Genomic DNA, 43961 nt, shown 5'->3' on the forward strand with positions numbered 1-43961 from the left:
ATTGCTTGACGTAGCCCCACTACGCCGGCGCAATCGCGCCTTGCATCTGGCCCCTGAGGCACTCGCTATAAGTCACAATATGAGTGACGGGGTACACTAACGTTCGCGCTTGATTCTGTCCTTGGTGCGTGCGCCCTTGCGCTCGAGCATGGGCCTCAGCGCACGGCCGATCCGGGGGAAGAGGTAACTGATCGTCGTCAGGTAGCCGCTGATCCGCGGCATCGGCTTGTCGAGCGTGGCGTTGTCGACCAGCTCGATGATGCATTCGGCCACTTGTTCGGCGGTGGAGATGGGCTGCGAGAAGGTCAGGTCGGTGGCGCGGTCGATTTCGTCCATGATGAAGCCGGTATCGATCGGGCCGGGCGAGACGCTGGCGAACTTGATGCCTTGACCGCGCATTTCCTCGTGCAGCGCCAGGGTCAGCGCGCGCAGCCCGAACTTGCTGGCCGAGTAGGTCGCCGAACCCGGCACGGGGGTGCGGCCGGCCAGGGAGGCGACGTTGATCACCGCCGCGCGCTTCGATTGCTTCAAGTAAGGCAGGGCCAGGCGCGTGGCCACCGCCGGCGCCTTCAGGTTGACGTCGATCATCCGGCCGACATCGGCCACCTCGAGATTCTCGAACGGCCCGCGCGCGTGGTAGCCGGCGTTGTTGACCAGCACGTCGACCGAGCCGAAGCGCTCGTCGGCATCGGCCAGCATGGCCGCGAACGCGTCGAGGTCGGTCACGTCCATCGGCGCGAGCATGACGCGATCGCCGAGGTCGAGTTCGCTTTCGAGTTCGCCCAGCTTCGCCTCGCCGCGGGCGATCAGTACCAGGTTGGCGCCCGCCCTGGCGAAGGTTCGCGCCGTGGCCGCACCGACGCCCATGGATGCGCCCGTGATTATTACGGTGACGTTGTTGAAGTCGCGGGACATGGAACGGCTCCGAAATGGCTTTCAGCCGGGACTATACCCGAGACGCGCCGCCGGTTCGTTCAGCCCGACCCGGAGGTCAGTTCGAACACCGCCTCGACCGGCTGGCCGAAGGAATGCGCAATCTTCAGGGCTACTTCCAGCGACGGGCTGTAGCGCCCGCTTTCGATAGCGATGATGGTCTGACGCGAGACGCCGACGGTCTCGGCGAGCTGCTGCTGGGTCATGCCCTCGCCGCGCTGGCGCAGCTCGCGCACCCGGTTGGTGATGGACCCGCCCACCTCAGATGCCCTTCCGGTGGAACCAGATGGTCAGGGCCAGCTCCACCGTCGTTGACATGAACATGCCCAGCATCAGGGCGTTGACGATGATCACCGGCTGCTGCCAGAAGGTGTCGCCGACCAGTCCGCCGACGATGATCATCAACACCACGCTGATCACGCCCACACCCAGGACGATGCCGCCGGTATTGCCCGCGCGCCATCCGATCAGGCGATCGCGTTCGTCTTCGTCCTGCCCCCCGGAGATGGCGGCCACGATGATGTGGTAACCGACCAGGACGACGGTCAGCAATACGGTAAAGCCGACCGCCAGGCCGAACAGGGCGGTAAGATGCAGCTGGTCGGCGCGCCAGAGATTCAGGACCGAAGAAAAATACAGAGCGCCGATGACCAACATGCTGACCAGGGTGCCCCAGGCGCTCTTCTCTTGAAACGACATCGATGACATGGTGGTTCTCCTCGTTCCTGCAGTCTGTTCCCGCAGTCGGCTTCGGTCGGTGGATGTAAAGTACGCTTGACACAATGTAATGCTAGCTTTACATAATGTCAAGCTGACTTTGCTTTCTGGTTTCTCTCCGAGCGCCTGGCCTGCAAGCTGCGACCTTTTCGATCCCCCGGGCGTCTATAGACCGACATGAGCCTCTCGAGCCCCATTGACGATCTGGCCCTGGCCGCCCTGAAGCGCCGCTGTCGGCGCACGCAAGAGCGGGTCTATCGCCAGTACTCGCGCCCGGCCTGGACCCTGGCCGTGCAAATGAGCGGCTGCGAGGCGCGGGCCTGGGACGCGGTGCAACAGGCCTTCGTGCTGGCCTTCGAGCGTATCGGCCAGTTGCGGGAAGCGAAACAGTTCGGTTTCTGGCTGCGCCGCATCCTGGTCAACCAGGTCATGGACCAGCATCGAAGGCAGGCGAGCGAGCAGCCCGAGCCCGCCGAGGGCGGCGAGTTCCGCGACCACGACTCGGCGCTGGACCTGGCGCGGGCCTTCGCCACGCTCGACGAACTCGACCGCCAGGTGGTCTGGCTGCACGACGCCGAAGGCATGAAGCACGCCGAGATCGCCGAGCTGGCCGGGCAGACCGTGTCCTGGTCGAAGTCGCGCCTGGCGCGGGCGCGCGAGAAACTCAGGAAGCAACTGACGGCCGGCGAAGTCCCGGCCAGGAGCATGAAACATGGATGAGCGCATCGATTTCACCCGGATGCAGCAAGCCGGTCCGCCCGAAGACCTGTGGCCGGCCATCGCCGGCGAACTCGACCGGCGCAGGAAGCATCGTTTCGTTCGGCGCGTGTCGGCCCTGGCCGCCGTGGTCACGGTCGTCGTGCTGGTCGCGCTGCTCATCGATGCGCCCGCGCCGCCGGCCGGTGAGCAACAGATCGCGAGTCCAGCGACCGAGAACGCGTCGGCCGAGATGACGCTCGCCGACTTGCGTGCCGCCTCCGCTCGCCTGGAATCCCGCCTTTCCGACCAGCGCCAGCGTGCCGTGGGTGGCATGGAGCTCGAATCACTGCTCTGGCTCGAGGCCGAAGTGGCCTGGCTCGACGAGCAGCTGGCCGACGCGCCTTCCGACCGCGAACTCTGGCGGCAGCGCGTCGTGCTGCTGGAGGAACTCAATCGGCGCTACGCCGACGGCGACTGGCGGCGCGAAATGCTGCTGGCCAGCGTCTGACCCGAACCGAATTCACCCGTAGAGGACCCGAAGGATGAAAGCACTACTGATAGCACTGACCGCACTGATACTGGCCGTTCCGCAGGCCCTGGTGGCGAAGGACGATGCCGGGGCCGAACCCACGACCGGGGAACGCACCGAGCGCGAGGCGCTGAGAGAGGAGCTAGAGCAGGCCAGGCAGAAAGTGGCCCAGGCGGCCCGGAAGGTGGCGCGAATCCATCGCCAGTTGGCCGACGAGGAGGTCGCGAACATTCGAATCGAGCGGCTCGAGGCCCTGGAGGGAATGGAAGAGGAACTGGCCGGAATGGAAGAACGCATCCAGCGCGAGGTTACCAGGGGCCTGCGCATGACGCGGCCCCGTCTGGGCGTGTTGCTCGGTGGCGAGGAGGACGCCAATGAAATCGTGGGCGTTACCCCCGGGAGCGGCGCAGAGAAGGCGGGCGTCAGGGCCGGGGATCGACTGATCTCGATCAACGGCGAGAGCGTCAATGCCGCCGAGCCCGCTTCCTTGCGCACGGCCATGGACGGCATCGAGGCCGGCGAAAGCGTTCCGATCGAGATCGAGCGCGACGGCGAGCGCGTGACGCTGGAAGTGACCGTTTCTTCGCCGGCACGCGATTTCCGCGTGATCACGCACGACATCAAGGGCCCGCCGCCCGCTCCGGGCGCGCCCGACGCACCGCGCATCGATCGCGAGGTGATCGTTCTCGAAGGCGAAGGACACTGGATGTCCGAGCCGCCAATGCCGCCGCTTCCGCCGGGCCTGGCGGGCCTTGGGCGCCACAGCGACATGATCAGCAACCACGCCGGCCTCGAGTCCTACTTCGGGACGGCCGAGGGCGTGGTCGTGCTGCGTATCGATGCCGACAACCCACTCGAGCTCGAGGACGGCGACGTCGTCCTGAGCATCGACGGCGAAACGGTCTCGCGACCGGTCGAAATCGGGCGGGCCTTGCTGAGCCGCGGCGGCGAAACCGTCACCCTGGAGCTCATGCGCGGCGGTGAGCGGGTCACCATCGAGGCCGAGCTGCCGGAGTCGAAGGCGGTCTCGGTTCACTTCCGCGGACTCTAGAAAACCCCTACTGCGGGCGGCAATCGGCTTGCCGCCCGCTTTCCCCGCCTGCTATAATTCTCTGGATTTGTTGCCGCCGACGATGCTTTTCGGCATCGACGGTGGCGTTTTTGTCGAGGCAAAACGCTGCTTCGGCGAACTGCGGCATCAGGCAAGACAGCGGCAAGGGGCCTTTTTCCAGGTGCACGAGAGATTCGCTCACACTGTCGCCTGGCTCCTGCGCTGGCAGGCCATGCTCAGCGTACTGGGAGCGGTCGTCTACGGCCTGATCGAGGGTGCGCAAATGGGCCTGGCCGTACTGGTCGGGGGCGGCATCGGTTTGCTGCTGACGGCGGTCACCGGCCTGCGCATCGGCCTGAGCCTGGGTAGCGATCCGAAAGCAATGATCGCGGCTTTTTACAAGGCCATGGCCTTCAAGCTGGTGCTCGCGGTGATCTTGTTTGTCATCGTGGCGAAGTGGTTTGCGGCATACTTCCTGCCGGTGATGGTCGGATACGCGGCCACCTTGTTGGCCTACTGGTTGGCCATGTGGCGACTGGCGTCCACCGGCCCGGTATCGAATAACTCGGAACAGTAGCAAAGGACAGTTTGACAGCGTTATGGCTAGCGGCACCCCGACTCCGACCGAATACGTCAAGCACCACATCACCAACCTGAGCTACGGCGACGGGCTGTGGACGATCCACGCCGATACCCTGTTTTTCTCCTGGGTGCTGGGCCTGATCTTCCTGTCGGTCTTCATCCTGGTCGCGCGTCGCGTGACCGCCGGCGAGCCCGGCAAGCTTCAGAATTTCGTCGAAATGATCGTCGATTTCGTCGACAACTCGGTCAAGGAAAGCTTTCACGGGCCGCGTGATTTCGTCGCGCCGCTGGCATTGACCATTTTTGTATGGGTCCTGCTCTGGAACCTGATGGACCTGGTTCCGGTCGACTACCTGCCCTACCTGGCCTACAAGGTCTTCGGCCTCGAGTACACGCGCGTGGTGCCTTCAGCCGACATCAACGGGCCGTTCGGCCTGTCGATCACCGTGCTCGGCATCATCCTGATCTACTCGGTCAAGGGCAAGGGATTCGCTGGCTTCGGCAAGGAACTGCTGTTCCATCCCTTCGGCAAGAACCCGCTGCTGTGGCCGGCCAACCTCCTGCTCAACCTGGTCGAGATGATCGCCAAGCCGGTCTCGCTGGCGCTGCGACTTTTCGGCAACCTGTACGCGGCCGAGCTGATCTTCGTGCTGATCGCCCTGCTGCCCTGGTGGATCCAGTTCATTCCGGGCGGCGCCTGGGCGGCGTTCCATATCCTGGTCGTGCCGCTGCAAGCTTTCATTTTCATGACGCTGACGATTGTCTACCTGTCGCTGGCGTATGAGGAACACTGATAGATCCTGAAAACAACCCTTGTAACCAACCGCTCTCATCAAGCACTAAACCGTTAGGAGACTCCAAGTGGAAACCATCGCTCTCATTCAGGCTAATACCGCCATCGCCGTTGGCTTGATCTTCGCCTTTGCCGCCCTCGGTACCGGTATCGGCTTCGGCCTGCTCGGCGGCAAGTTCCTGGAAGGCGCCAGCCGCCAGCCCGAACTGGCCGGCATGCTGCAGGTTCGCATGTTCATCATCGCCGGCCTGCTCGACGCCCTGTCGATCATCGGCGTGGCCTTCGCCGCCCTGCTGATGTTCGCCAACCCGCTGCTGGGTGCGCTGGGCGGCTGATCCGCGCATTCAGGCATCGACAGACCTTTTGATCACGCTAGCTTTTAAGGTTTTGCTATGGAACTGAGTCTTGGCACCATCGTCGGACAGGCCCTGACGTTTTTGCTGTTCATCTGGGTGACCATGAAGTTCGTCTGGCCGCCGCTGACGCAGGCGATGGAAGAACGTCGGCGCAAGATTGCCGAAGGCCTGGCCCAGTCCGAGGAGGCCGAACAGGCGCTCGACAAGGCCAATGCCGAGGGCGACGAGATCATCCGCGAGGCCCGTCGCAAGGCCGGCGAAATCATCGAGCAGGCCAGCCAGCGCGGCAACCAGCTCGTTGAACAGGCCAAGAACGAAGCCATCGCCGAGCGCGACCGCCAGGTGCAGGCGGCCGAGGCGGAAATCCGCCAGGCCACCAACCAGGCGCGTGAAGCCCTGCGCGAGCGTGTCGCCGAGCTTGCGATCGCCGGCGCCGGCCGCGTGATCGAGTCAGAGATCGACGACAAGCGGCATCGCGAGATGCTCGACAAGCTGGCTGCGGAACTGTAGGCCATGATCAACCGGACTACACTCGCCCGACCCTACGCCCGTGCCGCCTTCGAGGCGGGGCGCGACGCCGACGCCCTGTCTCGCTGGAGCGAGTCGCTGGCGCTGGCCGCCGAAATCGCCGCGACCGAGGAGATGCACTATCTCTCGGGTGACCCGCGGATGGGCGGGGACCGCCTGCTCGAGTTGATCATCGATGTCGGCCAGGGCCAGTTCGACGAATCGTTCGTCAACTTCCTCAAGGTGGTGATCGTCAACGGCCGCCTGGAACTGATGCACGAAATCGCCGCCCAGTTCGAGGCGTCCCGACGCGAGGCCGAGCACCGGATCAGGGTCGAGGTCTTTTCGGCCCGGCCGATGGGCGATGAGGAGTCCAGTGCCCTGGCCGAGCGACTCAAGTCCCGCTTCGGGCGCGAAGTGGATATGCATGTCGAAGTCGATGAATCGCTGATCGGCGGTGCGGTCATCCGCGCCGGCGACAAGGTCATCGACGGTAGCGTGCGCGGCCGCCTCGAGCAGCTCGGCCGGCGAATCAACGCTTAAGTGGATCGGTCGCGACGTCGAAGCGCTTCGATGACCGGAATGAACTGAATTTCAAGGATTGCAAAAATGCAGCAGACCCTCAACCCGACCGAAATTTCCGAACTGATCCGCAAGCGCGTCGAACAGTTCGAGATCTCTTCCGAAGCGCGCACCGAAGGCACGGTGGTCAGCGTCTCCGACGGCATTTGCCGCCTCCACGGTCTGGCCGACGCCATGCAGGGGGAAATGATCGAATTCCCCGGCGAAACCTACGGCCTGGCGCTCAACCTCGAGCGCGACTCCGTCGGCGCCGTCGTGATGGGCGACTACACGCACATCAGCGAAGGCGACACGGTGCGCTGCACCGGGCGAATCCTGGAAGTGCCGGTGGGTGAAGGCCTGCTGGGTCGCGTGGTCGACTCGCTCGGTAACCCGATCGACGGCAACGGTCCGATCGACAGCGACTCCACCCAGCCGATCGAGAAGATCGCGCCCGGCGTGATCGCCCGCCAGAGCGTCGACCAGCCGGTCCAGACCGGCCTGAAGTCGATCGACGCCATGGTGCCGGTCGGCCGCGGTCAGCGCGAGCTGATCATCGGTGACCGCCAGACCGGCAAGACCGCCGTGGCGATCGACGCGATCATCAACCAGAAGGACAAGGGCATCAAGTGCATCTACGTCGCCATCGGCCAGAAGGCCTCCTCGGTGGCCTCGGTGGTGCGCAAGCTCGAAGAGCACGGCGCGATGGATCACACCATCGTGGTTGCCGCCAACGCTTCCGATTCGGCCGCGCTGCAGTACATCGCGCCTTACGCCGGCTGCGCCATGGGCGAGTACTTCCGTGATCGCGGCGAAGACGCCCTGATCGTCTACGATGACCTGACCAAGCAGGCCTGGGCCTACCGGCAGGTTTCCCTGCTGCTGCGTCGTCCGCCGGGCCGTGAAGCCTACCCGGGTGACGTGTTCTATCTCCACTCGCGCCTGCTCGAGCGCGCCTCGCGCGTGAACGCCGAGTTCGTGGAGAAGGCCACCAACGGTGAGGTCAAGGGCAAGACCGGTTCACTGACCGCGCTGCCGATCATCGAAACGCAGGCCGGTGACGTGTCCGCATTCGTCCCGACCAACGTGATTTCGATTACCGACGGCCAGATCTTCCTGGAAACCGACCTGTTCAACGCCGGCATCCGCCCGGCCATCAACGCCGGCCTGTCGGTCTCGCGCGTGGGTGGTTCGGCCCAGACCAAGATCATCAAGAAGCTCGGCGGCGGTGTTCGCCTGGCCCTGGCGCAGTACCGCGAACTGGCGGCGTTCTCGCAGTTCGCCTCCGACCTCGATGAATCGACCCGCAAGCAGCTCGAGCGCGGCCAGCGCATCACCGAGCTGATGAAGCAGCCGCAGTACACGCCGCTGTCGGTCGCGGAAATGGCGGTCAGCCTGTTTGCCGGTAACGAGGGCTACCTCGACGACCTGCCGCTGAACAAGGTGAGCGATTTCGAGGCCGCGCTGCGTGACTACATGAACAGCAGCCACGAAGAACTGATGGGCAAGATCAACGACAAGGGCGACTGGAACGACGAACTCAAGGACGAGCTGAAGAAGGCTTGCGACGAGTTCAAGAAGACCGGTAGCTGGTAATTTTAACGACTTGAAGCACGGGGCTTCGGTGTCTGCCGAGTCCCGAGTCCCGAGTCCCGAGTCCCGAGAGAGAACATGAGCGGATCAAGAGAAATCGTCGGTCAGATCAAGAGCGTAAAGAACACGCGCAAGGTCACCAGTGCGCTGGAGATGGTCTCCGCCAGCAAGATCCGCAAGGCCCAGGACCGTATGGAGGCCTCGCGCCCCTACGCGCGCATGATGCGCCAGGTCATTGGCCACCTGGCCCACGCCAATCCCGAGTACCGCCACCCGTTCACGGTCGAGCGTGAGGAAGTCAAGCGCGTGGCCTATGTGGTGGTCGCGACCGACCGCGGCCTGTGCGGCGGCCTGAACACCAACCTGTTCCGTACCCTGCTGAGTGAATTCCGGCGGTGGCAGGAGCAGGGCGTGGAAGTGACCACGGTGCTGGTCGGCCGCAAGGCGGCCCAGTTTTTCCGCCGCCTGAAGGTCGACGTATCCGCTGCGACCCAGGACCTGGGCGAGCAGCCGCGGCTGGAAGATCTGATCGGTTCGATCAAGGTTCTGCTTGACGGCTACAAGGAAGAAAACGTCGATCGCGTCTACCTGTGCTACAACCACTTCATCAATACCATGACGCAGAAGGCGGTGGCTGAGCAGGTTCTGCCGCTGCCGCCGACCGAGGACGAGCCCATGCTGCAGTACTGGGACTACCTCTACGAGCCCGACGCCGAGCAACTGCTCGACGACGTGCTCACGCGTTACGTCGAATCGCTGATCTACCAGGCCGCCCTGGAGAACGTGGCCAGCGAGCAGGCCGCGCGCATGGTTGCCATGAAGAGCGCCTCGGACAACGCCAGCGACCTGATCGACGACCTGCAGCTGGCCTACAACAAGGCTCGCCAGGCGGCCATCACGCAGGAAATTTCCGAGATTGTCAGCGGTGCGGCTGCCGTGTAACGCGGCGCCCCGGATTTCAAATAGCGACATGAGTGGCCTGCCCGAATGCGGGCCGATAGCCACCCGAAACAGAGGACAGCAGTAATGAGTTCTGGAAAGATTGTTCAGATTATCGGCGCCGTCGTGGACATCGAGTTCCCGCGCGGTGAAGTGCCCAACGTCTATGACGCCCTGACCGTTGACGACAAGGACCTGATGCTGGAAGTCCAGCAGCAGCTCGGTGACGGCGTGGTGCGCACGATTGCACTGGGCTCGACCGACGGCCTGACCCGGCACGTCCCGGTCACCAACACCGGCAAGCCCATCAGCGTGCCGGTCGGCACCAAGACCCTGGGCCGCATCATGGACGTGATGGGCAAGCCGATCGACGAGGCCGGCGACATCGGTGAAGAGGAGCGCTGGCCGATCCATCGCAAGGCGCCCGCCTTCGACGAACAGGCCGCAAGCAACGAGCTGCTCGAGACCGGCATCAAGGTCATCGACCTGATCTGCCCGTTCGCCAAGGGCGGCAAGGTCGGCCTGTTCGGCGGCGCCGGCGTCGGCAAGACCGTCAACATGCTCGAGCTGATCCGCAACATCGCCATCGAGCACTCGGGCTACTCCGTGTTCGCCGGCGTGGGCGAGCGTACCCGCGAGGGTAACGACTTCTACCACGAGATGAAGGACTCCAACGTCCTCGACAAGGTCGCACTCGTGTTCGGCCAGATGAACGAGCCGCCGGGCAACCGCCTGCGCGTGGCCCTGTCCGGCCTGACCATGGCCGAGTACTTCCGCGACGAAGGCCGCGACGTGCTGATGTTCATCGACAACATCTACCGCTACACCCTGGCCGGCACCGAGGTCTCCGCGCTGCTGGGCCGCATGCCCTCGGCGGTGGGCTACCAGCCGACCCTGGCCGAGGAAATGGGCGCCCTTCAGGAGCGCATTACCTCTACCAAGACCGGCTCGATCACCTCGATCCAGGCCGTCTACGTCCCGGCCGACGACCTCACCGACCCCTCGCCGGCGACGACCTTCGCCCACCTCGACGCGACCGTCGTGCTGGCGCGCTCGATTGCCGAGCTGGGTATCTACCCGGCCGTCGACCCGCTCGACTCGACCTCGCGCCAGCTCGATCCGCTGGTGGTCGGTCAGGAGCACTACGACGTGGCCCGCAAGGTCCAGGGCACGCTGCAGCGCTACAAGGAGCTCAAGGACATCATCGCGATTCTCGGCATGGATGAGCTGAGCGAAGAAGACAAGCTCACCGTCGCCCGCGCGCGCAAGGTCGAGCGCTTCTTCTCGCAGCCGTTCTTCGTCGCCGAAGTGTTCACCGGCTCGCCCGGCGTCTACGTGTCCCTCAAGGACACCATCCGCGGCTTCAAGGGCATCTGTGACGGCGAGTACGATCACCTCCCCGAGCAGGCCTTCTACATGGTCGGTACCATTGAGGAAGCTGTGGAGAAGGGCGAGAAGATGGCGGAAAAAGCGGCGTGAGTCGCTTTTTCGTAAATCGTAAATCGTGAATCGTGAATGGAAGAACCCCCAGCCGCGAAATTTACGATTTACGATTAACGATTTACGAGTGGTGCGCTACTTCCGATATGAATGAAGTGGCGCCAGCTCCTGAGGCAGACTGAATAACATGGCATCAACAATCCATTGCGACATCGTCAGCGCCGAAGCCGAGATTTTCTCCGGCGAGGCATCCATGGTGGTGGTCACCGGCGAGGAGGGCGAGCTCGGCATTGCGCCGCGTCACGCGCCCCTGCTGACCCGGCTCAAGCCTGGTCAGGTGCGGGTCATGCTGCCTGAAGGCGGCGAGGAGTTCTACTACATCTCCGGCGGCCTGCTCGAGGTCCAGCCACACGTGGTCAGTGTGCTGTCGGATACCGCCGCGCGCGCCAGTGATCTGGACGAGGCGGCCGCCATCAAGGCCAAGGAAGAGGCCGAGAAGGCCATCGCCGACCGTTCCGCCGATATGGAGATTGCCCAGGCCCAGGCCCAGTTGGCCGAGGCGATGGCCCAGCTGGCTGCGCTGGAGCGCCTCCGCAAGTCGCTCAAACGCTGAATCGCCACGGGCCAGCGCAGCCCGCCTCGCGTGAGCAATGCTTTTCCGATGCCCCGGCCTCCACCGGGGCATTTTTTTGCCTGCACGCGGTCTATAAGACAAATCTGGTATTCTGAAGCCACAATAAAGGGAAGGAGCAAGCCATGGCAACGCACACTCGCGTGCTCATGATCATGGCTCTCGTTATCGGGGTAACGGGCTGCGGCGGTGGAGATGCCCTGCCCGACAACGAGCGTCTACTGAGCGCATTCGAACAAGGGCGGACGGGAGTCTGGGTCAGCGGTCACGGCATCGTGGCGCAGTTGATCGGCGACGACACGGTTTCCGGAGAGGCGCATCAGAGAATGGTGGTCAACGTCGACAATCGTCTCGACTTGATCGTGCGTCACTCGGTCGAACGCTCCGAGCGCGTGCCGGTCGCGCAAGGCGATACGGTGTCGTTCCAGGGGCGCTACCAGTTCAACGGGCGAGGCGGTGAGCTCGGATTCACCCACCAGGACCCCGAGCAACCGGGGGATGGCGGCTGGATTCGCCACAAGGGCACGCTCTACGACTGAGCCGAATCCGAAGCGCCGGCCGCGCGTGCCCCCCTGTTTTGCCTTGGGCCTGAATCAGGGCGAGTCGCCGCTATAAAGAACGGCCTCTGCGCCGGTGATTTCACCCACCGAAGCGGTCTCGTGCACGTAGAGCGCCACCTCACGCTCGAACACGAGCGGGCCCTCGATCCTGACGTCCCGCCCGATGACGATCTTCGGCGGGGATCCGGCGTTGAAGTTCACGCCCTGGCTCTTGCGAACCCGCAGCTCGCCTTCGATCACCGTTCCGGCTTCGAGTCGTACCTGGCTGTTGGTGGTGACCAGCCGGCCCGCTCGGGCCGCGTGCATCTCGATGCTGCCGTTGACCGAACCGATCATTCCGCCAATCACCACTTCTTCGCCTGCGCTGACGCGACCGTTGACCGTCTCGACATTGCCGCTTACGCGCCCGCCTGATGCGAGTTCGATGCTGCCGTTCACGCCTGAAACATCGCCTTCGACCTCGACCGCCTCGGCCAGCGAAATTCGCCCGTTGACGTTGCTGATATCCAGCAGCCGCGTGGCGCGACCGACCTCGATCGTCCCGTTGACGTTGCTGACTTCTCCGTCGATTCGACACTCCGCCCCGATCTCGATCTGGCCGTTGACCAGCGAGATGTTGCCATCGTGGCTGGAGCCGTCGGCCAGCGTGAAGCTGTCCGCCAGCGACGAGCAGGCGCCGACCAGGAGCAGCAGCCAGGTGATTGTCACCGTGCGCATCATCATGTCGCTTTCCTCGCTGAAGAAGGTTCCATCATGTCGGGTTCGGTCCGCGTTGGCCAGTGCCTTAAGTCATGCCCGCTGACTAACGAGATCATAATTGAGTAGATGCTCTGAGCGTTTACTCAATTATGATCTCGTTCGCAACGCCAGCTGCGTGAAGTCGAACAGCCCGAGATCGCACAACTGGGAAGGCGCCACGTTGCCCAGTGCCCGGAAAATCGACATCTTCCGCCCGGGCTGAACGCGTTCCCACTCGGACAGCATGGCCTTGATCTGCTGGCGCTGCAGGTTGGGCTGGCTGCCGCACAGGTCGCAGGGAATGATCGGGTAGTCCCGCGCCTGGGCCAGGCCCGCCAGGTCGGACTCCTGGCAATAGGCCAACGGACGGATCACGATATTGTTGCCGTCGTCGCTCAGGAGCTTCGGCGGCATGGCCTTGAGCGCGGCACCGTGAAACAGGTTGAGAAAAAAGGTCTCGACGATGTCGTCCAGGTGGTGGCCCAGCGCGATCTTCGTGAACCCGTTTTCCCGCGCATGCTGGTAGAGCGTGCCGCGGCGCATGCGCGAGCACAGGCCGCAGGTGGTCTTCCCCTCGGGCACAACGCGCTTGACCACCGAATAGGTGTCCTTCTCGATGACGTGGTAGTCGACCCCGAGCGATTCGAGGTATTCGGGCAGGACGTGCTCGGGAAACCCCGGCTGTTTCTGGTCGAGGTTGACCGCGACCAGGTCGAAATCGATGGGTGCTACCTGCTTGAGCCCGAGCAGCAGATCGAGCATGCCGTAGGAATCCTTGCCGCCGGACAGGCAGACCATGATCCGGTCGCCGGGCTCGATCATGGCGTAATCGGTCACGGCCTGGCCGACCTGCCGTCGCAGGCGCTTGATCAGCTTGTTGGTGTTATATTGCTGTTTGCGCGCGCGCTTGTCAGCGGGAACGTCATCGACGATTGTCAGCGGCAGGGTGGCGCGATTCATCAGATCAGTCCAGAAATACCTTCAATTCCACCATTCTAGCGGCAAAGTGACCGAAGACATCGCCGAAATCTCCGCGCGCCTGCACGAGCTTCGCCAGGAGCACCGCGACCTGGACCAGGCGATCGAGCGCATGGGCGATAACCCCGCCGTCGACCAACTCCAGTTGCGCCGGCTCAAGAAACGCAAGCTGCGCCTGCGCGACCAGATCGCCTGGTACGAGAGCCGGCTGATCCCCGATCTCGACGCCTAGCGTTGGCCCGCGATGCGGGCTGGTTCTTTGGTGTTCTGGTTTTGGCATCCGCCGGGGGTGCGGGGCGGCTTTGCCGCGACGGGTTTGCGGGGGCTTTGATTGGTGGGGTTTGGGTGGGGTTGGTGTTGTCTGTCGGTTTGGTGGCCTCGACAAGTCAAAATCTGTTTCGCCCGGGCCCGCTTCGCGGGGTCTTGCGGCGACTCACTTTTGTCAATTACGACAAAAGTAAGCAAAAACGCTCTCTAACTTCAAAGTCCCACGCTCGGTTGCCTCAGGAGCTTGGCGACTGTGGGGGCTGGCCCCTTCGGTGAGCGGGCTTCGCGAGGGCCCGGCTGGTCGCGTGGTGCCCGGGATGATTTCCGAAAGTGGCCATGGGAGGAATCCCGGGCTTGCGCTCCGGATTGACCCCCGCGCGCTGAGCGCGCGCCATCTGCGCGGTTGCGGAGGAACGTAGGATGCGTGGAGCGAAGCGCAACGCATCAGCCGATGCGTTACGGCCCTACGGGCCTCCACGCATCCTACGCGCCCTCGAGCGATCCTCAAGTTTACGGATCGAAGCCGTGCCGTCCTCGTGCGGGCTTCGCCCCATTCCCGCTAGCGCCACCGGATCCTCCGACCGAGTTTTCGCGAAGCCCGCTCCGCGAAGGGGCCAGCCACCTCCCAGTTCGAGTCCTGAAACCCCGGATCGTGGGACTTTGAATTTGAAAAGCGCTTTTTCGTATCTTTTTTCGCTTTGGAAAAAAGGTACTCGCCGAAAGAGCCTGCGAAGCAGGCCGGGCGAAACGCCTTTGACGTGTCGAGGCCCGCACCGCGACCGGCGGGCGCCAACCCACCAAACACCCCAGACCGCGAAGCCCCCCGAAAAGAGGCGCCACGTCAAACCGTTGGGAATACGTGCCAGCAAAGAGTCGCGAGTGTGGACATCTCGTCCGTCGGGAACGCGCCCCGCATCTACTCCTCCCCGGTCAACTCAAGCAACTCGGGGGTCACCTGAATGATGGCGTGCCGGATTTCCTTGCTGAGAACCAGCTTGGCATCGCGGGCGAAGGTCTCGAGCCGGCGGCCGAAGACCAGGCAGTTGTCTTCGTCGCGCGAGAGGAAGCCGCTGTCGAACATGGCCTCGATGAACTGCCGGAACAGGGTGCGATCGTAGAACTCGGGTGCTTCGAACTCGTGCAGCAGCGAGATGCGCTGGGCGGAAAGGCTGCAAAGCTGTTCGAGCTGGCGGCGATTGAGCAGGCCCGAGCCGTTCTTGACCAGCACGGACATGGTGATGAAATAACGCTCGAAAGTCTGCAGCAACGAGCCGCCGAGCAGGCGCAGGTAGTAGCTCTCGTCGCTTCCCCCGGCGGCGCGCTGCAGGTCGTCGCCCGAGGCGCGCAGCAGCTGCAGCTCGATCAGCGCGTCGATGCAGCGTTCCACGACGCCGTCGAGCTCGTCTTCCGTCCAGGGCAGAAACAGCTCGCGCTGCAGGAAGGGGTAGACCGTTCGGCTCAGGGAGCGCAGGCGCGAGCGGCGCACGCGCTGCGTGTTCAGGAAGCAGCAGGCGATCCAGGCGCTGATGGCCAGCAGGTGGGCGGTATTGTTGCGGAAGTAGGTCAGCAGGACGGCGCGTGTGGCATCCGTGCGGATGATATTGCCCAGCCGGTGCGCCTGGCGTTCGACGATACCCAGCTCCAGGCCGTACTCGATGACCTGGCCCGGCGTCATTCGCGTGATCGTGACCCGGTCGGAGTAGGCGCTCAATCGCACAACGTTTTTGAGCACCCCGATCATTTTCTCGAGGTCTTCCTCGTCGAGCGCGTGCTTGCGGCTGGCCAGCAGGGCGGTTGCCAGCAGGTTGACCGGGTTGACGTCGGCCGACCGATTGATGTTGACCATGATCTTCTGCGCGAGATCGTCGACTACATGCCCCAGCCACGGGGGCTTGCTGCCGTTGTCGGGTCGCTCGGCCCGCCAGTCCGGGTTGTGCTTGTCCAGTACGCCTTCGAGCTTGATGGGTTCACCGAAGCTGACCGCGACTTCGCCGTAGTTCTTGCGCAGGATGTTGATCACGTTGCGGAAGTCCGATAGCGACTCGGGTTTTTTCTGCTGCCCGGAAAGCTCCGAGATGTAGGAGTTTCCCTCCGCCAGTCGCTCGTAGCCGATATAGACCGGCTGGAACAGCAGCGGCCGGGATGGATTGCGCAAAAAGGCCCGGACCGTGATCGACAGCATTCCGGCCCGCGGCGGTAACAGCCGTCCGGTGCGCGAGCGGGTTCCCTCGATGAAGTACTCCATCGAGACGCCGCGGTCGAGGATCAGCGTGACGTACTGATTGAAAACCGCCGCATAGAGGGGCTGGGAACGAAACGACCGGCGCAGGAAGAACGCGCCGCCGCGGCGCAGAAGGGGCCCGACCAGCGGCATGTTGAGATTCACACCCGCGGCGATATGCGGCGGCACGAAACCGCGGTGGTACAGCAGATACGACAGCAGCATGTAGTCGATGTGGCTGCGGTGGCAGGGTACATAGACGATCTCGTGGCCATCCTGCGCCTCGCGGAACTGGCTGAAATGGTGCACCACGACGCCGCGGTAGATTCGGCTCCAGAACCAGGTCAGAAGCAGGTCGAGGATGCGGATGAAGGCATAGGAATAGTCGGCCGCGATTTCGCGCGCGTACTTGCGGGCGACCAGTTCGGCCTTTTCCTGGCTGACGTCGTCGCGTCGTGCCTTGGCCGCGATGGCCTGTTGCACCGACTCCGAACGAATAACGCGCTCGACCAGTGTTCTTCGATGGGAACGGTCCGGCCCGATTGCGGCAGTGCGAATCCGCTTGAAGTGGACCCGCAGCACCCGGCTGATTCGACCGAGAGCCTGGGAGCTGTCCTCGGTCTCCTCGATGACCGCTCCGACCTCGACCGGCTTGCCGAAATGCACCATGGTGGCCCGGCCGTTGATCAGGGTCGAGAAGAACCTGCGAATGCGCCCGGCCACGCCCCAGTTCTCCGAAAACAGGATCTTGAAGATGCTCTCTTCCTTGTCGGGTGCGCGCCCGATCAGGACGGTTACCGGCACGACCTGAACGCGCGCGAGATCCTCCGAGTCGGCGCGTTCGAGTAGTTGCCGAAGCATCTCCGGGTGACGGCGTCGCCGCGGTCGGCGCAGAATGAAGCCGCCGTAGCGCCGCGAGGCGCTGTAGGATCGGGGCAGTCTGCCGTCCCCGACCTGGAAGGTATGCCCCGGCCGTGGCCAGTCCAGTTTCCTGCATACCTCGTCGACGATCAGCAGCGATGTGAGCGCGTAGGTGTCGAGGACGTAGAAAACGGGGCGATCGGGGTCGATGCCGAGTTCCGTCAGATCCTCGGGCAGCACGGTCGAGCGCACCCACCAGTGCAGGATGCGCCGGAGCAGGTTGAGCCACGCGCCATAGAGGCGTGCGGGCAGGCCGATTGAAGGGCTGGGTCGCTGCATGATGGGGCCAGGATTCGGGGCGGCAAGTTTACCATCCGGCCCGCTCGGGGAATCGCACCGGCCAGGCAAAGAAAAACCGGGCCCATGGTGGAGCGGGCCCGGAAACCGGTCAAACCGAAAAGGATTTTCTTGATTGTTGATCGCGGGGATGCGAAACCGATTCACCTCCCTCAGGCAAAATCATACAACAGGACGCATTTCCTGATCAAGAAGATTATAAAGACACTATAACTAACTGAAGTAGTGGGATATTTCTTCCTGGATACCGGCGGCCGCCGCGGCTGGATCCGCGGCATCCCGGATCGGTCGCCCCACCACGATGTAGTCGGCCCCGGCCGCAAAGGCCTCGCCGGTGCTGAGCGTTCGCTTCTGTTCGTCGCGGTTGGCGACCGGGCGGATGCCCGGACAGACCGCGATCAGGCGGTCATCGACATCGCGGCGCAGCGCCGCCACTTCGAGTCCGGAAGAAATCACGCCGCTACAGCCGATTTCCAGTGCCCGCCGGGCCCGCGAGAGCACCAGGCGCTCGACGTCGCACTGGAAACCCAGGTCGTCGAGGTCGCCCTGGTCCAGGCTTGTCAGCGCGGTCACGGCCAGGATGCCCATTTCGCCGCGATTGGCGACGGCCTCGGCAAGCATGCCGTCGTTGCCGTGCACGGTCAGGAAGTCGACGTCGCGCCGCGCCAGCTGAGCCGTCGCCCGGCCGACGGTCGGCGGGATGTCGAACAGCTTGAGGTCGGCAAAGACGCGCTTTCCCGCCTGCTTGAGTTCATCGGCCAGTTCGAAGTAGTTGCCGCTGAGGAAGAACTCCAGTCCGAGCTTGTAGAACTGCACCTGATCGCCGAGCTGGCGAACCAGGCTGCGGGCTCGGTCGATATCGGGCACGTCGAGGGCGAATATCAGTCGTTCCACGGCGGGGATCCGCCGGCGGTTGTCAGGCAGCGTCATGGAAGTGCTCCAGGATGTTCGGGGCAATGCGTTCAGGGTGAACCATGTGCAGGTGATGGCCGCCGGGACAGCCGAGGGTCTCGCGCCGCTGTCGCAGGGCGGCCAGCCTCAGCTGGAACATGCGCTGGCCGAGCAGGCCGGTATGCGGTTCGGAATGGATGTTGAGCACGGGTGTATCGATATGGGCGATCAGGTCGATCACCTGCGGCTCGGTGTAGCGGTGCGCGGTCGGCCAGGTCAGGCGCTGATCGTGGCGCCATTGCCAGCCGCCGGCAGTCTCGACCAGGCCGCGATCGGCCAGCATACGGGTCGATGCTTCGCTCAGGTCGCTGCCCTGCTGCCGCGCGGCAATGGCGTTCTCGCGTTCGATGTGCACGCGGCGCGGGCGCGGCTTCGAGCGGGACACGGCCTTGCGCCAGCCCTCCGCCGTTTTCTCCGCCGGCGCCGAAAGCGGGCCGAGCCCCTCGATCAGGACCATCGACGCCACCCGTTCGGGGGCGGCGGCCGCCACCAGGGTCGAAACCGCTCCGCCGAGCGAGTGGCCCAGCAGGTTGGCGCGCTCCCAGCCGAGTTCGTCGAGCACGGCCAGGACGTCGAAGCTGTAGTCGTCGAAGTGGTAGCGCACACCGTCCGGTCGCGGCGCCGAGAGACCGTGACCGGGGAAGTCGACGGCGACCAGGTCGAGTCCGTCGAGATGCGCGCTCAGCGGCAGAAAGGAATGGGCGTTGTCGAGCCAGCCGTGCAGGGCCAGGACGGGAACGTTGCCGCGTCGCCAGCGCAGGCCCGCGACGCGCCCGCCGAGCAGCTCGATGGCTTCCATCAGTCCAGCCGCTCCAGGTTGGCGTAGGACAGCACCAGCCATTTCTGGCCGGCGCTCTCGAAATTGATCTGCACGCGCGCGTTCGGGCCGCTGCCCTCGACATTGACCACCGTGCCGATGCCGAAGCGCTCGTGGCTGACGGTCGAGCCCAGGTTGAAGTCGTGCTCCGGGCCGGGCCCGCCGCTGCTGCCGCCGCCAAAAGCCGGGCCGGCATAGCGTGCCGGCCTGGGCCGGACCTGCTCGACCAGCTCCTCGGGTAGCTCGTCGAGGAAACGCGACGGGTAGGACGTGGAGGTCTGGCCGTGCAGCATGCGCGACTCGGCGTAAGTCAGGTACAGGCGCTGCATGGCCCGGGTCATGCCGACGTAGCACAGCCGGCGTTCCTCGGACAGGCGCCCGGGCTCCTCGGTCGATTTCTGGTGCGGGAAGAGGCCTTCCTCCATGCCCGAGAGGAACACCAGCGGAAACTCCAGGCCCTTGGCCGAGTGCAGGGTCATGAGCTGCACGCAGTCCTGCCATTTCTCGCCCTGGTGCTCGCCGGCTTCCAGCGCGGCCTGGGCCAGGAAGGACGCCAGGGGGCTCAGGCCCGACTGCTCGTCCTCGAGCGGCTGGTCGAAGGTCTCGGCGGCACGAATCAGCTCGGTCAGGTTCTCCTCGCGCGATTCGGCCCGGTCGGGCGCCTCGCGCTGGCGGTACCAGCGCGCCAGGTCGGCCGTCTCCACCACCGCGGACATCAACTCGCCCAGCGAGGCGTCGCGGGTGCGCCGGTCCAGATCGTTGATGATCTCCAGGAACTGGGCGACGGCGTTGCCCGCACGCGCGGCGAAGGCGCCGCTGTCGCGCATCGCCGTGGCGGTGGCGAACAACGAGGCGCCGTCGGCGCGGGCTCGCTCGCGAATGGCGGCGACCGTGCGTTCGCCGATGCCGCGCGCGGGCACGTTGACCACGCGTTCGAAGGCCGGGTCATCGCCGCGATTGTGGACCAGCCTGAGATAGCCCATGGCGTCCTTGATCTCGGCGCGCTCGAAGAATCGCTGGCCGCCGTAGACGCGGTAGGGAATGCCCTCGGCCAGTAGCTGGTGCTCGAACAGGCGCGATTGCGCGTTGGAGCGGTACAGCACGGCCGCCTCGGACGCGGCGCCCCCCTGCTCGAGCCAGTCGCGGATCCGCGCGATGACGAAGTCGGCCTCCTCCTCGGCGCTGAAGGCCGAGAAGACGCGAATCGGCTCGCCCTGCTCACCTTCGGTCCAGAGGTTCTTGCCCATCCGCTCGTCGTTGTTGGCAATCACCCGGTTGGCGGCCTCGAGGATGGTGGCGGTCGAGCGGTAGTTCTGCTCCAGCCGGATCATCGCCGGATCGAAGTCGCGCGCGAAGTCGGAGACGTTCTCCACCCGCGCACCGCGCCAGCCGTAGATCGACTGGTCGTCGTCGCCGACGACGAACATCCGCGCCCGATCGCCGGCGATGATGCGCACCAGCGCGTACTGCAGCTTGTTGGTGTCCTGGAACTCGTCGATCAGGATATGCCCGAAGCGGTCGCGGTACTGCTGCTGGCGCGCCGGGTTGTCGCGCAGCAGCTCGAGCGTGCGCAGCAACAGCTCGGCGAAATCGACCAGGCCGGAGCGCTCGCAGTAGTCCTGATAATTGCGGTAGACCGACACCTGGGTGAGCGCGTGCGGGTTGTCGAAAGGCTCGATGTGCTCCGGCCGCCGGCCCTCGTCCTTGTGGTGATTGATGAAGCCCTGCATCTGACGTGCCGGGTACTCGCCCTCGTCGAGTTCCATGTCGCGGATCACGCGACGAATCAGGCGGTACTGGTCCTCGCTGTCGAGAATCTGGAAGGTCTCCGGCAGCCCGGCCTCTGCCGCGTGCATTCTGAGAATGCGGTGGCAGATGCCGTGGAATGTGCCGATCCACAGCCCGTCGGGCCGCAGGCCCAGCAGCTTGCCCACGCGGGCGCGCATCTCGCCGGCAGCCTTGTTGGTGAAGGTGACCGCCAGCACGCCCATGGGGCTGACGTGATGGACCTGGATCAGCCAGGCGATGCGATGCACCAGAACGCGCGTCTTGCCCGACCCCGCGCCGGCGAGCACCAGCACGTGCCCGTCCTCGGCCGTAACCGCCTCGCGCTGCGCGTCGTTGAGCTCGTCGAGTAGGTGGCTGACGTCCATGGCGGTTTATCGGGACTCGGGACTCGGGACTCGGGACTCGGTAAGGGGCCGGGACTCGGGACTCGGGACTCGGGACTCGAGGAAGCGTCCCGGTGTTGTGGCAGGATTTGCTGTGCTGACGAACGGAAGCGCTAAGAACACTCGCTTCTCAACGGCATCAGTAGCGAGTCCCGAGTCCCGAGTCCCGAGTTCCGGTTCCAGATCGCTCGATCGCAGCCGCATAGCTCAGCTGCCCTCCGAGCCTCGATCCACGGCACGGAATCCAATATCAGACCGATAAAACGCTTCCTCGAAGCCGATCTGGGCGATCCACTGGTAGGCGCGGGCCTGCGCTTTGCGGACGTCCTCGCCCAGGGCGCAAAGGGCGAGTACCCGGCCGCCGCTGGTGACCACGCGGCCTTCGTCGTCCAGGGCGGTGCCGGCGTGAAACACCTTCACGTCCGCCGGGAAGTCCGATTCCAGTCCGGTGATCGGGTGGCCCTTGTCGTAGCTTCCGGGATAGCCCCCGGCGGCCATCACCACGGCCAGCGCGGTGCGCTCGTCCCACTTAGGGTCGATCTCGTCGAGCGTACCTTCCAGGGCGTGCTCGATGATTTCGACCAGGTCCGATTGCAGCCGCAGCATGATCGGCTGCGTCTCGGGATCGCCGAATCGCACGTTGAATTCCAGTACTTTCGGCCCGGTGGCGGTGAGCATCACGCCGGCGTAGAGAAAGCCGGTGAAGGACGCGTCGTCCTCGACCAGGCCGGCGAGCGTGGGCTCGATGACCTCCTCGAGGATTCTCCGGTGCACGGTTTCGTCGACGACCGGGGCCGGCGAGTAGGCACCCATGCCGCCGGTGTTCGGACCGCGATCTTCCTCGTCGCGCCGCTTGTGGTCCTGGCTCGAGGCCATCGAAAGATACTGCGTGCCGCTGGCGACGACGATGAAACTCGCTTCCTCGCCCACCAGGAACTCTTCGACGACGACACGCCGACCGGCCTTGCCGAAGGCTTCGCCCGAAAGCATGTCCTCGAGCGTGCTGCGGGCCTGGTCCTCGGTCTCGACAATGACCACGCCCTTGCCGGCGGCCAGGCCGTCGGCCTTGAGCACCACCGGCAGGCCGATGCCGTGGATCATCTCCATGCCCTCGTTGACATCGTCGACGACGCCGAAAGCGGCGGTCGGGATGCCGTGGCGTGACATGAAATCCTTGGCGAAGGCTTTCGAGGACTCCAGGCGTGCGGCGTCGGCGCTCGGGCCGAAACACTTCAGCCCGGCGGCTTCGAAGCGGTCCACGATACCGGCCGCCAGCGGCGCCTCCGGGCCGATCACGGTCAGGCCGACCGATTCGGACCGGGCCAGCTCGATCAGCCCGTCGATGTCCTCGGCGCCGACATCGGCATTGCGCATGCCCGGCTCGCGCGCCGTGCCGGCGTTACCGGGCGCGACGATGACCGCTTCGACCTTGTCCGACTGCGCCAGCTTCCAGGCCAACGCATGCTCACGACCACCGCCGCCGACGACGAGGAGTTTCATTTGTGTGCTATCCGGGATTTGTGTGCCATTTTATTGTACAGCGGCGCCTGGGCGCGTCAGGGCTTTCGGGAGGGCGAAATTTTCAAATCCGAAGCACCAAATCCGAAACAAAACCCAATGTTCAAAATCCCAATGACAGAAACAAAACCCTCGCTGATCCAGGACGCGCCTGCGGTGGCAAACGGCGCGGTCGTTTTGAACATTCGAATTTCGGTCATTCGAATTTGTTTCGGATTTGGTGCTTCGGATTTCGAATTTCGGTCCGGCGCTGCCGGGCCGTCCCCTCAGTGCCTGAAGTGCCTCCTCCCCGTCAACACCATCGCAATGCCATGCTTGTTGCAGGCATCGATGACCTCCTGGTCACGCTTTGAGCCTCCCGGCTGGATGACGGCGCGGATGCCGCGTTCGGCGGCGGCTTCGATGCTGTCGGCGAACGGGAAGAAGGCGTCGGAGGCCATCACGGCACCGGCCAGCGACAGCCCGGCGCCTTCGGCCTTGACCGCGGCGAAGCGGGCGGAGTCGACGCGGCTCATCTGGCCGGCGCCGATGCCGACGGTGGCGCGGTCCCTAGCGTAGACGATGGCGTTGGAGCGCACCAGGCGCACGGCGGCCCAGGCAAAGCGCAGGTCGTCGAGTTCGGCGTCGTCGGGCGATCGTTCGGTGACGATCTCGAGCTGGGGCACGGTCTGCCAGTCGTCGGCGGCCTGCACCAGCCAGCCGCCGTCGATGGCGCGCAATTCCAGCGGCTGCGGCGCGGCGTCGCCGGGGGTCAGCACCCGAACATTCGGCTTGGCAGCCAGCATTTCGCGCGCCTCGCTGCTCACGGACGGGGCGATCAGCACTTCCATGAACTGCTTGAGCAGGCGGCCGGCCAGTTCGCCGTCGACTTCGCGGTTGACCGCGATGATGCCGCCGAAGGCCGAACTCGGGTCGCATGCGAAAGCCTTGTCGTAGGCTTCGGCCACGCTGTCGCCCTGGGCCGCGCCGCAGGGATTGGTGTGCTTGACGATCACGCAGGCGGGTGCCTCGCCCAGGCTCTTCACGCCGGCCCAGGCGGCGTCGGCGTCGAGCAGGTTGTTGTAGCTCAGCGCCTTGCCCTGCAGGGGCTGGCAGCCGGCCAGTCCGCGCGCACCCTGGCCCCGGACGCGATAGACCCCGGCAGCCTGGTGCGGGTTTTCGCCGTAGCGCAGGGACTCGATGGCGTCGAGCGCGAGATTGATCCTCGGCGGCAGCTCGCTGTCACCATCGTGCGCCGAAAGCCACTGGCTGATCTGGCCGTCGTAGGCGCAGGTGTGCGCAAATGCGCGCGTGGCCAGCGCGCGCCGACGACCTTCGTCGGGTAGTTCGGGCAGAGAATCGATGACGCTCGCATAGTCGTCGGGGTCGCACAGCACGCAGACGTCGCGGTGGTTCTTGGCGGCGGCGCGCAGCATGGCCGGGCCGCCGATGTCGATGTTCTCGATCGCTTCGTCCAGCGTGCAGTCCCGGCGCGCCACGGTTTCGGCGAAGGGGTAGAGGTTGACGACCACCACATCGATGCGCTCGATGCCGTGTTCGGCCATCACGCCGGCGTCGAGGTCGCGCCGGCCGAGGATGCCGCCGTGGACTTTGGGGTGCAGGGTCTTGACGCGCCCGTCCATGATCTCGGGGAAGCCGGTGAGGGTACCGACTTCGGTCACGGCCAGCCCGGCTTCGTCGATCGCGCGCGCCGTGCCGCCGGTGGACAGCAGGTCGAAGCCGGCATGATCGAGGTGCCGGGCCAGATCGACCAGCCCGCGCTTGTCGGAGACGCTCAGCAGGGCCCAGCGGCGATTGGAGTTGTTCATTGGCAGGTCATGTGCTCCGGAGAAGATTCAAACGCCGGGGAAGGGGATCCCGGTCGGCGACTCAGTCCAGGCCGTAGCGACGGATGCGGTTGCGAAGGGTGGTTCGGGTGATGCCGAGAATTTCGGCCGCGCGGGACTGGTTGCCGTCGGTCTGTCCCAGAACGGTTTCGACCAGCGCTCGCTCGGCCTCGCTCATGATCAGACCGTGCAGGTTCTCCGGCGGCGTATGGCCCATGTCGTCCAGGTACTGTCGAACGACGCAGCGGACGAATTCATGCAGGCACGGGCCCTGATCTGGCTGCTTTTCTGACAAGCTCGGTTCCCTCGAAAGGCTTGGACGCTTGGGTGTTCGCGGCGAACCGCAAACGATAGCACAACTGGCCGGGCTCTCATGCGTATTAGTGGAAACGCATCTGGAAGCCGGCCGGCTCGCTCGTTCCGACGACGAATTCCAGCAGGATCGGCATCACGACGCCCGCCGGCAGTCCGCGGCTGATCTGCTCCGGGTCGCGCAGGTACTCCCCGGGCTGGAGACGCCGCACGCCCAGAACCTGCTGACTGGCGTCGTAGAAGCGCACTTCGACTACCGGAAACGGCACGGCCGTGTCGGCCTGGTTGCGCAGGCTGGCGCTGATGACGACGGCGTCGTCCAGGCTGGGGTGGGGGTGCAGGTCGCGCGATACGATCTGGATGGTCTCGTTGGGGTCAAGCGCCGCATCGGGCTGGGCCGAACTGCCGAGCCAGCGCGCCACCGGCGAACCGGGGGTCTGCCAGAGCGCCCAGAGCTGGACCACCAGCAGCACCAGCAACACGGCGCTGACCGCCGGCCACAGCCAGCGGCGCGGACCGGAGTCGTCCGGATCGAATTCGGGCAGGGGCTCGGCGGCGGAAGCCGCATCGGGCCCGGGTTCGGGTTCGTTGTGATACTCCACCGGGAGTTCGGCCTGAACCATGTCCGGGTGCTCGAGCATGGGCGGCATGCCGTTGCCGCGCAGGGGCGCATCCGAGGTGTCGGGGTGGCGTTCGAACAGCTCCGAGAGGCTGTTGAAGGTCTTGCCGCAATTGCCGCAGCGGACCACGCCGGCTGCCTCGGCCAACGCCCTGGGCGGGAGTTCGTAGACGGCCTGGCACCCCGGGCAGCGCGTGTACACGGCGACCGACCTCAGCCGTTTTCGGATCGCGCCGAGGTCAGCTCGCGATAGCGCTCGAGGCTGGCCGAAAAGCGATCACGGGCCGCCTGTTCTCGCTCGTCGAGGCGATCCAGGTCGGCACGCAGCCCGCGCAGCTCGGAGCGGGTCTGCTCGATGTTGTCCTGCAGCGACTTCGGAACCGACTTGCCGTCGCGGTTGATGGAAGCGGCGCGGCCGACCAGTTTTTCGAAGCGGTTCTCGATGAGACCCAGGGCCAGGCGCGTCGATACGCGCTGGCTCTGAATGCCGGCCAGCTGCATCTCGAGTGCCTCGCGCAGGTCCGATTCGCTGCTGTAGGTGGCCAGCAGCATTCGGTCGCGGGCCTCCTGGCTGCGTTCCTCGGCCTCGATGCGGGCCTGCTCGCGGCGTTCCCGGCGGCGCTCGGCGATCTCCTCGGGGCTCAGCGCCGGCTCGACGCGTTCGCGAACCGTCCCGTCAGGACCCAGCCGGACGTAGCCGTAGTCCTTGAACTCCGGCGGCACCGACTGGCCGTAGTGGGTTTCGCCCTCGTCGTCGACCCAGCGATACACGGACTGGGCCTGCGCGGCGGGCGCAGCCAGAACGAGAAGCAGAAAGAACAGCAGAGTGTGACGCAGCATCGCGGGAAATCAGGCGCCGTAACGTTGTTGATAGCCTATCACGGCCTCGAGACTCGCCGGCGGGCGGTCGTGCGAGGCCAGCCAGTCGATCAGATCCTGCAGGCCGGCGATCGAGACGACCTGCAAACCATTGGATTCGACAACCTGGACGGCTGATCGTTCGTCGTCGCTGCCACGCTCCTGGCGGTCGAGGGCGATGGCCACGCCGGCCGCGTCGGCGCCGGCCTCGGCGATGATGGCGAGCGCTTCACCGATGGAGGTGCCGGCCGAGATCACGTCGTCGATGATCAGCACGCGGCCGGCAAGCGGTGCGCCGACCAGCATGCCGCCCTCGCCGTGATCCTTGGCCTCCTTGCGGTTGTAGGCGAACGGCACGTCGATCGCATGCTCGCGCGACAGGTTCAGGGCCACCGCGGCCGCCAGCGGAATGCCCTTGTAGGCGGGGCCGAAGAGCATGTCGAAGGCGATGCCCGAATCGACGATCGCGTCGGCGTAGCAGCGCGAGAGCGTGTCGATGGCCGCGCCGGTGCTGAACTCGCCGGCATTGAAAAAGTACGGGCTTTCGCGGCCGGACTTCAAGGTGAAGCGGCCGAAACGCAGCGCCTCCCGGTCGAGGGCGAGCTGCAGGAAGCGAGTGGTCCAGGGCTTTGGCATGAGACTCATTCTAGTTGATCGAGGTCATGCAGTGCGTCGCGTCCTGGCCTAAGCTGTCGATTCCGGATGCAGGAAAGCAGCATGCAGCGCGGCGATTGCGAACCGACGGTAGTCTTCCAGGCCCGGGGCCTGACCCGCGTCTACCAGATGGGTGAAGTGGCGATTCACGCCCTGCGCGGCGTCGACCTCGACCTTTTCGCCGGCGAGCTGGTCGTGATGCTGGGCGCCTCGGGTTCGGGCAAATCGACCCTGCTCAATATCCTGGGCGGCCTGGACGCGCCGACCGAGGGCACGGTGCGCTACGACGGGCGGCAGCTCGACTTCGACAGCCAGCGCGAGCTCACCCGTTTTCGGCGTGAGCATGTCGGCTTCGTGTTCCAGTTCTACAACATGATTCCGAGCCTCACGGCCCTGGAGAACGTTGCCGTCGTCACCGATATCGCCCGTTCACCGATGCTGCCGCTGGAGGCCCTGCGCCTGGTCGGCCTCGAAGACCGCCGCGATCATTTTCCCTCGCAGCTGTCCGGCGGTGAGCAGCAGCGCGTGGCAATCGCGCGCGCCGTGGCCAAGCGCCCGGCCGTGCTGATGTGCGACGAGCCGACCGGCGCACTCGATTCGAAAACCGGCCGGCAGGTGCTCGCGGTGATCGACCAGGTCAATCGCGAGGTGGGGGCGACCACCGTCGTGATCACCCACAATGCCGTGATCGCGAGCATGGCCGACCGCGTGGTGCGCTTGCGCGACGGGCGCATCGATTCGATCGAGACCAACCGCGAGCGCTCCGACCCGGCGTCGCTGAGCTGGTAGTCGGATGCGCGCGCTCGATCGCAAACTGCTGCGCGACCTGGGGGCGCTCAAGGGGCAGGTGGCGGCGATCGCCCTGGTCATCGCCGCCGGCGTCATGACCCTGATCATCGCGGTTACGTCGCTCGACGCGATTCGAGACAGCCAGGCCGGCTTCTACCGCGACTACCGCTTTGCCGATGTCTTCACCGAGCTCAAGCGCGCGCCGGAGCATCTTTCCGGGCGGATGGCCGTCATCGACGGTGTCGACCGGGTCCACACGCGGGTCGTGGCGCCGGTGCGGCTGGAAGTGGCCGGCTTCGACGATCCGGTCAGTGGCCAGCTGGTCAGCATCCCCGGGGGTGAGCAGCCCCCGATCAATCGCCTGCACCTGCGCCAGGGCCGCTTGCCGGAGCCCGGACGGGCCGACGCCGTCGCCGTCAGCGAGCCCTTCGCCCAGGCGCACGGCTTGCGTGCCGGTGACCGGATCGAGGCGATCATCAATGGACGGCTGGAAAGCCTGACCGTCAGCGGTATCGTGCTGTCGCCGGAGTACGTCTACCAGCTCGGTCCGGCCGACCTGATTCCCGACTACGAGCGCTTCGGCGTGCTGTGGATGAACCGGCGTTCGCTCGGTCGCGCCTTCGACATGGACGGCGCCTTCAACAGCGTGGCGCTCACCCTCCAGGCCGGTGCCGAGGCCGAGCCGGTCATCGCCGCGCTCGACCGGCTGCTCGGCGACTACGGCAGTCTCGGCGCCTACGGGCGCGATGAGCAGGTCTCGCACCGCATCCTGTCGCAGGAAATCGACCAGCTCGGCGTCATGGCGATCATCCTGCCGGGCATCTTTCTCGGCGTGTCCGCTTTCCTGCTCAGCGTGTTGATGGGGCGCATCGTCCGCACCCAGCGCCAGCAGGTGGCGGTGCTCAAGGCCTTCGGCTACGGCGGCGGCGAACTGGTGCGGCACTACGCCTTGCTGACCGCCCTGATCGTGCTCGTCGGCGTCGTCGTTGGTGCCGTGCTGGGCGCCTGGGCGGCCGACTGGGTGGCCGCGCTCTACATGCAGTATTTTCGCTTTCCCGAAACCCGTTTCGAGGTCCGGCCGCAGATCGTCGCCCTCGGCGCGGCGGTATCGGCCGCTGCCGCGATGCTGGGTACCTGGCGGGCGGTGCGCGAAGCGGCCGCCCTGGCGCCGGCCGTGGCCATGCGCCCGCCCGCACCAGCGATCTTCAGGCGCGGCTGGCTGGATGGGTCGGGGCTCCGCGGCTGGCTGGACCAGCCAACGCGGATTATTTTCCGCAACCTGGGCCGGCACCGCGTCAAGGCCTTGTTGTCGGTGCTGGGGATCGCCCTGTCGGTCGCCCTCCTGCTGATCGGCGGCTATCAGTTCAATGCCGTCGATGAGTTGATCGATACCCAGTATCAGAAGGTCCTCAAGATGGATGCGATCGTGCATCTCAACGAGGTGACTTCCGTGCGCGCCGCCGCCGAGCTTCGCCAGTACCCCGGCGTTCGTCACGTCGAGGGATTCCGGTCGGTTCCCGTGCGCCTGGTGCACGGCGTGAGCGACTACCGTACCGCCCTGCTGGGCATGCCGCCATCGCCGCAGCTGCGCGGGCTGATCGACCGCGCCGGCGCCGACCAAACGCTGCCCGACGAGGGCCTGGTGCTGACCGATTACCTTGCCGAGCACCTGGGCGCGCGTGTGGGTGACGCGATCGATGTCGAGATCAAGGTGGGGCGCCGGCGCACGGTGAGCGTTCCCCTGGCAGGCGTGGTGGCCGAACCACTGGGGGTGAGCGCCTACATGTCGCGTGCCGCGCTGAACCGCCTGATGCGCGAGGGGCCGGCTGTTTCCGGCTTCTGGCTCGCGCTCGATGACCAGCACGAACAGGCGCTCTACCAAGCGTTGCGGGACGCGCCGCGCGTGGCCGGTATCGGCCTGATCAGCCGGGCCGAGCGCGACATACGCGCCTACATCGAGGACACCGCCCTGGGCATGATGAGCGTCATGCTCCTTCTCGCCGCCTCGATCGCTTTTGCCGTGGTCTACAACAGTGCCAGAATCGCCCTGGCCGAACGCGAACGCGAGCTGGCCACATTGCGCGTGCTGGGATTCGGGCGTGGCGAGGTGGCCTGGATCCTGATCGGAGAACTTACGCTGCTGACCCTGGCGGCCATCCCGCTCGGCTGGGTGCTGGGCACGGGCTTTGCCTGGGTGCTGACCGAGTCCATGGCGATGGACCTGTTTCGAATCCCCTTCGTCGTCACGCGCCAGGCCTACGCGCTTTCGGCCGCCAGCGTTCTGGCCGCGGCGGCACTGTCCGCCGTGTTGATCACGCCGCGCCTGTTGCGACTGGACATGGTGTCGGCGCTCAAATCGATTGAATAGAGGCGTTGCGATGACTACACAGCGAAAGATCCTGCTTGCCCTCGTCGGCCTGGCCCTGATGCTGGCCCTGGTCTGGGGGCTGTGGCCGGCGCCGGTGGCGGTGACCACGACGACCGCACAGCGCGCTCCCCTCGTCGAGACGGTCGAGGATGAGGGGCGAACGCACTTGCGCAACGCCTACATTGTCTCCGCACCCATCGGCGGCTACCTGCACCGGGTTGCGCTCGAGCCGGGTGATGACGTCGCCGCCGGCGATACCGTCTTCGTGCTGGAGGCGCCGCCGGCGCCGGCGCTGGATGCGCGCACCCGTGAACAGGCGCGCGAGTCGCTGGCGGCCGCCAGGGCGCGCGTGCAGGCCGCGCGCGCCGAGCAGGAAAACCGCGAGGCGGATCTTTCCCTGGCCAGGAGCGAGCTGCGCCGCATGCGCGAACTGTCCGACCGGGGCCTGGTGGCCGAAAGCGAGCTGGAACGGGCCCAGAGCGCCGTCGCACGCGCCACCTCGGCGCTGGCGGCCGCGCGTGCTTCCGTCGAGGCCGCCGGCTTCGAGGTCGAGAATGCCCGAGCCGTGCTTGAAATCGCCGAGGGCGAGCGCAGCGGCGACGGCCGCCAGGCGCTGAGCGTGGCCGCCCCGGTGGGCGGCGTGGTGCTCACCCGCCAGCGATGCTGCGAAGGGGTGATCCAGGCCGGTGAGCCGATCCTGGAAATCGGTCAGCTCGATGAGCTCGAGGTGCGCGTTGACCTGCTGAGCATGGATGCCGTTCGGGTCGCCGCCGGGACAAGGGTGATCATCGAAAACTGGGGCGGTGAGGAAGCGCTGGAAGGGCGGGTGCGGCGCGTCGAACCGGCCGGTTTCAAGCGGATCTCCGCCCTCGGCGTGGAAGAGCAGCGCGTTCCGGTGCTGGTCGAGATCGATTCCCCGCGCGAGATCTGGCAGAAGCTGGGCGTCGGCTTCCGGGTCGATGCCCGCTTCATTCTCTGGGAAGGCGACGAGGTGCTGCAAGTGCCTTCATCGGCGCTGTTTCGCCTCGACAATCGATGGCAGGTCTTCGTCGTCGAGGGCGGGCGTGCCCACCGGCGCGCAGTGGAGCCCGGCCGGCAGAGCGGCCTGCACACGCAGATCCTGTCGGGCCTGGCTTCCGGCGAGGAGGTGGTGGTCCATCCGGGCGATCGCCTCTCGCACGGCGTCCGCGTAGCGGCAGACGATCGCTGAGATCGGGCGCCCCCGAACGGCACAGCGCCCGCGAGGGCGGGCGCTGTGGCTTCTGTTGAGCCGGCGGCAGTCTGCACTGCTGGCCGGGCCAAGAGCGGTACTCAGCAGCCGTGCTGGGGGCCGCACATCGATGAGCGGATGTCGAGCAGGTCGTTGCGCGTCTGTTCGCGTTCGATCTCGAGTTCCTGCTGCGTGATGCACTCGCGGCGTGAAATGCGGGTGCCGGTCTTGCGCACCTTGCGGCAGATGATGCGATCGTCGGTTCTGCCACCGCCCATCAGCAGGGCGTCGAGCTCTTCTTGCGTGTTGATCAGCGCAATCTTGTCATCGTCGGACAGGTCTTCGACGGTCTCGACGCCGTCGAGCAGCTCCTCGAAGCGGCCCTCGAGCTTGTTGAACTCGCGCCACTCGCGGCTGCCGAGTTCGCGCGGGTCGCCGTCCTCGAGCTTGCCGCGCAACTCCTCGAGGGCGCCCAGGAACTCGCCGATGGAGGCGACTTCCCGAGCCTGGGCGGTGTTCGAAAGCCCGGCGGACAGGGCCAGGACGGTCAGAAACAGTGCGATGGTAACTTGGCGAATCAGCATGATATCGGGTCTCCGTGAAAATCCACGAAACCGATCGTACTAATGATTACGTCAAAGGTCAACGCCCTCGACAGGCCGCGTCTGCGTCGCTGTTCGGCATCCGAACCGTTGATGGGATACCGATTGGCATACCATATTCGGCTGGTTCGACGCTTCGATTCGCCATGCGCATCATCTCGCTCAACGCCAACGGCATCCGCGCCGCCCACCGCAAGGGCTTTTTCGACTGGCTGAGGAAACAGGACGCCGACTTCGTCTGCATCCAGGAAACCAAGGCCCAGCACTGGCAGCTGGCCGACCGCGACTTCTTCCCGATCGGCTACCACTGCTACTACCACGACGCCGAAAAGAAGGGCTATTCGGGTGTGGCGCTGTACTCGAAGCACCAGCCGGTGCGCGTGGTGTACGGCCTGGGCTGGGAGGAATTCGACCGCGAGGGTCGCTGGCTGCAGGCCGATTTCGAGAACCTCAGCGTCGTGTCGCTCTACCTGCCCTCGGGCACCTCCAAGGACGAGCGCCAGCAGTTCAAGTACCGCTGCATGGAGCGCTTGCATCCGCATCTCGAGGAACTGGCCGGCCACGATCGCGACTACGTCATCTGCGGCGACTGGAACATCGCCCACAAGGAAATCGACCTCAAGAACTGGAAGGCCAACCAGAAAAACTCCGGTTTCCTGCCCGAGGAACGCGCCTGGCTCGACGAGGTGTTCGGGCCGGTCGGCATGGTCGATGCCTTCCGGCAGGTCGATCCCAATCCCGACCGCTTTACCTGGTGGTCGCAGCGCGGACGGGCCCGCGAAAAGAACGTGGGCTGGCGCATCGACTACCAGGTGGCCACGAAGGGCCTGGCCGAACGTGCCCGCTCGGCCGAAATCTACACCGACGAAAATTTTTCCGACCATGCGCCGCTGATTCTCGACTATGACGACTGAGTCGACCGTCGGTTGGCGCCGCGCCTGGGCGGTCTACACCCGGCCCACGGTCCTGCGCATGCTGCTGCTGGGCTTCTCCGCCGGGCTGCCTTTCATGCTGGTGTTCTCCACGCTGACCGCGTGGCTGCGCGACGAGGGTGTGTCGCGCACGGCGATCGGTTTCTTCGCCTGGATCGGGATCACTTACTCGATCAAGGTGTTCTGGTCTCCCGTGGTCGATCGAATTCGCCTGCCGCTGCTCACGCGGGTGTTCGGCCAGCGCCGCGGCTGGATGCTGCTCGCCCAGGTCGGGATCATGATCGGGCTGGCGGGCATGGCATTCACCGACCCGGTCTCCGATCTCGTGCAAGTGGCGTTGCTCGCCTTGCTGGTCGCGTTCTCGGCCGCCACCCAGGACATCACCATCGATGCCTTTCGCATCGAGTCCGACGCCAACGAGTTCCAGGCGGCGCTGGCCGGCACCTACGTGCTGGGTTACCGCATGGCCCTGCTGGCCACCGGCGCCGGCGCGCTCTACATCGCCGATTTCGCCAGCTGGACCCTGGCCTACCTGTGCATGAGCGCCATGGTGCTGGTCGGCGTGGTGGCGGTGCTGATCTCGCCCGAGCCGACCTCGCTCGAGCGGCTCGACATCGAGAAGGATCCGCTGGTGATCGGATTTCGCGAGCGCTCCAAATTGCCCGGCAGGCTTCAGGACCTGGGTGCCTGGTTGACCGGTGCCGTGGTCGCGCCGCTGGCCGACTTTTTCCGGCGCAACGGCTGGATGGCCCTGCCGGTGCTGGTCCTGATCGGCTTGTTCAAGGTCTCCGACATTTCCATGGCCGCGATGGCCAATCCGCTTTACCTGGACCTGGGGTTCACGCTCAGCGAGATTGCGACGGTGACCAACGTGTTCGGCATCGTCATGACCATCGCCGGCGGGCTGCTCGGCGGCGTGCTGGTGGCGCGCTACGGCCTGATGCCGATGCTGCTGGCCGCGGCCATCATCGTGGCGGTGACCAACCTTTTGTTCGCCTGGCTGGCGACCATCGGGCCGCAGCTGTGGGCGCTGTTCATGACCATCGGCGCCGACAACCTCGCCAATGGCCTGTCGGCCACGGTGTTCATCGCCTGGCTGTCCTCGCTGGTCAGCCGGCGCTACACCGCCACCCAGTACGCCCTGTTCAGCTCGTTCATGACCCTGCCCGGCAAGCTGCTGGGCGGCCCGTCGGGCTGGATCGTCGATACCGCCGGCTACGTTTTCTTCTTCGTCTACGCCTCGGCGCTGGGTATCCCGGCCATCCTGCTCATCCTCTGGCTGATGCGGCGACGCTACGTCGCCGCATCCACCGAAAGCCGGGATTGATCGAGTCTATCGACTCTGCTCGAAGCGGTCGGCGAAGATCCCGTCGATGAACCGCTCGAAGGCGCCCATGTCGGCGCGGCCGCCGGACTGGCGCACGTAGGGCTGGCCGCGCTGGTCGAACTCGACCGTGGTGGCCGGATCGCCGGCATCGATCACCGGCGACCCCGCTGCCATTGCATGCGTTGGCGTGGGCCCGCCGTTGTTGATCAGGGGGCCGAGCAGGGGATCGTCGCCGATCAGGTTGCCGCTGCCGGTGGGCAGGTCGTTGCCCGGGGCCTGGACCAGCGAGTAGTCGAGCGCGCTGGGGCCACCGCCGGCTACGAATTCCAGGTCCAGCGGGCTGCCGGCGACGGTATTGCCGGAAAAGATCGAGTTGTCGACGTCGATGCCGTCGCCGTAAGCAACCAGCAGGGCGCCGCCTGCCGCCGCTGTGCCCCCGAACCGACCGCTGGTGACCGGCGTCGTGCCGGTGGATTCGTTCTGGCTGACCGTAATGAAGTTGGCGGCCAGCCCGATCCCGTAAAGCCCGCCGATGTTGTCGGCCGAGTTGCCGCTGACGGTCGAGTTCAGCATCTGCGGCTGAACGGTGCCGGCCAGGATGATGCCGCCGCCCGCGACGGTGGCCTGGTTGTCGCTGATGGTCGAGTAGCCGATGTAGAAGTCACAACCGTCACTATAGACGCCGCCGGCGGCGCCGGCCGAGTTGCCGCTGATCAGGGTTTCGGTGATATTCGCCTCGCAGTTGGCGCCGAGTGCTGAAATGCCGCCGCCGTAGTTGGTGGCGGAATTGTTGATCACGGTGCTGTACTTGACCGTCGCGGTGCCGTCGTAGCTGACCACACCGGCGCCGATTTCGGCCGTATTGGCTTCAACGGCTGAATCGGAAACGATGACCACGCCATCCGGGAGCGCCAGAATGCCGCCGCCGGCGTCGGCCGTATTGCCGCTGACGGTACTGGAGATCACGCCGATCGTGCCCCCTGCAACAGGCACGCCGCGCTCATGGTCGCCCGTCACGACAGGTCCCATGAGCGCTGCCTGAAGGCCGCCGCCGTAGTAGCCGTAGTTGCCGTCGACAAGCGTCTCGACCACTGCGGCCAAGCCGCCGGCACTCAAAACTCCGCCCCCCTGGATAGCGACGTTGTCGGTCAGTTCGCCGCCGTAGGCGAGGTAAGCCTCGCCACCGTAAAGCGTGGCCATTCCGCCGCCGCCGCCGCTGTAACTGCCGCCACCGCCGCCGCGGAAGGAGCGGATAGAAACCGGGCCGGCCAGGTTGCCGGTGATCGTCGTGGCAATCGCCAGGCCCGAGCTGCCGCCGTACTTGACGGCCATGCCTCCGCCGTAGCGATAGGCCTGGTTGCCGGCAAGCGTGGAATCGTTCAGGTAGATCTCACCGGTGCCGTAGACCAGATATCCGCCGCCCTGCGGTGCTTCGCCGGTGGCGTAAACCACCGCGCCGTCACCGGCGCCGGCGAGGATGCCACCGCCGTCGTAGTAGGCAAGGTTGTTGTCGATGCCGGTCGTGGCCACATCGAGGCTCGAGCCGGATGTCACGAACAGCCCGCCGCCGGCGCCGGCTTCATTGCCGCTGATCGTCGACTGCGACAAGGTTGCCTGGCTGCTCTCGAACAGGGCAAGGCCGCCACCGAAAGTCGCCTCGTTTCCGGACAGGTTCAGCGAAGCCAGGTTGGCGTCGGCGCTGGCAAAGATGGCGATCGCGCCGCCGGCGTAGCTGGCGTAATTGTTGTTGAAGCTGGAGTCGCTGATGTCGAGACTCAAAGCCTCGAAGGCGAGCACCGCACCGCCGATCCCCGAGTTGTCGCCTCTGATCCCGCCGCCCGCCGCGTTGCCCACGAATTCGCAGTTGGTGATCGACAGGTTGGCCGAATCGGCGGACACCGCCCCCCCGCCGAAGGACGGAGCGCTGGTGACATTGCCCGAAACCACGCAGTCGCTCAGTGACAGGGATGCCCCGAAGGACGCGATCGCCGCCGCGCCGCCGTAGTTGGAGTAGCCATTGCTCAGGGTCAGGCCCGAGAGCGATAGCACCGCATCGGCGGTTCCGGCCCCGAAAATCGGGAAGGTCCCAGCGCCGTCGATGGTGAGTTGGTCGCTGCCCGGGCCGCTTACCGTGATCGCGCTGGAGGCCGCCAGCCCGTTGAGCCCGTCCTCGGTCAGGGTCAGGGTGCCGCTGAGCCCCGAGGTAAAAACGATTTCGTCCGCGCCGCTGCCGGCACTGCAGCCGGCGACCGCCGCATCGGTGTTGGCCGCTTCGAAGGCGTCACGCAGGGTGCACTGCCCGGCGACGGAACCGTCGGTCAGGGTGTCGACCGTGATGGTCGCGGCTTGGAGGTTGCCGGCCCCGAGGGCCAGGCTTACGGCTGCGGTCAGCGGTGCGACCGTCGGCTGGACCCGCTGTCGCAGGGCGTACTTGGTTGAATTCGGCATGATGTTTCCCTCTTCATTCTTTATGCCGGCAAGCGGCATGAGTCCCTAGATCCCGAGCTTAGTTTGCCAGAACCGCCCGGTCGCCAAAAGCCGGCGCGAGCGGGAAGTGCTCAGGGTTCGTGCACGGTGCCCAGCAGCACGGGGCGATTCGCCCCGGTAACCGGGCCGGTGGTCAGCCGGCGGCCCGCCAGGCGTTCACGCGCCAGCCAGGCAAAAAGGGTTGATTCGACGTCGTCGGCGGGCAGGCCCAGGCGGTCGCTGGGCGTGATCTCGATCTCGTCCAGCGCCGCCGCCAGGCGCCGGCACAGGTCGGCGTTGGCCGCACCGCCGCCGCAGACGATGCAGGTGTCGATGCCCACCGGGCGGGCTGTGCGGATCGCATCGGCGATGGTTTGGGCCGACAGTTCGGCCAGCGTCGCCTGAACATCGGCGGGGCGATCCTCGGCCCACTCCGGAAGGCGCGCGTCGAGCCAGGCGGGGGAAAAGTACTCGATGCCGGTGCTCTTCGGTGCCGGTCGGGCGAAGTATGGATCGGCCTTCAGCTTTGCCAGCCAGGCCTTGTCAACCTGTCCGCCGGCAGACCACCGGCCGCCCGCATCGTAGCGGCCGTCGCCGGCATTGCGTCGATACCAGAGGTCGAGAAAGCAGTTGGCCGGCCCGGTATCCAGGCCCGATAGCGGCTGTTCGGGCAGCAGCAGGGTGACGTTGGCAATGCCGCCCAGGTTGATTACGGCGCGGGCTTCGTCGTCACTTCGAAACAGGGCATCGTGCAGAAGCGGCGCCAGCGGCGCGCCCTGCCCGCCCGCCGCCAGGTCGGCGCGGCGAAAGTCGGCCACCGTGACAATGCCCGTTCGGTGGGCGATGCGGTGCGCATCGGCGACCTGGAGCGTGAACGGCGGATCGGCCTGCGGGTGGTGGATAACGGTCTGGCCGTGCGAGCCGATGGCCGTGATGTCCGACGGACTCAGGCCGGCCGCGGAGACCACCGCCAGGGCCGCCTCGGCGAATCGGTCACCGAGCCGGACGTCCAGCGCACCCAGCGCGGCCACGGGGAAGCCGTCGGGATTCGCTCTGACCTCGTCGAGCGTCTCGCGAAGCTCGCCTTCGAAGGGCAGAACGGCCTGGGCCAGCAGCCGGGGCGAATCGGCCCCGAAATCCACGACGACGGCGTCGATGCCGTCCATGCTGGTGCCGGAAATCAGCCCGATGTAGGGTTCGCCGGCCGCGCTGGCCATTCAGCAGCTGCCGCTGGCGTCCCGGCAGTCCTCGTCGCCGCTGCCGCCGGCCAGCAGGGCGCGCGGCGGCGCCAGGGCGTCGAGGCGGGCCAGCAGGCTGTCGCCGATTCGGCTGAACGCCGCCATGTGCTCGGCCGGCAGCGGATCGGCCGGGGGCAGGTCGACCGTGCGGGGGTTGCGATGCACGCCGTTGAGCAGGAACTCGTAGTGCAGGTGCGGGCCGGTCGCCAGGCCGGTGGCGCCTACGTGGCCGATGGTCTGGCCCTGTCGGACGCGGTCGCCCCGGCTGACGACCTTTCTCGACAGGTGGAGGTAGCGTGTGACGATGTTGTTGCCGTGTTTGATGAAGATGTAGTTGCCATTGGCGCGCGAATAGCCGGCCTCGACCACGCGGCCGTCGCCGGAGGCCCAAACGGGCGTTCCCGTCGCGGCGGCGTAGTCGGTGCCGTTGTGTGGCCGCACGCGCTTGGTGACCGGGTGCAGACGGCGCGGATTGAAGTTGGAGGAGACCCGCGCGAAGTTCAGCGGCGTGCGCAGGAAGGCCTTGCGCATGGGCCGGCCGTCCGGCGCGAAGTAGTCCGGGCCGTTGCCGGCATCGAAGCGGACCGCCTCGAAGGGTTCTCCGCGGTTGACGAAGCGCGCGGCCAGGATGTCGCCGTCGCGCAGAAACTCGCCCTCACGCCAGACCTCTTCATAAATGAGCGCAAAACGATCGCCGTCACGGATGTCCAGCGCGAAGTCGATGTCCCAGCCGAAGATGGTGGCCAGACGCATCACCATCGCATCCGACAGGCCGGCGGCGCGGGCGTCGTTGTAGAGCGAGCTGTTGATCGTGCCGGAAGTCTCCACGATGCGCCGTTCCAGGTGGCGCGGCTCGGTTCGGGTGGCCAGGCCGTCCTCGCCCCGCTCGACGAACAGCCAGGCTTCTTCGTCGAGTTCGGTGCGCAGTGCACGGAAGCCTTCTTCGGGATCAATATCGAAGGCGAATTCGTCGCCGGGGCGAATGCGCGCCAGGTCGCGCGCCTGCTCGGTGGTGGTCACGATCTCGTGCAGCAGGCCGGCGCTCAGGCCCAGCTCCCGGAAAACGCGTTCGAGGGTCTGTCCGGGCTGGATCTCGACGATCTGCCAGGAGGCCTCGATGTTCTCCTCGTCGCGGTCGGTCGATGCACCGAAAGCCGGAAGGCTACCGACCGAGGCGGTCAGCAGTTCGGGCGCCTCGGCGTCGGATTCCGGACCGGAGCGCTGCGGCAGGTCCAGCGGCTTGATGCTGGCCGCCGGCGAGCCCTGCGGTCCGCCGGGCACCATGGAAATCATGGCTCCGAGCGCGATCAGGCCGACCGCCGCGAGGCTCACGTGCGGGCGCGCGCGTAACGCGACCACGCAGCGCCGGCCGGCGGATTGAACCGCCGCCAGCGGCTTTTCGGCCCTTTGCCGGATCGAGCGAGACGAGCGTGATCGCCCGATAGTGGCCATGGATTTTCTGTTCATGCACGACGTTTAGAGCTGCAAACCCGTTAACATTACCGATTCGTGGCCGGGCAAGTCAACGACAACGTGCCCGAATGTGCAGGCAGGATCAGCATGGAAGACGCTTGAAAGTGACCGATATCAAAGAAATAATCCGCGGCGCGGCCGAAGTCATCCAGTTCGACGAGCTCGAAAAACGCCTCGCCGAGGGGCGCCCCCTGCGCATCAAGGTGGGCTTCGACCCGACCGCGCCGGACCTTCACCTGGGCCATACCGTGATCCTCAACGCCATGCGGCGTTTCCAGGATGCCGGCCATGAGGTGATTTTCCTGATCGGGGATTTCACCGGCATGATCGGCGATCCCACGGGCAAGAACGTCACCCGCAAACCGCTGACCGAAGACGATGTGCGGGCCAATGCCCAGACCTATCGCGAGCAGGTCTACCGCATTCTCGATCGCGATCGGACCGAGGTGCGTTTCAACTCCGAATGGTTCTCGCAGATGAGCGCCGCCGACATGATCCGCCTGGCCTCGCAGCACACCGTCGCGCGCATGCTCGAGCGTGACGACTTCGAGAAGCGCTACCGCTCGGGGCAGGCCATCGCCATCCACGAGTTCCTCTACCCGCTGGTCCAGGGGCAGGATTCCGTGGCCCTGAAAGCCGATGTCGAAATGGGCGGCACCGACCAGAAGTTCAACCTGCTCGTCGGCAGGCAACTGCAGCAGCAGGCCGGCCAGGCGGCGCAGATCATCATCACCTGGCCGCTACTCGAAGGCACCGACGGCGTGCAGAAGATGTCCAAGTCGCTCGACAACTACGTCGGCATCACCGATGCGCCCGATGAAATGTTCGGCAAGATCATGAGCATTTCCGACGACTTGATGTGGCGCTGGTTCGAACTGCTCAGCTTCCGTTCCATCGACGAGATCGAGGGCTTGCGCAAGGGCGTGGAGCAGGGCGGCAATCCGCGCGACGCCAAGTTCGCGTTGGCGATGGAGATCGTCGACCGCTTTCACGGTGCCGGTGCGGGCGAAAAGGCGCGCGATCAGTTCATCGCCCGCTTTCGCGGCGGTCAGATGCCCGAGAATATTCCCGAGAAGCAGCTCGCCGGCGGTGCCGATGGCATCGGCATCGCCGCGGCGCTGACTGCGAGCGAGCTGACCGCCTCGAACTCGGAGGCCTTTCGCATGATCAAGCAGGGCGCGGTCAAGATCGACGGCGAGAAAGTCACCGACCGGGATCGCCTGCTCCAGCCGGGCTTCGAGGGCGTGCTGCAGGTCGGCAAGCGGCGCTTCGCGCGCGTCACGGTGGCGGGCTGAAGCGCCAGCTACTGGCCGTAGCGCGGCCCCTTCTCCAGGAAGGCGCGTTCGGCTTCGCTGCTTTCGCGCCCCAGCGCGTCGTTGCGATGGGGGTAGCGTCCGAAGCGCTCGATGATGCTGGCGTGCTCGCGCGCGTGCTCGAGAAACCCCCTGGCCAGTTCGGCGTGGTCGGGATGGTCGTTGGCCAGCGCTTCGTATTGCCGTACCGATAGCACCTGGACCAGCGGGTCTTCGCTGTGCTGGAGCGGCATGTAGAAGAAGGCGCGCTCGGCCAGGCCCAGCTCGCGGTCGATGCCGGCATCGATCCCGGCGAGCGTGAGCGACAGCGCCTGGCCGTCGTGGGCAAAGGCCTCGGCCCGGCGACGAAAAATCACGCGCGGCGCCTGGTCCAGCGCAAGGATCAGGGCGAGTCGCCCGGCGGGCGACGGCAGCCAGTCCGTCAGGTGCCCGGAGGCCGCCTGCTGCATGACTGCTCGGAAGCGCTCGGCCACCGCCTCGTCGTCCGAGGCGCTCGGCTTGAACCACAGGCCCATGCGCTCGCCGATCCGGTCGGGGTCGCGCCGGGCGTCCCCGAACCAGAACGTGAGCAGGGATTGCGCCGATCTCGCGTCGTTCAACGCCGCCTCATCCTTGCCGTTCAGGCCGTGCTCTTGCGAAGGGTGCTAACCTTTCGGGCCCAGCAGCAGCCAGAGGATGAGGCCAAGCAGGGGCAGGAGCAGCAACAGCAGTATCCAAAGCACCTTGGCGCCCGTGCCCGCACTGCTCGAGGCGGTCTTCACGATGGCCCAGATGATGATGATCAGCCAGATGAGGCTTAACAGTCCGGTGACTTCGATTCCCATGTCGTGCTCCTTCGATATGTTGGATTGCGCCTTCGCAGTGACCAAGCATCGACGCTTCGCGCAGCGGCGTCAAGCTTTCGCGCAGCCTGTCCCACGCGCGGAGGCAGCTGGATGAAGGCGCGCCGTCCGGAGCGATTCCTGCTGCCGCGTTCGGGATCACGGGGCGGGCATTGGCGTCAGCGCCTGCGTTCGGATTTCCGGCTGGGCATCATCAGCCTGTTCGGGCTGTGTACGGTCCTCGGCATCATGCCCCTGGCCGTTTACCGCTACCTGGCCGGCGACTGGCAGACCGGTACCGGCGATGTGGCCCTGGTGAGTTTCATCGCCTTGCTGGTCGGCTATGCCTGGGCCAGCGGTCGTACCCGGCTCGTCGCGCGATTGCTCGCGCTGACGGTCACGATCGGCTACCTGGGGCTGGTGACCTTCGGCAGCATCAGCATCATGTGGGCCTTTCCGATTCTAGGCGCGGGCTTCCTCCTGGCCGACCGGGTGTTCGCATCGCTCAGTGCGCTGGGCACCCTGGCGCTGACGAGCATTTTTGCCGATCGCTTCGATTCCGCCGTGGACCTCTGGAGCTTCATTACGACCGGCATCCTGGTCAGTATCTTCGGGCTGATCTTCGCCACCCGCACTGAGATGCAGCAGCGCCGCCTGGCCGAGATCGCCAGCCGGGACCCACTGACCCGTGCGGGCAACCGCCGCGCCCTTCGGCATGCGCTCGACGAGGCCGCGGGGCTTCTGCAGCGGCGCGCCAGGCCGGTCAGCCTGATCCTGCTCGACCTGGATCATTTCAAGTCGATCAACGATGTCTATGGGCACGATGCCGGAGACCGGATCCTGGTCAACTTCGTGGAAATCGTGACCTCCCGGCTGCGCGATCGCGACGGCATCTTCCGGCTCGGCGGGGAAGAGTTCGTGGTGGTGCTGCCCGGCACGAGCGTGCTCGACGCCGAACGGGTCGCGCGCACGCTCCAACGAACCTTCGCAACCCAGCTCGAAGGCCCGGGTGGTGAGGTCACCGCCAGCATGGGCGTGGCCGAGCTCGACCGCGATGAGACGGTGCGGCAGTGGCTGTCGCGGGCCGATGAAGCCCTCTACCGCGCCAAGCAGGACGGACGCGACCGCATCGTGACGGCCGGTCTGGCCTGAAACTGCTATCTTTCCAGTGAACGAGGCTACCGGGAGCGAACATCCATGCGACATTTTCTGACCACCCTCGACTGGACGCGCGACGAGCTGCAGGCCCTGCTGGACCGTGCCAGGCTCTGGCGCGACGGCGAGTCGGGGCGCCCCCTGGCCGGCCGCTCCGTGGCGCTGCTGTTTCTCAACCCTTCGCTGCGCACGCGGGCCTCGTTCGAGGTGGGCGTCTACGAGCTCGGCGCGCACGCGGTGGTGCTCGAACCCGGCCGTGGCGCCTGGGGGATCGAGTTCGAGCCCGAAGTGGTCATGGACGGTGACGCCGAAGAGCACATCGCCGAGGTTGCCGGCGTGCTCTCGCGCTACTGCGATGCCATCGCCCTGCGCGCTTTTCCGCTCTTCAAGGACTGGGCCGAAGATCGCCAGGACAAGGTCATCCGTTCGCTCGCCCAATACGCGCAGGTGCCGGTGATCAACATGGAAACCATCGTCCACCCCTGCCAGGAACTGGCCCTGATGCGCACCGTGCAAGACCATATCGGCCAACCCGACGGCAAGAAATTCGTGCTGACCTGGACCTGGCACCCGCGCCCGCTCAATACCGCGGTGGCCAATTCGGCCTTGCTGATTGCCAGCAAGTTCGGCATGAACGTGGAGTTGCTCATACCCGACGAGGCCTACCGCCTCGACGAGCAGTTCATGGACGCCGCCGAGCGCCAGGCGAGCGAGTCGGGCGGGTCGCTGACAGTGTCCACCGACATCAAGAGCGCCTACACCGGCGCCGATTTCGTCTACGCCAAGAGCTGGGGCGCGCTGCCCTTCTACGGCCGACCGGAAGAAGAAGCGAAGCTGCGCGAGCCGTTTCGCCACTTCATCGTCGACGAGGCCAAGATGGCCATGACCGACAATGCCCGCTTCAGCCACTGCCTGCCGCTGCGGCGCAACATCAAGGCCACCGACGGCGTCATGGACGCCGACTATTGCGTCGCCCTCGACGAGGCGGAGAACCGCCTGCACGTGCAGAAGGCGCTGATGGCGGCGTTGATCGGGAATACCTGAGGGCGTTCGGCGTTCGGTTGCTCCTTTGTTCCCGCGCTTTGGGTTTCGGGGGCTTGGCTGGGGGTGGTGCCACCGGGCGCGGTGTTGGCCTCGACACGTCAAAGGCGTTTCGCCCGCCTGCTTCGCAGGCTGATGGCGAGTACCTTTTTTCCAAAGCGAAAAAAGGCACCAAAAATCGCTTTTC

The 43961-nt window shown here is 65.7% G+C and carries 44 protein-coding genes; 22 read left to right on the forward strand and 22 right to left on the reverse strand.

All coding sequences use genetic code 11. The annotated features are described in order from the left end of the window. Nucleotides 1–96 precede the first annotated feature (96 nt). Genes ACDC67_RS14875 through ACDC67_RS14885 form a run of 3 tightly spaced genes read right to left on the reverse strand, consistent with a single transcriptional unit; the run spans nt 97 to nt 1641 of the window. Nucleotides 97–915: an SDR family NAD(P)-dependent oxidoreductase gene (locus ACDC67_RS14875; protein WP_376694405.1), complete on the reverse strand. Its 819-nt coding sequence runs from the start codon at nt 913–915 to the stop codon at nt 97–99. Between the two features lie 59 nt (nt 916–974). Beyond that, a complete protein-coding gene (locus tag ACDC67_RS14880; RefSeq protein ID WP_376694407.1) occupies nt 975–1193 on the reverse strand; it encodes a helix-turn-helix transcriptional regulator in 219 nt (72 codons plus the stop codon). Nucleotide 1194: 1 nt separating this feature from the next. Further along, the gene (locus ACDC67_RS14885) at nt 1195–1641 is read right to left on the reverse strand and encodes a hypothetical protein (RefSeq protein ID WP_376694409.1); all 447 of its coding nucleotides are present in this window, start codon (nt 1639–1641) and stop codon (nt 1195–1197) included. 186 nt (nt 1642–1827) lie between these two features. On the opposite strand from ACDC67_RS14885, the gene ACDC67_RS14890 reads away from it, so the two are divergent. The 13 genes from ACDC67_RS14890 (at nt 1828) to ACDC67_RS14950 (ending at nt 11870) form a co-directional block, all read left to right on the forward strand. Then, nucleotides 1828–2370 (forward strand): RNA polymerase sigma factor, encoded by a 543-nt coding sequence (locus tag ACDC67_RS14890; RefSeq protein WP_376694410.1) that lies wholly within the window; start codon nt 1828–1830, stop codon nt 2368–2370. Next, entirely contained in the window at nt 2363–2857 is a 495-nt protein-coding gene (locus tag ACDC67_RS14895) for a hypothetical protein (protein WP_376694412.1), read from the forward strand. Before ACDC67_RS14890 ends, ACDC67_RS14895 begins: the two co-directional genes overlap by 8 nt. Nucleotides 2858–2891: 34 nt before the next feature. Next, on the forward strand, nt 2892–3929 hold the full coding sequence (locus ACDC67_RS14900) for a PDZ domain-containing protein (RefSeq protein WP_376694414.1): 1038 nt from the start codon (nt 2892–2894) through the stop codon (nt 3927–3929). A 28-nt stretch (nt 3930–3957) separates the two neighbouring features. Beyond that, nucleotides 3958–4506 (forward strand): ATP synthase subunit I, encoded by a 549-nt coding sequence (locus ACDC67_RS14905; RefSeq protein ID WP_376694416.1) that lies wholly within the window; start codon nt 3958–3960, stop codon nt 4504–4506. Between the two features lie 22 nt (nt 4507–4528). Then, entirely contained in the window at nt 4529–5305 is a 777-nt protein-coding gene (gene atpB, locus ACDC67_RS14910; RefSeq protein WP_376694417.1) for a F0F1 ATP synthase subunit A, read from the forward strand. A 67-nt stretch (nt 5306–5372) separates the two neighbouring features. Then, nucleotides 5373–5639 (forward strand): F0F1 ATP synthase subunit C, encoded by a 267-nt coding sequence (gene atpE / locus ACDC67_RS14915; protein ID WP_459117377.1) that lies wholly within the window; start codon nt 5373–5375, stop codon nt 5637–5639. Nucleotides 5640–5696: 57 nt separating this feature from the next. Continuing rightward, complete coding sequence (locus ACDC67_RS14920) at nt 5697–6170, forward strand: F0F1 ATP synthase subunit B (protein ID WP_376694419.1); 474 nt, start codon at nt 5697–5699, stop codon at nt 6168–6170. Nucleotides 6171–6173: 3 nt separating this feature from the next. After that, nucleotides 6174–6710, forward strand: a complete 537-nt coding sequence (locus ACDC67_RS14925) for a F0F1 ATP synthase subunit delta (protein WP_376694420.1) — start codon at nt 6174–6176, stop codon at nt 6708–6710. 66 nt (nt 6711–6776) lie between these two features. After that, complete coding sequence (gene atpA / locus ACDC67_RS14930; protein ID WP_376694422.1) at nt 6777–8324, forward strand: F0F1 ATP synthase subunit alpha; 1548 nt, start codon at nt 6777–6779, stop codon at nt 8322–8324. A 75-nt stretch (nt 8325–8399) separates the two neighbouring features. Then, on the forward strand, nt 8400–9263 hold the full coding sequence (atpG, locus tag ACDC67_RS14935) for a F0F1 ATP synthase subunit gamma (protein ID WP_376694423.1): 864 nt from the start codon (nt 8400–8402) through the stop codon (nt 9261–9263). Nucleotides 9264–9347: 84 nt separating this feature from the next. Continuing rightward, entirely contained in the window at nt 9348–10739 is a 1392-nt protein-coding gene (atpD, locus tag ACDC67_RS14940) for a F0F1 ATP synthase subunit beta (RefSeq protein WP_376694425.1), read from the forward strand. 148 nt (nt 10740–10887) lie between these two features. Further along, nucleotides 10888–11313, forward strand: a complete 426-nt coding sequence (locus ACDC67_RS14945; protein ID WP_376694426.1) for a F0F1 ATP synthase subunit epsilon — start codon at nt 10888–10890, stop codon at nt 11311–11313. Between the two features lie 143 nt (nt 11314–11456). Further along, nucleotides 11457–11870 (forward strand): DUF3465 domain-containing protein, encoded by a 414-nt coding sequence (locus ACDC67_RS14950; RefSeq protein WP_376694428.1) that lies wholly within the window; start codon nt 11457–11459, stop codon nt 11868–11870. A gap of 54 nt (nt 11871–11924) precedes the next feature. Here the strand turns inward: ACDC67_RS14950 and ACDC67_RS14955 are convergent, their stop codons facing one another. Continuing rightward, complete coding sequence (locus ACDC67_RS14955) at nt 11925–12614, reverse strand: DUF4097 family beta strand repeat-containing protein (RefSeq protein ID WP_376694429.1); 690 nt, start codon at nt 12612–12614, stop codon at nt 11925–11927. Nucleotides 12615–12737: 123 nt separating this feature from the next. Beyond that, nucleotides 12738–13589 (reverse strand): tRNA 2-thiocytidine(32) synthetase TtcA, encoded by an 852-nt coding sequence (gene ttcA / locus ACDC67_RS14960; protein ID WP_376694431.1) that lies wholly within the window; start codon nt 13587–13589, stop codon nt 12738–12740. 46 nt (nt 13590–13635) lie between these two features. Here ttcA and ACDC67_RS14965 point away from each other — a divergent pair, with 46 nt between their 5' ends. After that, a complete protein-coding gene (locus ACDC67_RS14965; RefSeq protein WP_376694432.1) occupies nt 13636–13839 on the forward strand; it encodes a YdcH family protein in 204 nt (67 codons plus the stop codon). A 951-nt stretch (nt 13840–14790) separates the two neighbouring features. Here ACDC67_RS14965 and plsB read toward each other — a convergent pair. The 11 genes from plsB to pyrE form a co-directional block, all read right to left on the reverse strand. Then, nucleotides 14791–17295, reverse strand: coding sequence for a glycerol-3-phosphate 1-O-acyltransferase PlsB (gene plsB / locus ACDC67_RS14970; protein ID WP_376694434.1), 2505 nt, complete (start codon nt 17293–17295; stop codon nt 14791–14793). Nucleotides 17296–17526: 231 nt separating this feature from the next. Then, complete coding sequence (gene pyrF / locus ACDC67_RS14975) at nt 17527–18243, reverse strand: orotidine-5'-phosphate decarboxylase (RefSeq protein WP_376694436.1); 717 nt, start codon at nt 18241–18243, stop codon at nt 17527–17529. Next, nucleotides 18230–19063, reverse strand: a complete 834-nt coding sequence (locus ACDC67_RS14980) for an alpha/beta fold hydrolase (protein ID WP_376694437.1) — start codon at nt 19061–19063, stop codon at nt 18230–18232. Before ACDC67_RS14980 ends, pyrF begins: the two co-directional genes overlap by 14 nt. Further along, a complete protein-coding gene (uvrD, locus tag ACDC67_RS14985; RefSeq protein ID WP_376694439.1) occupies nt 19063–21234 on the reverse strand; it encodes a DNA helicase II in 2172 nt (723 codons plus the stop codon). Before uvrD ends, ACDC67_RS14980 begins: the two co-directional genes overlap by 1 nt. Nucleotides 21235–21459: 225 nt before the next feature. Beyond that, nucleotides 21460–22752: a phosphoribosylamine--glycine ligase gene (gene purD, locus ACDC67_RS14990; protein WP_376694441.1), complete on the reverse strand. Its 1293-nt coding sequence runs from the start codon at nt 22750–22752 to the stop codon at nt 21460–21462. Nucleotides 22753–22808: 56 nt separating this feature from the next. Continuing rightward, nucleotides 22809–22970, reverse strand: coding sequence for a hypothetical protein (locus tag ACDC67_RS14995; RefSeq protein WP_376694442.1), 162 nt, complete (start codon nt 22968–22970; stop codon nt 22809–22811). Between the two features lie 66 nt (nt 22971–23036). Then, nucleotides 23037–24578 (reverse strand): bifunctional phosphoribosylaminoimidazolecarboxamide formyltransferase/IMP cyclohydrolase, encoded by a 1542-nt coding sequence (gene purH, locus ACDC67_RS15000; RefSeq protein WP_376694443.1) that lies wholly within the window; start codon nt 24576–24578, stop codon nt 23037–23039. Nucleotides 24579–24639: 61 nt separating this feature from the next. Beyond that, nucleotides 24640–24891: a helix-turn-helix domain-containing protein gene (locus ACDC67_RS15005; RefSeq protein WP_376694444.1), complete on the reverse strand. Its 252-nt coding sequence runs from the start codon at nt 24889–24891 to the stop codon at nt 24640–24642. A gap of 85 nt (nt 24892–24976) precedes the next feature. Further along, complete coding sequence (locus ACDC67_RS15010) at nt 24977–25729, reverse strand: DUF3426 domain-containing protein (RefSeq protein WP_376694445.1); 753 nt, start codon at nt 25727–25729, stop codon at nt 24977–24979. 11 nt (nt 25730–25740) lie between these two features. Beyond that, complete coding sequence (locus ACDC67_RS15015) at nt 25741–26367, reverse strand: DUF4124 domain-containing protein (RefSeq protein ID WP_376694446.1); 627 nt, start codon at nt 26365–26367, stop codon at nt 25741–25743. Nucleotides 26368–26376: 9 nt separating this feature from the next. Next, a complete protein-coding gene (gene pyrE / locus ACDC67_RS15020; protein WP_376694462.1) occupies nt 26377–27021 on the reverse strand; it encodes an orotate phosphoribosyltransferase in 645 nt (214 codons plus the stop codon). 81 nt (nt 27022–27102) lie between these two features. Here pyrE and ACDC67_RS15025 point away from each other — a divergent pair, with 81 nt between their 5' ends. From ACDC67_RS15025 to ACDC67_RS15035, 3 genes are read left to right on the forward strand one after another with little or no spacing between them, the layout of a single operon-like run. Further along, nucleotides 27103–27828, forward strand: coding sequence for an ABC transporter ATP-binding protein (locus tag ACDC67_RS15025; RefSeq protein ID WP_376694447.1), 726 nt, complete (start codon nt 27103–27105; stop codon nt 27826–27828). A 4-nt stretch (nt 27829–27832) separates the two neighbouring features. Beyond that, complete coding sequence (locus ACDC67_RS15030) at nt 27833–30196, forward strand: ABC transporter permease (protein ID WP_376694448.1); 2364 nt, start codon at nt 27833–27835, stop codon at nt 30194–30196. 10 nt (nt 30197–30206) lie between these two features. Beyond that, nucleotides 30207–31406, forward strand: a complete 1200-nt coding sequence (locus ACDC67_RS15035) for an efflux RND transporter periplasmic adaptor subunit (RefSeq protein ID WP_376694449.1) — start codon at nt 30207–30209, stop codon at nt 31404–31406. Between the two features lie 101 nt (nt 31407–31507). Here ACDC67_RS15035 and ACDC67_RS15040 read toward each other — a convergent pair whose 3' ends face one another. Beyond that, nucleotides 31508–31990 (reverse strand): hypothetical protein, encoded by a 483-nt coding sequence (locus ACDC67_RS15040; protein WP_376694450.1) that lies wholly within the window; start codon nt 31988–31990, stop codon nt 31508–31510. Between the two features lie 164 nt (nt 31991–32154). On the opposite strand from ACDC67_RS15040, the gene ACDC67_RS15045 reads away from it, so the two are divergent. Together ACDC67_RS15045 and ACDC67_RS15050 are read left to right on the forward strand one after the other, a co-directional pair. Beyond that, nucleotides 32155–32922: an exodeoxyribonuclease III gene (locus ACDC67_RS15045; protein ID WP_376694451.1), complete on the forward strand. Its 768-nt coding sequence runs from the start codon at nt 32155–32157 to the stop codon at nt 32920–32922. Further along, nucleotides 32912–34267: an AmpG family muropeptide MFS transporter gene (locus ACDC67_RS15050; RefSeq protein ID WP_376694452.1), complete on the forward strand. Its 1356-nt coding sequence runs from the start codon at nt 32912–32914 to the stop codon at nt 34265–34267. The genes ACDC67_RS15045 and ACDC67_RS15050 overlap by 11 nt, the downstream gene beginning before the upstream one ends. 6 nt (nt 34268–34273) lie before the next feature. Here the strand turns inward: ACDC67_RS15050 and ACDC67_RS15055 are convergent, their stop codons facing one another. The 3 genes from ACDC67_RS15055 to ACDC67_RS15065 form a co-directional block, all read right to left on the reverse strand. Then, nucleotides 34274–36715 carry a choice-of-anchor Q domain-containing protein gene (locus ACDC67_RS15055; protein WP_376694453.1) on the reverse strand — a complete coding sequence of 814 codons (2442 nt, stop codon included), beginning with the start codon at nt 36713–36715 and terminating at the stop codon, nt 34274–34276. A gap of 110 nt (nt 36716–36825) precedes the next feature. Next, nucleotides 36826–37950: an anhydro-N-acetylmuramic acid kinase gene (locus tag ACDC67_RS15060; protein ID WP_376694454.1), complete on the reverse strand. Its 1125-nt coding sequence runs from the start codon at nt 37948–37950 to the stop codon at nt 36826–36828. Next, on the reverse strand, nt 37951–39438 hold the full coding sequence (locus ACDC67_RS15065) for an OapA family protein (protein WP_376694455.1): 1488 nt from the start codon (nt 39436–39438) through the stop codon (nt 37951–37953). It lies immediately after the preceding gene. A gap of 110 nt (nt 39439–39548) precedes the next feature. Here ACDC67_RS15065 and tyrS point away from each other — a divergent pair, with 110 nt between their 5' ends. Beyond that, nucleotides 39549–40739: a tyrosine--tRNA ligase gene (gene tyrS, locus ACDC67_RS15070; protein ID WP_376694456.1), complete on the forward strand. Its 1191-nt coding sequence runs from the start codon at nt 39549–39551 to the stop codon at nt 40737–40739. Nucleotides 40740–40747: 8 nt separating this feature from the next. Here the strand turns inward: tyrS and ACDC67_RS15075 are convergent, their stop codons facing one another. After that, entirely contained in the window at nt 40748–41356 is a 609-nt protein-coding gene (locus ACDC67_RS15075) for a DUF924 family protein (RefSeq protein WP_376694457.1), read from the reverse strand. Nucleotides 41357–41401: 45 nt separating this feature from the next. Then, nucleotides 41402–41581 carry a PLDc N-terminal domain-containing protein gene (locus tag ACDC67_RS15080; RefSeq protein ID WP_376694458.1) on the reverse strand — a complete coding sequence of 60 codons (180 nt, stop codon included), beginning with the start codon at nt 41579–41581 and terminating at the stop codon, nt 41402–41404. 111 nt (nt 41582–41692) lie between these two features. Here ACDC67_RS15080 and ACDC67_RS15085 point away from each other — a divergent pair, with 111 nt between their 5' ends. Together ACDC67_RS15085 and ACDC67_RS15090 are read left to right on the forward strand one after the other, a co-directional pair. After that, nucleotides 41693–42730 carry a GGDEF domain-containing protein gene (locus ACDC67_RS15085; protein ID WP_376694459.1) on the forward strand — a complete coding sequence of 346 codons (1038 nt, stop codon included), beginning with the start codon at nt 41693–41695 and terminating at the stop codon, nt 42728–42730. Between the two features lie 45 nt (nt 42731–42775). Further along, the gene (locus ACDC67_RS15090; RefSeq protein ID WP_376694460.1) at nt 42776–43777 is read left to right on the forward strand and encodes an N-acetylornithine carbamoyltransferase; all 1002 of its coding nucleotides are present in this window, start codon (nt 42776–42778) and stop codon (nt 43775–43777) included. Nucleotides 43778–43961 lie beyond the last annotated feature (184 nt).

Origin of the sequence: Wenzhouxiangella indolica (genome assembly GCF_042310355.1) — a bacterium.
In the GTDB taxonomy this organism is placed as follows: domain Bacteria; phylum Pseudomonadota; class Gammaproteobacteria; order Xanthomonadales; family Wenzhouxiangellaceae; genus Wenzhouxiangella.

Coding starts and splice junctions, on each gene's coding strand:
- ACDC67_RS14875 (WP_376694405.1), bottom strand. CDS start 915: ATGTCCCGCGACTTCAACAACGTCACCGTAATAATCACGGGCGCATCC.
- purD (WP_376694441.1), bottom strand. CDS start 22,752: ATGAAACTCCTCGTCGTCGGCGGCGGTGGTCGTGAGCATGCGTTGGCC.
- pyrF (WP_376694436.1), bottom strand. CDS start 18,243: ATGACGCTGCCTGACAACCGCCGGCGGATCCCCGCCGTGGAACGACTG.
- ACDC67_RS14890 (WP_376694410.1), top strand. CDS start 1,828: ATGAGCCTCTCGAGCCCCATTGACGATCTGGCCCTGGCCGCCCTGAAG.
- ACDC67_RS15060 (WP_376694454.1), bottom strand. CDS start 37,950: ATGGCCAGCGCGGCCGGCGAACCCTACATCGGGCTGATTTCCGGCACC.
- ACDC67_RS14950 (WP_376694428.1), top strand. CDS start 11,457: ATGGCAACGCACACTCGCGTGCTCATGATCATGGCTCTCGTTATCGGG.
- ACDC67_RS15035 (WP_376694449.1), top strand. CDS start 30,207: ATGACTACACAGCGAAAGATCCTGCTTGCCCTCGTCGGCCTGGCCCTG.
- uvrD (WP_376694439.1), bottom strand. CDS start 21,234: ATGGACGTCAGCCACCTACTCGACGAGCTCAACGACGCGCAGCGCGAG.
- ACDC67_RS14885 (WP_376694409.1), bottom strand. CDS start 1,641: ATGTCATCGATGTCGTTTCAAGAGAAGAGCGCCTGGGGCACCCTGGTC.
- atpB (WP_376694417.1), top strand. CDS start 4,529: ATGGCTAGCGGCACCCCGACTCCGACCGAATACGTCAAGCACCACATC.
- ACDC67_RS15090 (WP_376694460.1), top strand. CDS start 42,776: ATGCGACATTTTCTGACCACCCTCGACTGGACGCGCGACGAGCTGCAG.
- ACDC67_RS14895 (WP_376694412.1), top strand. CDS start 2,363: ATGGATGAGCGCATCGATTTCACCCGGATGCAGCAAGCCGGTCCGCCC.
- ACDC67_RS15025 (WP_376694447.1), top strand. CDS start 27,103: ATGCAGCGCGGCGATTGCGAACCGACGGTAGTCTTCCAGGCCCGGGGC.
- atpG (WP_376694423.1), top strand. CDS start 8,400: ATGAGCGGATCAAGAGAAATCGTCGGTCAGATCAAGAGCGTAAAGAAC.
- ACDC67_RS14900 (WP_376694414.1), top strand. CDS start 2,892: ATGAAAGCACTACTGATAGCACTGACCGCACTGATACTGGCCGTTCCG.
- ACDC67_RS14995 (WP_376694442.1), bottom strand. CDS start 22,970: ATGACCGAAATTCGAATGTTCAAAACGACCGCGCCGTTTGCCACCGCA.
- ACDC67_RS15030 (WP_376694448.1), top strand. CDS start 27,833: ATGCGCGCGCTCGATCGCAAACTGCTGCGCGACCTGGGGGCGCTCAAG.
- plsB (WP_376694434.1), bottom strand. CDS start 17,295: ATGCAGCGACCCAGCCCTTCAATCGGCCTGCCCGCACGCCTCTATGGC.
- ACDC67_RS15045 (WP_376694451.1), top strand. CDS start 32,155: ATGCGCATCATCTCGCTCAACGCCAACGGCATCCGCGCCGCCCACCGC.
- ACDC67_RS15065 (WP_376694455.1), bottom strand. CDS start 39,438: ATGAACAGAAAATCCATGGCCACTATCGGGCGATCACGCTCGTCTCGC.
- ACDC67_RS15040 (WP_376694450.1), bottom strand. CDS start 31,990: ATGCTGATTCGCCAAGTTACCATCGCACTGTTTCTGACCGTCCTGGCC.
- ACDC67_RS15085 (WP_376694459.1), top strand. CDS start 41,693: ATGAAGGCGCGCCGTCCGGAGCGATTCCTGCTGCCGCGTTCGGGATCA.
- ACDC67_RS14925 (WP_376694420.1), top strand. CDS start 6,174: ATGATCAACCGGACTACACTCGCCCGACCCTACGCCCGTGCCGCCTTC.
- ACDC67_RS15015 (WP_376694446.1), bottom strand. CDS start 26,367: ATGCTGCGTCACACTCTGCTGTTCTTTCTGCTTCTCGTTCTGGCTGCG.
- ttcA (WP_376694431.1), bottom strand. CDS start 13,589: ATGAATCGCGCCACCCTGCCGCTGACAATCGTCGATGACGTTCCCGCT.
- pyrE (WP_376694462.1), bottom strand. CDS start 27,021: ATGCCAAAGCCCTGGACCACTCGCTTCCTGCAGCTCGCCCTCGACCGG.
- ACDC67_RS15050 (WP_376694452.1), top strand. CDS start 32,912: ATGACGACTGAGTCGACCGTCGGTTGGCGCCGCGCCTGGGCGGTCTAC.
- purH (WP_376694443.1), bottom strand. CDS start 24,578: ATGAACAACTCCAATCGCCGCTGGGCCCTGCTGAGCGTCTCCGACAAG.
- ACDC67_RS15080 (WP_376694458.1), bottom strand. CDS start 41,581: ATGGGAATCGAAGTCACCGGACTGTTAAGCCTCATCTGGCTGATCATC.
- ACDC67_RS14955 (WP_376694429.1), bottom strand. CDS start 12,614: ATGATGATGCGCACGGTGACAATCACCTGGCTGCTGCTCCTGGTCGGC.
- ACDC67_RS14945 (WP_376694426.1), top strand. CDS start 10,888: ATGGCATCAACAATCCATTGCGACATCGTCAGCGCCGAAGCCGAGATT.
- ACDC67_RS14980 (WP_376694437.1), bottom strand. CDS start 19,063: ATGGAAGCCATCGAGCTGCTCGGCGGGCGCGTCGCGGGCCTGCGCTGG.
- atpA (WP_376694422.1), top strand. CDS start 6,777: ATGCAGCAGACCCTCAACCCGACCGAAATTTCCGAACTGATCCGCAAG.
- ACDC67_RS15055 (WP_376694453.1), bottom strand. CDS start 36,715: ATGCCGAATTCAACCAAGTACGCCCTGCGACAGCGGGTCCAGCCGACG.
- ACDC67_RS14920 (WP_376694419.1), top strand. CDS start 5,697: ATGGAACTGAGTCTTGGCACCATCGTCGGACAGGCCCTGACGTTTTTG.
- atpD (WP_376694425.1), top strand. CDS start 9,348: ATGAGTTCTGGAAAGATTGTTCAGATTATCGGCGCCGTCGTGGACATC.